Below are 57,671 nucleotides of genomic sequence, written 5' to 3'. Positions count from 1 at the left end.
CAGTACCACCCCCTCTCTCTAAGCGCCCTGCAGAAACCAAATAAAAATTATATAATGAAAGGAATATAAACTTTACTAAATAATTTTTTTGAGATATGAGGTTATGTTGGAGCGTAAAAGAAAATTGCAAATATTAAGTGATTCTGCACAATTTGATTTATGCGATTATAGTGCAGATGAAAAACAAAAGAATGTAAATCTTCCTGGAATATATTATAGTAGCATGAAGGGTTGTAAAGTTCCCTTATTTAAGGTTCTGCTTAGCAATAAATGCTACAACGATTGTAAATATTGTCTAAATTGTAGTAAACGGGAATTCACGCGCATTGAATTAGAACCAGGTGAATTATCAAAGGTTTTCATGGACTATTATGAAAAAAGGTACGTGGAAGGTTTATTCTTAAGTTCGGCCACGATAGATGATGTTGATAATACCATGGAAAAACTCGTTGAAGTAGTGAGGATTCTACGCCATGATAAAGGATACGATGGTTATATACACCTTAAAATCTTGCCAGGAACCTCAAGGGAACTGATTAAAAGAGCCATGGAATTGTCAAATAGGGTGAGTATCAACCTTGAAACAGCAACAGCAGATGGACTTTCAGCTCTTTCATCAACCAAGGACTATAAAATAGATATTATAAGGAGAATGAAATGGATAAAAAAAATTCATGACAAGAATCCTGATCTCACCCCTTCTGGTCAAAGCACCCAATTCATTGTAGGCGCAATTGAAGAAACCGACCAGGAAATTCTGAAGAGGATATCATGGCTTTATGATAAATTAAATATTAAAAGAATATATTTCAGTAGTTTCCAAGCATTGGAAGGCACTCCATTAGAGAATAAACCAGAACCAGATCCCAGGCGTTCAATACGTTTATATCAAGCTGATGCATTGGTAAAATCTTATAATTTTAAATTAAGTGAATTTGAATTCAATGAAGGATTTTTGGACTTGGAGATGGATCCAAAGTATGTGGCAGCGCTCAAAAGTGACATGTTTCCATTAGATATTAACACTGCTACTTACGATGAACTTATACGAGTACCTGGCATCGGCCCCATATCAGCAAGGAGGATAATCTCAAAAAGGAGAGAAGGCAGAATAAATAGTCTAGATGAACTTAAGGGGATGGGTGTGTGGATTAAACGTGCTGAAAAATTCTTATACATTGATGGTTATCAAAGCAGTTTAGATAATTTTCAATAATCCTATTTGAGTTCTGAGAATAGAGCCCATATTTCAGGGTATTTGTTTTTAACAGCTTCTTCGATTAATAGAGACGCCTCTTTGCTTATGCTGAATTCTGGTTTTGTCTTCTTTAAGTATCTTAAAACTGCAGCTGATCTTGCGGACCATAATGTTATCCTAGGGTTCTTTTTAACTTCTTCTAAAACTTCTTTGACTTTATCTTTGGGATATGTGATTGGGGGTGTTAATGTGTCCCTGGTAGGTTTCTTTCGTGGAGTGGGTGTTGATTTTGCTTTTATTAAAGCGTCGAGACCTTTTCCAAGACTTTTATTTTGTCTTGTCATTTTTCGTCCTCCATTCTGATTAGTTCCTCTGCTAACTTAAGGTATGCTTTGGAACCTTTACAGTCTTTGTCATAAATTATGCATGGTTTTCCATGGCTTGGGGCTTCTGCTAAGCGAATATTCCTTGGTATTATTGTTTTGAATATGTATTCTTGTGGAGAGAAGAAGTTTTTGATCTCCTGGTAAACCTCTCTTCCAAGTCGAGTTCTCCCATCATAGAGTGTTAATAGTATGCCTTTTATTGGGCATGGACTCTTTAAGCGGCTTTCGACTAATTTCATGGTTTTAAGGAGGTCAGCCATGCCTTCAAGGGCGTAATATTCTGCTTGTATTGGTATTATAATGCTATCACCCGCAACAAGGGCGTTTAATGTTAGTATTCCAAGAGATGGTGGGGCGTCGATGAATATGTAATCAAAATCTTTTTTGATGGGGTCTATAGCTTCTTTGAGTATGGTGTGATAGCCTATTTGGCTGGTGAGTTCCACTTCCGCGCCACTGAGGGCAAGGTTGCTTGGAATAATATACAAGTTGGGTATCATTGTCTCTTGGATCGTTTCTTCTATTTCTGCTTCTCCGCTTATAATAGAGTATATTGTTGAATTTAATTCTGCCTTGTTGACTCCAAAGCCTGTTGTTGCATTTGCTTGGGGGTCTATATCAACTATTAGAACCTTTTTGCCCAGGATTGCGAGTGCACTTGATAAATTTACTGCTGTGGTTGTTTTACCACAGCCTCCTTTTTGGTTTATAATGGATATTATTTCACCCATGGAAAACCTCCAAGAATTTAACTATAATAAGTTCTAAATTATCATTTATAAAGTATACCTTATAACTTATAAGTTATAACTTATAATGTGGGGTTCATATAAAATCTCATGAACTTCTACATTCAGAAATTGATCCTCTCAGAAACTCTCACAGGTAAAGTAAGTGGCCTGAAAGGCATCCCTTTTACTTCATTTTTTACCATTGAAATAAAATCTCCTAATTTCAAGACCTTCTTCGCACCGGTTTTCCTAATACTCACTGAAAATTCAGCACTTTCAAGTTCTCTGTCACCCACAACTATAACATATGGTATCCATTCCTTGGCCGCGTCCCTGATTTTTTTACCAACACTCTCTGGCCTATCATCGACATCGACTCTGATACCCTCATCCCTTATCTTATCAGCAATCTTCATTGAATAATCGACATGCCTTTCTGCAACTGCTATTATCCTGACTTGAGTTGGTGAAAGCCACACAGGAAACATTGGAGGCCTCTCTTCCATTTCAATGGCCGCCTTCTCCAGCAAACTACATATTACCCTTTCTATACTCCCAGTAGGACTGCAATGGAGTATTATAGGATTCTTATCAGTCCCATCTTCCTCAAGAAATGTTATATCAAATCTCTCCCCGCTCTCAACATCTATTTGGACCGTTGGATTCTCTATAGGCCTTCCGAGATAATCTATCGCTGCAAAATCCATTTTAGCTATCCAATAATGCTTTCTTTCAGGTAAAAGTTCCAATAGTATGGGTTTGCCAACCTTCTCCACAAGTGAGAATATCCAATCCTTATACCGATTATAGAAATCCTCTGTAGCCCTAAATATTACCTCATAATCCACTTCAAAATCCTTGGAAGTTTTAAGACAAATTTCAACTTGCTTTTCAAACTCTTCAAGTGCTTGACCCATGTCTCTGCATACTGTGTGAAGATCTGGCATGGTGAAACCTCTAAGTCGCTTGAGGCCAACAACTTCCCCCTTCTTTTCTAGTCTGAAACTGTAAGTTGAAAGTTCATAGACGCGTGCAGGGAGATTTTTCCATGTTAAAAACGAATCTGATAATATTCTGAAGGCCCCGAAGCAACAAGCATATCTTAACATTAATTCCTTTTTGTTTTTCATCCTGTACTGTCTTTCCCCAAACTTCTCAGCATGTACTCTTATTGCTTTGTCTTCAAGGTCGTACATTATTGGTGTTTCCACTGGCATGGCGCCCTCTGATGTTACGAGTGTATATACATAATCTGCTAGAAGATCCCTTATAAGACGCCCTTTCGGGTACCAGCGGAGGTGTCCAATATCAGCAGAAGGTTCATAATCAGCCAAGTTTTTTTCCTTCATGAGTTTAACATGGGGCGGTTCTCCACCCTTACTTTCCAAGACCCCTAACTCGTAATCTACAAGGGATTTGAAATTCTTGCTTTTGAATTCAAAATCTTTAGGATCTATAAGTTTTCCATTTTTGATTATGAACCATTTGGATTCTATTTCTTCTTCAACTATTTTTTCTCTTTTAGGTTCTGCTTTTATTGTCCTCGAAAGTTCTGAGAGTGGATGGCCTTTACATGATATCTTGAACGCCTTGTACCATCCGAATGGTACTCTTGAAACATTGAATCCTTCATTTTCCAAGGCAGCTTCCATGTTTTTTAGGATTTTTTTCGCCATTTCGGGCGAGCTTAAAGATGAACTAAGGTGAGCATAAGGGTATATGACAATCTTCTCGGCTTTAACTTTGTTAAAAACCTCTTTTATCTCTTTGATGGCATTTTTGATCACCGCCTTTGGATTAGTTTCATCTTCTTTTTCAATTGCTGTGAAAACTACTAAAGATTCTTTAAAGGATCCTTCCATCATCTTCTCTGGTATATCCTCTGCTATACTTGTTTTATTCCGTACATTGTATTTTAGATAATCTGCGTGGATTAAAAGTATCCTCATCTAAATCACCTAAGCCTTTCAAGTGCGGAGTAAACTTCAACTATTTAGTTTGAATTTTTTGAGATTATAAAATTTTGGGGGATTATCGAATTTGATCAAAGACCTCAAGATATTAGAATATTTGAGTTCGGCGATTCCTGGTATTGATTCCAGACCCCAACAATAGCACTCTCTATGAGCGAATATTTTCCTTGAAATTTTGAAGATACCTACATCTGGGCTTCTAACAATTATCTTGGTGAAACATGTGTAAATTTGATTTTTATACTTTTTGATAAAGTGAACATTTGCCATTACCTTCACCCCCCAAATTTTCTAAAGGTTTCTGTTAATTTTTCAAGTTAACCTTAGAATAAAGATCCATCCTTACCTTTTATGTCCTTTTTCGGCTTTGTTGAACACACTTTTTTGAAACTGATACTTTTGTAGAAGCATGATATTAATATTAGGGTCTGACTCTCTCTCAATTCTTATGAAAATTTTATTGAAAATTTTAAAGTGCCATAAATTTTAAACCTTAGAAGTTTATGCGTGAGTTATCTGGGTGGCTGTTGTCGATATGAATGAACTAAACAACATATAAGCCACTAATTCATATTGTAGGGGTCTAATTGTTCCAATAGCTTCTTCTACAACATTCATGCCATCATCAACCACACTTTGTACCAATTTAGTGACAAAATTACTTATAGTTTGCACACCGAAATAAATAACGGTGACAGATTATGAAATATCGCTGTAAAGTATGTGACTATATCTATGATCCAGAGAAGGGCGATCCTAGCCAAGGTATAAAACCTGGAACGCCTTTTGAGGATCTTCCAGAAGATTGGATTTGTCCAATCTGTGGAGTTGGAAAAGATCAATTCGAGCCATTAAAGGAAGAAAGACCCCCACAAAAGGCAAGGGATATTCAAATGTTCTGCTACCAATGCTCCCAGACAGTAAAAGGGAAAGCTTGCACAATAAGAGGAGTTTGTGGAAAAGAGCCAACAGTCGCAAGACTACAGGACAACCTCTTATTTGTCATAAAAGGAATATCCGCCTATCTTTACCATGCACGTGAACTAGGATATACTAACAATGAAATAGACGCATTTCTTGAAAGAGGATTCTATTCTACTCTAACAAATGTCAATTTCGACTCAGAAGAATTCATAAAACTTGCACTTGAAGCGGGAGAGATGAACATAAAAACAATGAAGCTCTTAAAAAGGGCTCACATAGACAATTATGGCGAACCAAAACCTACAATAGTAGAAGTCGGAGCATCATCCGGGCCAGGAATCATAGTAACAGGTCACAGTTTAAAAGCGCTCGAAGAATTACTAAAACAAACCAGAAATACAGGTGTAAACATCTACACCCATTCCGAGCTTTTACCAGCCCATGGTTATCCTGGCTTGAAAAAATATGAACATTTGAAAGGACAACTTGGCGGCCCATGGTTTGATCAAAAAGAAACATTTTCAAAATATCAAGTTGCAATACTTGGAACATCAAATTGCGTACTCTTCCCAAAGGACGAGTATAAGGACAGAATGTTCACATGTGGCGTTGCAAAACTCCCAGGAGTAGAGTACATCGAAGATTATGATTTCACACCATTAATCGATAAAGCCCTCGAATTACCATCACTAAAAGAAGAAGAGGAAAAGAAAACATTTACAACTGGTTTCGGCGCTTCAACCATACTATCATTATCTAACAAAATAAAAGAGCTTGTAGAGGATGGTAAGATCAGAAGATTTTTCTTGGTTGGTGGATGCGACTCCCCACTCCCCAAAGCAAAATATTATAGAGAATTTGTAAGTAAACTTCCAGATGATACCATTATATTGACACTTGCTTGTGGAAAATATCGTTTTAATGACATGAACCTTGGGGATATAGAGGGAATACCACGTCTTATAGACCTTGGACAATGTAACGATGCCATAGTGGCAATAGAAATTGTAGAAGCCCTCAGCAGATTATTCAACATGGAAATAGATGAACTACCACTTAGCATAGTATTAAGTTGGATGGAGCAAAAAGCAACAGCCATACTCTGGAGCTTATTCGCACTAAACATGAAAGGAATGTATGTAGGTCCCATACTCCCTGGTTGGGCTAACGATGACATCATAAAATTCCTAGTGGAAAAATATGATCTGAAACTTATAAGCAGTCCTGAAGAGGACATGAAGGAAATGTTAAGGTGATACAATTGGAGGATTTGAAAGGAAAAGTTCTGAAATTGAAGGAGCTAGTAGATTATCAAGAGGGTGCAGTGGTAAGTCGTGAGATCATAAGACGTGATACAGGTACAGTTACAGTATTCGCCTTCGACAAAGGACAAGGTCTAAGTGAGCATACAGCACCATTTGATGCTATAGTCCAGATCATCGACGGCAAAGCCGAGATAACAATAAGTGGCAAAAAACATGTGCTAGAAGCTGGGGAAATGATTATCATGCCAGCCAACGAACCACACGCATTATATGCAAAGGAACCATACAAGATGGTACTCACCATGATAAAATCATAGCCCCTATTAGCGAAGACCAACTAAGAGGATTATAATTAACCCTGCAAGTATCATAGTAGCGAATATTACCCCTATTCTTTTTCCAAAACTTTTTGTACCAACTAACAAGGCTATTCCAAGTTTTACAAGGGTATTGGAGATGCTTGCGAGTGTTATTGTAGTTATCGCAGTATATGGTGATATCACATTATTCTTGGATAAAATGGCCATGCTTACTGTGATGGCGTCAACATCGGCAACACCTGATATCAAACCTGCCAAATAGACTCCCACATTTCCTATGTAGATATTAGCAGCCTTTGCCGTGAAAAGTATTACCATAAAGAAGGCCCCAAAAATAAATGCCGGTTTTAGTGAGAATGGGTTTTTCAATTTCACCTCAGATTTCACATTTTCATCTGGAGTTCTAAGCAAACCTAAACCAAGGGCTATTCCGATAATACCCATAGTAAGAAGTGGTAATGAAAGGAATGTTAACAGTCCCGGATTTATAACCATGACCTCGAATAATATCCTGAAAAACATCATAGAACTTGCAACAACAGATGCGAACACAGCAGCTTTCATGACACCCTCTGATTCTTTTACGCGTCCAGCCATAGCCGTTACAACAGCCGTGCTGGATACCAAGCCCCCAATAATCCCTGTAATACTAAGACCCTTCTCTGGGCCTATTATCTTCATGGCAATATACCCTGCATAGCTTATACCTGAAATAAAAACAACCATTAACCATATCTGATACGGATTAAAAACATTAAAAGGACCCATATAAGTGTTGGGAAGTAATGGTAGTATCACAAATGCAACTACTAGAAATTTTAGGGTGTCTATCATCTCCCTTTCACTTATGCGCCTGGCGAATAAATGTAAATACTTTTTAAGGGCGAGTAATACTGTTATGATAATCGCAACTATAGGTGCAAGCTTGTAACCATCACCCCATGCACAAATGGCGCCAAGTACGAATGTCAAAAGCGCCGCAACTTCACTTGTAATTCCAATATCACCATCATCCTTCGTACTCATAATATAACTCACAACTATAAGAGCAACAAGTCCTATGAATGCCACAAGCAAAAAATATGAAAAAATTTCTGAAACATAAACTGATAATGTCCCCAGAAGAGCCATTAACATGAAAGTCCTTATACCTGCAAATTCAGAATTTTTTCTACGTCTTTCCCTCTCAATACCAATAAGGGCGCCTATGCCAAGGGATATAAGGATCCTTAAAATCAAAGACTCCATACAATAATATAACTTCAACATCCTATATATCTATAAATCCATAATAATCCCATAATTTGTTATCATCAGGTGGGTTTTTCATGAGAAGTGACGAGATTAAAAAAGGATTTGAAAGAGCCCCTCACCGTTCATTATTAAGGGCTTGCGGATTAACAGATGAAGATTTCAAAAAACCTTTCATTGGGATAGCGAACAGTTACACTAACATAGTGCCAGGACACCTCCACCTTAAAAGTTTAGCAGAAGCTGTAAAAGCAGGTGTGAACCAAGCAGGTGGCATACCATTTGAGTTCCATACCATGGCAATATGTGATGGTATAGCAATGAACCACGAAGGAATGCGCTATTCCCTCGCCTCAAGAGAGATAATAGCAGATACCGTTGAAAGCATGATCCAGGCACACTGCCTAGATGGTCTAATACTTCTTTCATCTTGTGACAAGATAGTCCCTGGTATGTTAATGGCCGCAGCCAGACTCAACATTCCAAGCATAGTTGTTACAGGAGGGCCCATGCTCCCAGGAGAATGTCAAGGAAAGAATGTCGACCTTATAAACGTATATGAGAGTGTGGGCGCCCTTAAAGAGGGTAGAATAAATCCCAAGGACCTTGAAGAGTTGGAGAAGTGTGCTTGTCCGGGGCCTGGATCATGTGCTGGTCTATTCACTGCAAATAGTATGGCTTGTCTTACCGAGGCCATCGGCATGAGCCTTCCTGGCTGTGCCACAGCCCATGCAGTAGAGTCCAAAAAATTACAGATTGCACGCCTTTCAGGTGCCAGGATTGTTGAAATGGTGAAGGAGGATCTTCGCCCAGCAGATATAATGACCCAAGAGGCCTTTGAAAATGCAATTGCTGTGGATGTTGCGCTTGGAGGTTCAACAAATACTACACTTCATCTGCCCGCAATCGCAGCCGAACTTGATAATGTTGATGTAAACTTGGATCTATTCGATGAATTAAGCAAGAAAATACCTCATATAGCTGCAATATCCCCTGCAAGTGAAAATCATATGATAGACCTTGAAAGAGCTGGAGGCATACCGGCCGTGCTGAAAGTCTTAGAAGAGAGGATAAACTTAAATGTGATTACATGCACTGGTAAAACTTTGAAAGAAAATATAAAAAATGCAAAGGTGAAAGATCCGAATATTATCAGGCCATTAGATGATCCCATCCACAGACAGGGTGGTATAGCTGTCCTTAAGGGTAATCTAGCCCCTAGGGGGTCGGTGGTTAAACAAGCAGCTGTCAAAGATGATATGTTAACTTATAGTGGAACTGCGAAAGTATTTGACAGTGAAGAAGAATGCGTCGAGGCAATTTTTGATGGTGAAATAGAAGAAGGATGCGTTATAGTTATAAGATATGAGGGGCCTAAAGGCGGTCCTGGTATGAGAGAGATGCTCAATCCAACCTCAGCCATAGTAGGGATGGGTCTTGAAAAAGTGGCCCTCATAACAGATGGAAGATTTTCAGGAGGCACCAGAGGACCGTGCATAGGACATATATCACCAGAGGCTGCTGAAGGCGGTCCAATCGCCGCCCTAAAGGATGGGGATATAATAGAGATAAACATTCCCAAAAGAAGGCTAGATGTTAAACTTTCAAATGATGAAATAGAAAAAAGACTTGCCCAAGTCGAACCACCAACCCGTAAGGTTAAAGGGTGGCTTAGGAGATACCAGAAACTTGCAACCTCAGCTGATAAAGGAGCTATATTAAGAGGTTAAGGAGGAGTGTGAAAAATTGAAAGATCATCTAGAGCTATTAACATACATTGTAATATTATTGGTGGCAGTGATACTTTCACAGCATATGAACGTGGTTGTTTCAGGTAGCATGGAGCCTGTATTTTATCGTGGAGACATTGTTATAGTCCAAAAAAGCGACTTTCTCGGAATCCAAGAATTCAATCCTCTGGATGTTAAAAAGGGTGATATCATAATATATAATGCTAATTGGTTCCCCGAGCCGGTTATACACAGGATTATAGATATAAAGGAGGATGAGAATGGAGTATATTATATAACTAAGGGTGATAACAATCCTGTTCCAGACCCTGAAAAAGTAAGACCATCACAGGTAACAGCCCGTGTAATCAAAATAGACAATCACCTTCTTATAATACCTAAGATAGGATACATAACCCTGTGGATAAAAGGATTATAGAAGGCAGTGGTGAAGCAATGATAAAAACGGTGGAAGATCTAGCAAGAAAATCGCTAAAAAAAGCCCTTTCAGCTCTCAATTATCCCATAGTTGATATAAAATTTGAAGAACCCCCCAGTCCAGAACTGGGGGATCTCGCGACAACAATATCTTTCGAAATTGCAAGTAAATTAAAAAAGAATCCTGTTGAAATCAGCAAAACTATAATAGAGATGGTGAAGTTACCCAAATTCTTTAAAAAAGTAGAAGCAAAGGGTCCGTATATAAACTTTTTTATAGATTATCAGAGTTTTTCAAGGGAACTGTTAGATTCCATAGATGAAGATTACGGTAGATTATCCAAGAAAAGTGAAAAAGTCATTTTAGAACACACCTCTGCTAATCCCAACGGGCCCCTACATATCGGACATGTAAGAAATGCCATTATAGGCGATTCTCTTGCAAGGATACTTAAATTTGCAGGTTATAATGTTGAAACCCATTATTACGTGAATGATATGGGTAGACAAATAGCCATGATAGTATGGGGCCTTCTTAACCTCCAAAAAAAATTAAAGGATTATCCCGGAGACAAATGGGATCATAAAATCGGCAGATTATATTTTGAAGTCAACCAGTACCTTGAAAAAAATCCAAAATTAAAGGATGAAATTGATAAGCTCATAAGATCTTATGAGAATGGAGAACTAGAAAACATGTTCCAAGAGGTTGTTGAAAAGTGCCTAAAGGGTATAAAAGAGACCCTCAAAGAACTCCATATTAAACATGACAAATTTATCTGGGAAAGCAAATTTGTAAGGGATGGATCAGTCAAAAATGTTCTTGAGAAACTGAAAAAGACCCATTACATCCGAGAAGATGATGTGCTATATCTCGACTTGGAAGATTTCGGCATTGATAAAGAGCTTATATTAACCCGCTCAGATGGTACCTCACTTTACTCTACCCGAGACCTCGCATACCACTTGTACAAGTCAGATAACTGCGACATAGTTATTGACGTCCTCGGATCCGACCATAAGTTAGCTGTTAGACAAATAGAGGCGACTATGGAATTACTCGGCGGTAAAAGACCAGAAGTCATATTCTACGAATTCATAACACTCCCAGAAGGTTCAATGTCCACCCGTAAAGGTGTTTTCGTATCAGTAGATGATCTTTTGGATGAAGCCAGGTCCCGGGCTGTCAAAGAGATAAAAAAGAGAAGGAAGGATCTAAAAATAGTTGAAATTGAGGATATCGCTGATAAGATAGGTGTAGGGGCCATAAGATATTATATCGCAAGATTATCCCCAGAGAAACATCTTGTCTTCAAATGGGATGAGGCATTAAATTTTGAAATGGGTTGTGCATCAATCCAATATGCCCATGCAAGAGCATGTAAATTGCTCAAAAAAGCTTTATTCAATAATGATGTTAAAATAGAAAGAGAATGGTCCCCTGATGAAACGGAAAAGGAGGTTATAAGATTGTTAGCTAAATTCCCAAGGGTTGTTGATGAATCCGCAGAAACTAGACGAGTTCATTTAATAGCCCAATACTTGCAAGACCTTGCAAATGCATTTAACAAATTCTACAAGTTTTCACCAGTAATCGGTTCAGAATTTGAAGGAGCGCGTCTAATTATAGTTGATAGAGTCAGAAAAACCATCAAAAACGGGCTCAAACTCCTCGGAATAGAAGCCCCTACTATGATGTGACTACTCTCATCTTATCAGCCAATACATGATAGCCTTCTGAGCATGGAGCCTATTCTCTGCTTGATCCCATACTACTGAATTCGGACCATCAATCACGTCACTTGTCGTCTCCTGACCCCTTTTTGCAGGCAAACAGTGCATGAATATAGCATCGGCCTTTGCATGATCCATTAAATCCTTGTTCACCTGGTATGGTCTAAATGCCTTTAACCGTTCTTGTATCTCATTTTCATGTCCCATACTAACCCATACATCAGTATAGACAACATCAGCTTCTTTCACGGCCTCGTATGGGTCATTGGTTATTTTTATCATGGATTGGCCTTGTGCAATTTCTTCAGCTTTTTTTATTATCCCTTTATTTGGTTCGTAGCCTTTTGGTGATGCAACATGGATGTCCATTCCTAGAATTGCTGATATCAAAATTAAGGAATTGCAAACGTTGTTACCATCACCTATAAATGCTAATTTGCGATTGAAATCCCCTTTATATTCTTTGATGGTCTGCATGTCTGCGAGTGTTTGGCATGGATGCTCGAGATCCGTTAAACCATTAATCACTGGTACTGATGCGTTCTCTGCTAATTCTATAACATCTTTGTGCCTGAATGCCCTTATCATTATGGCATCAACATATCTACTTAGAGTTCTGGCTGTATCTGCTATTGGTTCGCCCCTTCCTAGTTGCAAGTCTTGGGCCGACAAATAGAGTGGTGTTCCCCCCAATTGGCTCATTCCAACTTCAAATGATACTCTTGTCCTCGTTGAAGCTTTCTCGAACACCATGGCCATGTATTTGTCTTTTAATGGTTTTCCTTTTATTAGGCCCTTTTTGAATTTATCTGCAAGGTCTAGTAGGTATTCTACTTTGTCTTTCATGTCACATACTGATATTAGGTGTCTCATTTTTCTTCTCCATTTCTATTTTTTTATCTGTTTGATGTGTTTGATCCTTTTTTGGATGAGTTCTCTTGTTCCGATATCCCTTCGGTGATATACGTCTCCTTTGATGAATTTTGTGGCGTTTTCACATATCTGTTCTGCTGTGTAAATATCTTCTGCTAGTGCCACTAATGCCACGGCCCTCGATGATGTTGTGTATATCCTACCATCCTTTTCATTCACTGAAGCATAATAAATGTCAGCACCTTCACTTTTTATCATTTTTTCATCTATTTTCAATAGTTTTCCAGCTTCTCCCTTGTCAGGGTATCCTCTAGGCACTATATATTTGCAGACTGTTGCTAATTTTTTGAATTTAGCACTTTTTAATCTGGTGTTGATTATGTCTTCGCATATGTCGACCATGTTGGTTTCGAGTAATGGTAGAACGTTCATGGCTTCCGGGTCTCCGAATCGGGCGTTGTATTCTATAATACGTGGTCCATCACGGGTTAACATAAACTGTCCATATAGTATACCCTTGTATGGGCCTGTTTCCTTATCTAATGCATCTATGGTCTTTTCCATTATTTTAACTGCTTCATCATATTCTTTTTTTTCTAGAAATGGTAGTAGTCCGTTTTTATCTGAGTAGGATCCCATGCCTCCTGTTATTGGTCCTTTATCGCCTTCGAATGCATGTGGATGATCTTGGACTGCGGGCATGGGGACTAATTTTTTACCGTCAGAGAATGCTTGCAGAGTGAATTCTTCGCCAGTGACCTTTTCTTCGATAACAACCCTCGGATGGCCTCCGATTTTTTCTTGTATTACTTTTTTAGCATATTTTTTCGCTTCTTCATTGTCTTTTAGGTGTTCTCCCACGATCTTAACACCTTTGCCCCCTGTGAGTCCAACTGGTTTTACCACTGCCTCGCCTTCGAACTCGTCCAAGAATTGGCTAACCTCTTGGTAATCATCAAATACATTGTATTGGAGTGAACCTGGTATTTTGTATTTTTCGAAGAGTATTCTCATAAAGGCTTTGTCTGTCTCTATCTTGGCGGCCTCGGCTGTGGGGCCTACTGTTTCAATGTCGGCGGCGAGTAGCTTATCTACTATGCCCTTTTCTAGTGGGGATTCCGGTCCGATGAATGCTATGTCGATATCTTTTTCGATCGCGAAATTTTTAACCTTTTCAGTGTCTGTTTCATCACCTAATTTGAAATCTTTCACGATACGTGCTATACCAGGATTTTTGTTGCTCATGAAAGAATAAATTTCAGCTTCGCCTTCTAGTGATTTGCATATGGCATGTTCTCGCGCTCCTGTACCCACTACCAAGATCTTCATGGGTTGATCCTCCCTTTAGACAATAAAATTAATTTATTTTTTAGTTATTTATATAAAGTTGCAAGAGTATAAAGCATATATCATTAACAATAATGATAAAAAGATGGTGTACTACAAAGGTGTTCCTATGAATGGAGGACAAGCAATAGTCCAGGCACTTCTAGATGAAGGAGTAGAAACAGTATTCGGATACCCCGGAGGAGCAGTGCTCCCATTATATGATGTACTATATGATTCAGAACTCAAACACATCCTTGTAAGACATGAACAATGTGCAGCCCATGCAGCAGATGGATATGCTAGAGCTTCGGGTAAAGTAGGTGTATGCATGGCCACATCAGGTCCAGGGGCAACAAACCTCGTAACAGGTATCGCAACAGCCTACATGGACTCATCACCAATAATAGCAATAGCAGGACAAGTTGCAACCCAACTTATCGGCAACGATGCATTCCAAGAGGTGGACATGCTTGGCATAACAATGCCCATCACAAAGCACAGCTTCAGACCAAACAACCCAAACGACATACCCCGCATAATAAAATCAAGTTTTAAAATAGCAAGAACAGGAAGACCAGGACCAGTTGTAATAGACCTTCCGAAGGATATACAAGAAGCTGAATTAGATGAATACATAAACAGACCATTCAAATTACCAGGATACAAACCCACATTAAAAGGCCACCCACTACAAATAAAAAGGGCCGTAAATGCCATCATAAACGCTAAAAAACCTGTTATATTAGCCGGTGGTGGTGTCATAATATCTGGCGCTTCAAAAGAACTCAGAAAGTTAGCTAAGATCATAAGGGCCCCGGTAACGACAACACTCCTAGGGAAAGGTTCATTCCCGGAAGACCATCCATACTCGCTTGGCATGTTAGGCATGCATGGCCGAAAAGTCGCAAACCTAACAGTGAACGAATGCGACTGCCTGATAGCAATAGGATGCAGATTCTCAGATCGAACAACCGGAAACATAGCAGAATTCGCACCAAACGCCAAAATAATACACATCGACATAGACCCAGCAGAAATAGGTAAAAACATAGAAGTAGATATACCAATCGTTGGCGACGCCAAAAAAGTCCTCCAGGACATCCTAAAAATATTAGAAAAAAAAGATATAAATTCTGAAAAGAAAGAATGGATCGAAAAAACAATAAAATTCCGAAACAAATGCATGCCAAGAATGTCATTTGATAAAGAAATCCCACTAAAACCTCAACAGGCCATAAAAGAGATAATGGAAACCATAGACGATGATACGATAGTAACAACAGATGTTGGACAAAACCAAATGTGGATGGCCCACTTCTACACTTCAAAAAAGCCTCGAAAATTCATATCATCAGGCGGCCTTGGGACAATGGGTTTCGGATTTCCAGCCGCGATGGGGGCGAAAATGGCCTTACCAGAAGAAGACGTAGTAGCAGTATGCGGCGATGGCGGATTCCTAATGGTATCACAAGACCTCGCAACCCTTAGAGAATATGATATACCTATTACAATTTGTATCATGGATAACAGACGCCTTGGAATGGTGGCACAATGGCAAAGACTATTCTATGATGAGAGAATGTCACACACACACCTAGGTGAAGTGCCAGATTTTGTCAAATTAGCAGAAGCTTACAACATAGACGCAGAAAAAGTGGAAAAACCCGGAGAAGTTAAAGAAGCCCTAAAAAATGCTATAAAATCCGGGGGCCCCACCATCATCGATATCGTGATAGATCCTATGGAGATACTCCCAATGGTACCCCCAGGCCGTGGGCTTACAGAAATAGTAGGTGAATATAAAGTAGAAACAAAGACCATCAAAAAAGAGAAAGTGGAGGGGGAATAATGGAACTTAAAACCCATATAATCAGCACTATTGTCCAACACAAACCAGGAGTATTACAGAGGGTATCAGGGTTATTCACAAGGAGAGGTTTCAACATCGAAAGCATAACTGTGGGAGAATCCGAAACTCCAGGACTCGCCCGCATGACAATTATAGCAAAAGGTGATGACAAACTCCTCGAACAATTAACAAAACAATTAAACAAACTAATCGACGTAATTAAGGTAAGGGATCTCGAACCCACGAACATAGTCCAAAGAGAACTTTGCTTGATAAAAGTCCACGCCCCCGAAGAAAGAGCAAGATCAGAAATAATACAATATGCAAACATCTTTCGCGGAAGGATAATTGATGTGAGCACAGAAACTTTAACAGTAGAAATTACAGGGGACACCAACAAAATAGATGCATTCATAGAACTCATGACAGGCTTCGGCATAAAAGAGTTGGCTAGAACAGGCCCAACAGCAATGTCCCGAGGCCCCAAGACAATATAAATTAGAGGAGGACTAAAATATGAAAATCTATTATGAAGATGACATAAATATGGATGTTATAGCCGATAAAAAAATAGCAGTTATAGGATATGGTAGCCAAGGAAGAGCACAGGCAAGAAACATGGCCGACAGCGGATTAAACGTGATAGTAGGTGTAAGGAGCGGGGGAAATTCATGGAACATGGCTAAGGAAGATGGTATGAATGTTATGACAATAGAAGATGCCTCAAGGGAAGCCGATATCATACATATTCTCATACCTGATGAAATACAGGCAACAGTCTATGAACAGTCCATAGAACCATATCTTACAGAGGGAAACACCATATCATTTTCACATGGATATAACATCCACTACGGGTACATAAAGGCCCCTAAGGGAGTTAACGTTACAATGATAGCACCAAAGGGTCCTGGAGCCATGGTAAGAAGAACATACCTCGAAGGATTCGGAATACCAGGACTAGTGGCAGTTGAAGTCGATGCAACAGGAGAAGCCCTTGACATAGCCCTTGCAATGGGTAAAGCTTGTGGATTTGCGAGAGCAGGAATACTAGAAACAACATTCAAGGAAGAAACCGAAACTGACCTTTTCGGTGAACAAACTGTCCTTTGTGGTGGTGTCACAGAACTTATAAAAACAGCCTTCGAAACTTTGGTAGAGGCCGGTTACCAACCAGAACTCGCATATTTCGAAACATGCCACGAACTAAAATTAATAGTAGACCTTATCTACGAAAAAGGATTCACTGGAATGTGGAAAAACGTCAGCAACACCGCAGAATTCGGAGGTCTCACAAGACGTTCAAGGATAATCACCCCAGAAACAAAAAAAGAAATGGAAAAAGTACTAGAAGAGATTCAAAAAGGCGAATTCGCAAAAGAATGGACACTAGAAAACAAAGCCGGCAGACCGATGCTGAAAAGAATGCGAAAACTTGAAGCAGAATTAAAAATAGAAAAAGTAGGATCCAAATTGCGAAAACTTTGTGGCCTAGAAAAATAAGGTGGAAAAAACATTGGCATTTGTTGGAATGGATCATGGCACCACGGGTATATCCTTCACTATTTTATCGAAGGAAGTCCAACATTTCAAACTAGGACGTGAAGAACTATCAAAGGGTGAAGTCTCTGCAATAGAAGAGCTCTCCAAGAGAATAGATCCCGCAGAAATCAAACTCATGGCGATAACTTATGCCATGGGGGACGCTATAACAACAATCAAACCTTTGGAAAAAGTTGAAAATAGGGGTATAATTTCCATTGGTGGTGCAGGTAAAGTCACAGGGGGTGGAACAGCAGTATATTCAGAGATAGAAAAATCAGGAATACCAACAGTCCTGATCCCTGGGTTGCATCGGAACATTCCCTGTCTAGATGAACGTTTTAAGGCAGCATATTCTCATCATGGAAGCGCTGAAAAGGTCAGCATATCCTATAATGCCCACCTAGAAACCGGCTGGGAAAACTTGATAGTCTCAGATATAAGCTCCAACACAGTAACCATTCTAATCCAAGACGGTATTATAAAAGGTGCCATGGACGCGTGTATAGGTGCAATGGGGATAATACATGGACCATTAGACCTTGAAATGATTAGAACAATCGATGATGGTTATAAGACCGCTAACGAATGCTTTTCACATGCCGGGGCCGTGAAGATAGCAGGTATAGATACAAAAGTCACAAGGGCGAAAGATGAACTCATAAAAAAATATCTTGAAGGCGACTATAAAGCAAGATTAGCTATCGATACAATGGTAATGACTATAAAAATGGAAATATGGGGACTTATAAGCATAGCAGATAAACTAGATGGTATAATACTCACAGGATCCATGGGGGCTATGAAAGAGCCCATAAACTTTTATAATATCCTCAAAAGACAATTAGACTGTCCAATGGAAGTTCGTAGATTACCGCCCACTTCAGGCTCATTAGGCAGCGCCCAAATAGCCAGGGACATCTACCATGGGAAAAAAGAAATCCTCGGAATTGAAGTAGAAAGCCTACCCTAAAAGTGATATAAAGGCTATCTTGGTACCCCTTATAAACCGAATCCCATTATCTGTCTCAAGGACAGTGTTAAGATAATTATCAATGGATATAATCCTACCCTCATGTTCATTATTATCTTTTAAAGTGACAAGCACCCTCTTGTCCTTAAACCTTAAAAATTGCCTGTTAATCTTATCAACCATATAATACCCCTATATTTTTATACCTATGAAATTTTATAAATGATTTGGAAAACCATCAAAAGTCAATAGTTTAAAGCCATCCTTCCATTGATTTAAGATCAGATGTGCAATCAAGGGATAAAGGCGTTAAGGTCGCTACATTCTCCTTTTTAAGCGTATAAACATCCGTCCCCGGGATATCATGGCCTGCTGGCTCTCCATCAATCCAATAATATGGTCTGCCACGAGGGTCGAGCCTCTTTTGCACATGCACATTATACATTCTGTCACCCAATCTTGTGATCTTAATTTCTTCCCTTTTCATGTGCAAGGGTATATTAAGGTTTAAGAAGTCAACACCTTCAGGCAAGCCCTTCTCTAGGATATTTTTAGCTATCCTATAGGTTATTTTTTTAGCAGTGGAAAAATCGATGTCAACATGTCCATCATGGAATTTGATATCACCCCTTTTCACTTGCAACGAAACAGCAAGCGCCGGCACTCCATGCACAGCAGCTTCCATGGCGGCTCCAATAGTCCCGGATGTTGTCAACTCTGATTTCCCAAGGTTTTCACCCATATTTATCCCAGATATTACAAGATCTGGTTTTTCCTCTGCCAATTCAAAAATGCCAATGATAACAGCATCAGTTGGCGTCCCAGAAACAGAATAGGCCATGGTACCATCCCTTAATGTGACATCATTAACCCTGATAGGCTCAAAAAGTGTTAAAGCATGTCCTATCCCACTCTGCTGGGTTGCAGGGGCCACTATTATACATTCTCCAAGGCTTTTCACGGCATCCTTTGCAGCTATTATACCTGAGGAATTCACTCCATCGTCATTTGTTATCAAGATCTTCATTTTAAGTCCTCAAATTACAATGTTTTATCCATGACCAATAAACATATCCACCTCCTTATGGCAACATTTTTAATAATTAGCATATATAAATGAGAATGGAAATCAATTTTCAGGTGGAATAATTTGAAGAAAGAGAAGCTAGTAAATTTCATGGCCAAGATCATGGAGGAATCTGGTTTCAAGGTTTATAAGAATTTCAAAACCTCAAAATATGTTGTGGACATTTATGGGATCATTCCCACCGCTATTGGAGATATAAGTGTGGTTGTATCTTGTAAAAATTATGATAAAAAATGGAAGGTAGGATTAGATGTTCTAAAAGAAATGGAGATGGTTGCAAAAAATCTTAAAGCTTCTAAAATAGTTATTGTAACCACATCAGATTATACGAAACAGGCACTCAATTATGCTGCGAGGAAAAATATTAAACTTATAGACAGGGCTGGCATAATATCATTAGCAGAAAAATTTTCAAAGAGATGGCAAGCACCAGAAGAAGAATTTAGTGATGAAATAGAATCTTACACGCCTAAAGAATCCGCTTACAGCTCAAGGAGGAGTTTATTATCCAGGAAAGAACATAAAACCCCTATTTTCAAAAAATTTAGAATATTATTCCAAAACCTATTTTTCCTAGTATTATTAGTGGTTGGAATTTCAATTGGACTCACACAGGTCATAGACACTCTCATTAAATTAGATGATAGGATCCTTGGGATTCTAAAAATATTCTTCTCATTCATTTTGTCATATGGTATCACGCCCCTAGGAGAAAAAGAAAAAATTTTCATATTACTCAGGGGAACAGTAGTATTCTTCATATCACTCCTAATACTCATAATCATAATACTCATCTAAAAAAATAATAAAAAAGGGTGTTTTTTATTTTATTTTGGGTATTGTGAAGCCGGCTATTGTCATTAGAATTGATAATATCGCAAGTGTTAATGGAGCGCCTGTAGGTTGCATGGGAACTTCCCCAGCAGAAACTGGGGTAACAGATTCCACGATATCGATGATGTATTCATCTTGATTATTTGAATAATCTGGATCGTATTGTTCGCCTTCTATCATCGCTCCAAGGACGCCGGGTCCGGCTTCTTTTGCTGTGAACCCTATCAAGAGCGTGTAAACATCCCCAGCTGACATGTTACCAATATACCATACGCCATCTTTTGGATCAAAGGAAGGATCAGAATTCACCCAATTGACACCGTCCCATGAAACAGACCACCAATTGACAATATTCTCCACTTCAGGTTTTCCAAAACCTTGCTGCCATAAGCTAACAATAACACCAGTCGCGTTATCGGGTCCATTGTTTGCCGCTTGAACAACACCTACAACCTCGTCACCAACATCAGCCTCATTTATAGGATTGCCCTCAGAATCAGCCAAAGTAACATTAACCGCAAGATCGGCCTCTTTTTCTACTTGAACATTATCTTCCTGTTGTGCTGTAACCACTCCAACACCCAGTATAGAAACTACCACTACCAATGCAAGTACCACTGCAAATCTCCTCATCATTCACCCCCCTTATTTTAGTGCACAGAAAAAAAGGAAATTCTTTTAACCATGCCTACTACCTTTTTTATGTTAACATACTATATTAATCTTTTTATCTTAAAAAATTGGCTAAAAATGGGCCGGGCGAGATTCGAACTCGCGACCACCTCGTTGTAAGCGAGGTATCCTAACCCCTAGACCACCGGCCCTCGTATTAAAAAATACTATAATCTAAGCTATATAAAGTTTCCCCCGACAATATACCATTGATATAATACACCTGATTTATAGCTTATATACAAGTAGATAATACTTAAAAATAATAAACCGAGGTTATCCTTATGTTGTCCAATAAAGGGAAGATATGGTTTAACAATCAATTTATAGAGTGGGACAAAGCAAAAATACACGTACTCTCACATGTAGTACACTATGGATCCAGCGTATTTGAAGGGATTAGATGCTATAAGAACAGAAAAGGATCTGCAATTTTCCGCTTGGAAGACCATGTCAAGAGACTGTTTGATTCAGCCAAAATATATATGATTGATATCCCCTATACCGAAGAAGAAATATGTGAAGCTGTAATTGAAACTGTCAAGGTTAACAATCTCAAGGAATGTTATATAAGGCCTATTGTTTTCCGAGGGTATAAAGAGCTTGGTGTGAACCCCCTCAATTGTCCAGTAGAGGTTGTGATCGCAGCATGGGAATGGGGAAGTTACCTTGGACAAGAAGCATTAGAAGAGGGTGTTGATGTTGGAGTTTCAACTTGGAGGCGGATGGCACCAAACACCCTCCCAAACATGGCTAAAGCCGGTGGAAATTATCTCAACTCTCAACTAGTGAAGATGGAAGCTATAAAACACGGTTATGACGAGGGTATAATGCTCGACTACAATGGGATGGTAAGTGAAGGCAGTGGAGAAAACATTTTCATAGTAAAGGATGGTGAATTATACACTCCACCAGTATCCTCTTCACTATTACCTGGAATAACAAGGGATTCCGTTATAAGATTAGCCAATGAAATGGATATCAACGTGAGAGAAGAGCGCATACCACGTGAAATGTTATATTTAGCAGATGAACTGTTCTTCACAGGAACAGCAGCTGAGATAACCCCCATAAGATCAGTTGATGGTATCAAAATTGGAGATGGAAGAAGAGGCCCCCTAACAGAAAAACTCCAAGAAAATTTCTTCAAAATTCTAAGAGCAGAAACGGAGGACAGATTTGAATGGTTAACATACATTGAATAAAATCTAATAGTAGGCCCCACTACATAAATTATAGAAGGTGGATTCATTGGAAATTATACAAGCGATAATATTAGGGATAGTTCAAGGTGCTACCGAGTTTTTACCCGTAAGTAGTTCTGCCCATCTTGTAATAGTACCCTATCTTATCGGTGTGAATTATTCAGATATTGCGTTTGACACCCTTCTTCATATAGCTACTCTTGTTGCTGTTATCGGATATTTCAGAGTTGAAGTGTTGGATATTCTTAAAGGCTTTTTTTCGAGCCTCCGAGATATCCCGCAGGGGATTTTTAGTGAAGGGATTAAAAATGAGCCTATCAAAAGATTGTCCTGGTTTATAATAATTGGGAGCATCCCCGCAGGTTTAATGGGTGTTTTTTTCAAGGATTTTTTCGAGGGCCTTTTCAATAATTTGTTTGCAGTCGGATCATTACTTATCGTCACAGGTTTCATATTATGGGGTTCTGAGATACTATATAGGCGATTTCCGAGGAAAAGACTCTTTGATAATATGAACTTGGTTGATGTTCTTTTGATCGGTTTTGCCCAAGGTTGCGCTATAATGCCTGGTATATCCCGTTCAGGAGCGACTGTAGCAACTGGTTTATCGCTTGGACTTGAAAGGGAGTTCATGGCAAGGTACAGTTTTTTATTGTCTATACCTGCAATATTTGGGGCCTTATTAGTCCAATTAAAGGATATAGTGGGAGGATTCCATTTTGAAACCCAGAGTTTCACATTAGGATTTATCGCAGCCGCAGTTTCCGGTTATTTGGCTATTAAATATTTCTTGAAGTTTATAAGAACGAAAAATCTTGTTTTGTTCTCCTGTTATTGTTGGATAATAGGAGGTTTAACACTTCTTATAAGCCTCTTATAAAATTTTAACATTGTAAACTTCAAAATAAAATTGGTGCCATGGAATATATTTATGAGTCCAAATATAAACCCACCAAGTGCTCCAGAACACTTCCATAAATGCTGCGAACAAAAATATGATTAATATCCTAAACAATAGTGGTAAAAATTTTCTCTTAAGCTCTTTGATGAAAATACTAGCTGAATGAGCCTTCATTGAACGATACAAGGACGTGTAAAAGGTTAAGAAGGCATTTACTGAAAGTAGAGCCCCTAAAATCTCTAAATGCAAATGAAGTAATCCGAGATATATTATCAACCCCTTAAGTCCAAAACGAGAAATCAAAACATTCAATAAAACACCAGAAAATCCTATAAGATTTAAAAATACAGCACTAATAATGGGAAAACCCAAAAATATACAAAAAAATAGTATCAATACATTCGAAATAAATATATTAAAAGCCACGCCCCCAAGATAATTTATAAATTGAATTCTAACATAATCCCATGTTATAGGATGTGGTTTGAAATATACGACAAAATCTCCTGTTAAAAAGCCAAAATTAAAAGTTTTTATAAAAAAATAGGAAACAAAACCCCCTATATAAAATAACAGCGCGATTATTAAAATTGGATTTGATGGTTTCAAGCTCTTGAAAAACCTTAAAATAACTTGTGACATAATTCATCAATCTTATCCCTTATGGCGTCCATGCTCACACCCTTTAAAAGAGCTTCAAGTAGCATGCCACCCGCACCAACACCCTCTTTAACAGATCCTGTGAGATAACCATGCAAACCTTTATGTGTAGCTTTTTCAAAACCAGGATCCACAGCATAGATTGTTATATCATCTATCTGCCCAACTATCTGATTAATATTTGATGTTTCATCCTCGGCCACAAAAATTGTTGTTGCGATGGGCGTCCTTGAAAAATCAAAGTCTTCCTCAATGGCTTTGATAAAAGCGCATATGGCCGTCATCTGAGTTCCACCAGCTAAAGTAATAGGTATATCAGTTCCCATGCATATACCAGCTATAGCAGGTATCATAGGATCCCCAACAGCCTCAACAGCCCTAAATGGATCCTCAACCTTCTCACCCCATTTTATACCAGCATTCTTTAATCCTTCCTTGACCACGTCCCTTTTAAGATTATGTGGGTTTTCAGGAAGACTTGCGCTCACTTTAAAACTTGCATCATACCCTAGGGCCGTTAAAACTCCCAGTGCTGTGGTGGTGCCCGCGGGTGTGCTTTCACCTATTATGAGATGCTCTGTTAGGCCAGATAACATCTTTCCAAGCATTTTACCATTTTCAAATATTTTTCTCGGATTATCCACAGCCTTCCCAGTGCGTATGTCATCTCCTGGTTTTTCATTGATAAGGATATATGGTAGATTAGGTTTTATCCGAGCACCTGCATCTGCTACAAGGAATGGTATATCAGCCAATTCTATGCATGCTTTTGTTATTACTGCTGGAGTGGGTGTTGATCCTCCTTCCACTACAGTCTTAGGTATTTCGGGAAGACATAGGGGGGCTTCATGGACTATCAATTCAACGTCAGCTGCTGGAGTATATTCTGTAAGATCGGGACTAGCACCAGCCCCTGTTATACCTGGGATATGTGAAGTGGCTGTAGTTGCAAGTACACATAGAAATAATGGTTTCTTATCCTTTACTTCATGGAGGAAATCTTCAGACCCATAAACCTTCAATTCTTTGAACATTACTCTCACTCCTTTTGTGAAAACTTATTTTAAACGAAATATATAATCACTTTTATCTTAAGATAATGGGGTCAAAAATGTTATGTTTAGGCATAGAAGGAACAGCAGAAAAAACAGGTATCGGTATAGTGGATGATAAAGGCAATATCTTATCTTCAACCGGAAAATCATTAATCCCAAGTACCGGTGGAATACATCCAAGGGAAGCCGCTGAACATCACTCAAAACATATACCAGAACTTTTAAAAAAGGCTTTCGAAGAGGCCGGGGTTGAAGCCAGAGACATCAGCTTGGTAGCTTTTTCACGCGGCCCCGGACTTGGACCGGCCCTTCGAACCGTTGCAACAGCAGCAAGAACGATAGCATTAACATTGGATATACCTATAGTAGGGGTCAACCATTGCATAGGGCACATAGAAATCGGGAGACTTACCACAGGCGCTAAAGATCCAGTTTCACTTTATGTAAGTGGTGGGAACACCCAGGTTATAGCATTCGAAGAAAACCGTTACAGGGTTTTCGGGGAAACCCTAGACATAGCCATAGGGAACATGTTAGACCAATTCAGCCGTGAAGTGGGAATGGGACATCCAGGCGGCCCTAAAATCGAAGAATTAGCCAAAAAATCCTCAAATTATATCAAACTGCCATATACTGTTAAGGGAATGGATCTAGCATTCTCAGGTTTACTCACAGCAGCCCTTAGAAAATATGAGGCTGGCGCAGAACTTGAAGATCTTTGTTATAGTCTCCAAGAGACAGCATTTTCAATGCTTGTAGAGGTTACAGAAAGGGCCCTTGCCCATACAAAGAAGAGGGAAGTTCTACTTTGTGGTGGAGTAGCAGTGAACAAAAGATTAAGGTCTATGTTAGAAAAAATGTGTAATGGACATTATGCTAAATTTTTCATACCCCCACCAGAATATTGCGGAGACAATGGCGCTATGATAGCATGGCTAGGTCAACTCACATACAAGTATAAAGGACCGGATCCTATAGAGGATACAACTATCATTCAACGTTACAGGACAGACCAAGTTGACATACCCTGGATGGAAGAAACCAAGGAAAAATTAGAATTGCCTAGTCATCTTAAGGCGAAGGGTGCTGAAGCGAACATTTACAATGGAACTTGGCTCCACCACAATGTAATAGTAAAAGAGAGGATAAAGAAGGATTATCGCATAAAAGAAATTGATGAAGATCTTAGAAGATCTCGTACAAGAAATGAAGCTAAACTATTCAATGAAGCAAAAAAGTGTGGTGTTCTAACACCTCTTTTATTCGACATAAACCTTAAAAAAACCTCCATTAAAATGGAAAATATCGCAGGGAAACCATTAAATGACATCATAGAAGATCTAAACCCTAATGAAAGGAAAAAAATCTGTGAAATTATTGGAGAAAATATAGCCAAACTCCATGAGCATGGGATCATCCATGGAGATCTTACAACCTCTAATATTATCATGAAAGGTAATGATCTTGTTTTCATCGACTTTGGCCTTGGAAAATTTTCAAAAGAAACAGAAGATAGGGGAGTTGACCTTCTAGTCTTAAAAAAAGCCCTTAAAAGCACCCATTATAATATATGGCAAGAATGTTTCAAAAAGGTTCTCAAAGGCTATGAAAAGAAATCATCCATCGAAATAGAATCAAAGATTAAAGAGATAGAAGATAGGGGACGCTACACATAATTCGTAAGGTAGATTAAGATGAAGATAACATTTATAACAGGTAATAAACATAAGGTATTAGAAGCAAAAGGGATTTTCAGGGAGTTTGGTATACAAGTAGAACAAGCAGACATCGAATACCCAGAACTCCAAGGCACACTCGAAGAAGTGGCAAAATATGGTGCAAAGTATGCTGCGAAACTCCTTAGAAAACCCGTCATCGTAGAGGATGCAGGATTATTTATAAGGGCTCTAAAATGGTTTCCAGGACCATATTCAGCATATGTACAAGATACCATCGGTAACAAGGGCATCCTCAAATTAATGGAAAACATAGATGATCGCTACGCCGAGTTCAGGTCGGTTGTAGGGTACTGTGCACCCGACACCGAACCCGAGACTTTTCTAGGCGTGGTGAAAGGCAAAATAGGATTTAAAGAAAGGGGAAATAAAGGCTTCGCATTTGACCCTATATTCTACCCAGAAGGAAAAAATAAAACCTTCGGGGAACTAACCAGAAAAGAGAAGAATAAAATATCCCACAGAAGCAAATCTTTCAGAAAATTTGCAAAATGGTACAAAAGAGAGGTGATCCTATGAAGATAAAACCAGATTGGGTTGAATATTCCAATGAAGAAATAGAAGAACTAATAATAAAATTATACAGGGAAGGAAACCCTCCTAGTAAAATAGGTATAATCCTAAGGGACCAATATGGGATCCCAAACGTCAAATCAATAACAGGAATGAAGATAACAGAGATCCTAGAAAAGCATGATATAAAATTAGAGTACCCAGAGGATCTAATAAACCTCATGAAAAAAGCTGTTAACATCAGAGAACACTTAAAAGAACACCCAAAAGACCTTCACACCCGGAGAGGACTGCAACTCGTTGAATCGAAAATCAGACGACTAGTAAAATATTACGTGAGAAAGGGTGTACTACCAGAAGGATGGAAATATGACCCAGAAAAAGCAGCGCTCATTGTTAAATAGAGGCGATGAAGCTTGCAAAATACTTAAAGAACACTTAGATAAAGGAGATATCATACGCATCATATCACATAATGATGCGGACGGCCTTTCAGCAGCTGGCATGATAGGTAAAGCCATTTCCACCAGAAATGGCCAATTCCATATTTCCATCATTTCCAGATTAACTGATAACTTCATAAAAAAACTCTCAAACGAAAGATATCAAATTTTCTTTTTTTGCGACATGGGCAGTGCCAATTTACCTGCCCTTTCACGCCTCCATGGAAATGTTATAATAGCAGACCATCACCAACCTACAGATTCTACTATAGACACTAATATAATCCATGTCAACCCCCATTTATTCGGGTTTGATGGAAGCCGCGAACTCAGTGCCTCAGGAGCCGCCTACTTGATAATAAGGGGCTTAGAAAAATCACTCGCATCATTTGCCTTGGTAGGTGCCTTCGGTGACATGCAATACTTTAATGAGTTTATAGGCATGAACCGTTTCATAATGGAAGAAGGGCTCAAAAACGGTTCAGTGCAAACTCATGAAGATCTTAGGATAGCATCAAGATACGACGAACCATTATACAAAGCCCTTGCATATACATTCAACCCCATACTTCCAGGTATAACAGCCAACATAGAAGGTTCCAAGGAATTCCTCGAAAAAATAGGAGTATCATATGCCATAAGATTCCAAGACCTCGCAGCCGAAGAAAAAGACACCTTAAAAAATGAATTAATTAAAATAAACCCGGACATATTTGGACAAGTCTTCACAGACAAAAGACTTCCATTAACTATAAGATACCTTTCAGATTTCGCGAAACTTTTAGACGCCTGTGGCAAAAATAAAGAATATGGTCTGGCCATAGGAATATGCCTCGGTGAAGAAGAAAAATCCCTAGAAAAAGCTTTAAACCTTCAAAGAAAGTATCGTGAAGATATCATAAAAGGCCTTGAATGGATCAAAAGGGAAAGACCAAAGAAAATGGAACACATACAATACATTTACACGAAAGAAAAAGCCCTCAAAGGCGTGATGGGAACCATAGCCAGCATATCATTCTCCTTAGGATTATCAGATCCCAACTTACCCATACTCGCCCTTTCAAGGATGGACAATCAAGTAAAAGTTTCTGCACGGGCCACCCAAAACATGATTAAAAAGGGTGTCGACCTTGGAAGGGCCCTCAGGGATGCATCCTCAAACTTCGGGGGTACAGGTGGAGGCCATGACATAGCGGCCGGGGCCATGATCCCTTATAGGGAGCTTGAAAATTTTTTGCGCCTTGTAGATAATATAATTGGAACTCAGAAAAAGGAGAGCTAGGATGTATCTCACAGCCCATGAAGAAAAAATGTATGACGGAGAATATGGTGAAGCTGTTGAAAAAAGCATGAAAATTTTAGTAGCCCTTGGTGACATTTACGGGGCCGAGAAGATGGTAAAGATATCCTCGGCCCAGATTTCGGGTGTTTCTTATAAAACAATTGGAGATGCTGGATTAGAATATTTAGAAGAACTTTCAAAGGATCCCTCTGCGAGGGTGAAGGTTCAAAGCAGCTTGAATCCTGCAGGTATGGATTTAGATAAGTGGCATGAGTTGGGATTTTCAAGAGAATTTGCAGATAGACAATATAGGATTATAGATGCCTATACTAAAATGGATGTGATGAACACTTGCACTTGCACCCCATACCTTATTGGGAACATTCCAACAAGAGGCTCCCATATAGCTTGGTCAGAATCTTCAGCCGTCATATATGCAAATTCTATTCTGGGGGCGAGGACTAATAGGGAAGGAGGTCCTAGTGCCCTTGCGGCCGCTATTTGTGGAAGAACACCTGCTTATGGTTATCACTTGGATGAAAATAGAACTGCTAATATTCTCGTGAAGGTTGAGGATCCCATAGAAGGTTATGAGTATGGTGTTCTTGGATACCATGTTGGTAAAATTGTAGGGGATGGTGTCCCTAATTTCCAGTTTCATGGGCGGCCTTCAAGTGATGAATTTAAATCATTGGGCGCTGCACTCGCATCTTCGGGTGCTATTGCATTATATTATGTAGAGGGTTTAACTTCCGCGGTTGCATGTGAATTTGAGGATAAAATATCTGTTGACAGCGCGTCCCTTAAAGATTCTATGGATGAGCTTTCCACTACTAATGATAAACCGGATTTAATATGTGTTGGTTGCCCCCATTATTCATTAGATGAAATTAGGTTGTTGGCCCGTCATTTGCGACGTCAGAATCTTTCATGCGATCTTTGGGTTTGTACTTCTCATGCTCTTAAAGTTGCTGCGGATCGAATGGGGTATAGTGATATTATAGAGGGGTCTGGTGGAGTTATGGTCTCTGATACTTGTATGGTTGTGTCTCCTATTGAAGATCTTGGTTTTGAAGTGGTTGGTGTTGATTCAGCTAAGGCGGCTAATTATGTTCCTGGTATGTGCGGGGTTGATGTTGTTTTTGATGATTGGAGAACATTAATAGGATTATAACTTATAATTTATAAGTTTTAAGTGTGGAGCTTGAAACCATTATATAAACGGATATATCATAGAAAAATCCATGGCAAAATATATTGAACATCCTCTCATAAAACCAGAAAAAATCGAAGCAAGATTATATCAACAAAAAATTGCAGCAGACGTGCTAAAAAAGGGCAATTCAATGATAGTAGCCCCAACAGCCCTAGGTAAAACCGTTATAGCTGTGCTAGTAGCTGCCGAAAGATTACAAAAATATAAAAAATCAAAAATCCTAATTCTCGCACCAAGCAAACCCCTCACAATACAACATGAAGACAGCTTTAAAGAGTTCTTAACAGTACCATGCACATCCATCACAGGAGCCATCAACCCCACAGAACGTGTTAAACGTTGGAAAGAATCCAGGATAATATGTGCAACACCCCAAACAGTTGAATCCGACATAATAAATGGAAGATATAACCTCAAAGATGTTTCACTCTTGGTTTTTGATGAATGCCACCATGCAATAGGCTCATACTCCTATGTATATCTAGCATCACGCTACCAACAAGAAGCCCAAAACCCACTCATACTAGGACTAACAGCATCCCCCGGATTTGAAAAAGAAAAAATAGAAAACGTATGCAAAAACCTCTTCATAAAAGAAATCATTATAAAAACGGAAGACGATCCTGATGTATCACCCTATTTCAATCCCATAGAAATAGAATGGATAAAAGTTAAAATGGGAAGCACCCTGAAAAATATAAAAAAACACTTGGAAAAAGCCCGCAAACACCGACTAAAAATGCTAAAACACCTCCACATCATACCAACAATAACCGTAACAAAAAAAGACTTGCTCAAAGCCAGGGGAAAACTCCAAAACACGATCGCAAAAACAACAAACCCGCCAAAAAAGTACTACATTGGAATATCATTATTAGCCGCAGCCATCAACATAGAACATGCCATAGAACTCCTAGAAACACAAGGCATAAGCACACTACACCACTACTTCCTAAGATTGCAAAAAAAGAGTACAAAAGCGGCTAAAAGCCTCATAGCAGATCCAAACTTCTCACGTGCAATGATAGAAACAAGAAGAGCATACAAAAGAGGAATAGAACACCCAAAACTTGACAAACTAATTAAAATACTTAAAAAAGAGCTTAAAAAAGAAGACATAAAAAGAATCATAGTATTCACACAATTCAGAGACACCGTCGAACAAATATACAAAAAATGCCAAGAAGAAAAAATAAACGCAGCTAAATTTTACGGACAAGGCACCAGAACCGGTACCAAAGGCCTAACACAAAAAGAACAAAAAGAAATCATAAAAGCATTCCGCATAGGAAAATATGACATTCTTATCTCAACTAGTGTCGCGGAAGAAGGAATGGACATACCAGCTGTAGACCTCGTAATCCTATACGAACCCGTACCATCAGAGATAAGAATGATACAAAGACGTGGCCGTACCGGGAGGAAAAAAATGGGCCGCATGATGGTTATGATAACAGAAAAAACCCGAGACGAAGCATACTATTGGTCAAGTATCCGCAAAGAAAATAAAATGAAAAAACACCTCCAGAAAGCTAAAAACATGGAAATAGAGATAAAACCAGGAAATATAGAACAACAAAAGACCTTGAAAGATAAATATATTGTCTATGCTGATTCCAGAGAAGTCAATTCACGAGTTCTAAGAGAATTAACTAGAATGGACGTTGAAGTAATCATAAAACCAATGGCAGTTGCAGATTACCAAATCAGCGACAAAGTTGCCATAGAAAGAAAGACAACACAAGATTTCATAAATTCCCTCATTGACAAAAGACTCTACAAACAAGCAAGAGAACTTGTAAAGGAATTTAAAAAACCCATCATGATACTAGAGGGTGAAGACCTCTACTCAGCCTTCATCAACCCAAATGCCATAAGAGGAGCCATAGCATCCATCGCGGTGGACTTCGGAATACCCATAATCCCAACAAGATCACCAGAAGATACCGCGGCCATGATAAAAAGGATAGCAATCCGTGAACAATCAAAAGAAAAGGTAGAGATACAAATAAGAACTGAAAAAAAACCATTAACTCTAAAAGAAAGACAACTATTTATTGTAGAATCATTACCATACATAGGCTCCGTGAACGCGAGAAAACTCCTCAAACATTTCAAAACAATAAAAAACTTAGTAAACGCCTCAGAAAAAGAACTGAAAAAAGTAGAGGGCATAGGTGAAAAAATAGCACAGGAAATTCGCAAAGTCCTAGACTCCGAATTCGAAGGGTGATGAATTGAAAATTCTAATAGATGAAAGAGGTAAAAAATACATGCCCCAAATGGGTGAAGACCTCCAAACAGACCTTGGAATAATAAAAAAAGAAAAAATAGAAAAGAGCCTCCCAGGAGATGAACTGAAAACACACCTTGGGAAGAAATTCAAAGTAATAGAAGCCAATATCAATGATTTCATAGAACTAATGGAAAGAAGATCATCAATCATCCTCCCCAAGGACATTGGAATAGTTATTTCATATACAGGCCTCGGAAGCGGCCAAAGAGTATTAGATGCAGGTACAGGTTCAGGAAGTGTTGCACTAACACTCGCAAATATAGTGGGGGACACAGGCAAAGTATACACCTATGAGATAAGAGAAGACTTCGCAAAATTAGCAGAAAAGAATATCAAAAATTCCGGGATGAAAAATATAATCCTTAAAAATAAAGATATAAAAAAAGGTATAGAAGAGAAAAACCTAGATCTCATATTCCTCGACCTCCCAAAGTCATGGGAGATCATTGAAGACGCCAAGAACGCCCTAAAAGATGGAGGATGGCTTGTATTCTACAATCCATACATAGAACCTGTTAAAATCATCCATGAAAAAGCTAAAAAGTGTAGATTTAAAGAGATAAAAACTATCGAAGTTATTACAAGAGAAATTGAAATAAAAAAGAAAGGTACAAGACCCCGCACACGAATGATAGGACATACAGGTTACCTAACATTCACCCGAAAAATATAGGTGATCAAATGGGCTTCCAATTAGAAAATGTCATATCAATAAAAGATTTCACAAAAAAGGACATCAAATTCATATTAAAAGAAGCGGAAAAAATGGAGCCCATCGCCCGCTCCCAAAAAACCTCAAAGATCCTATCAGGTAAAATACTAGGAATGATGTTTTATGAACCATCAACCAGGACAAGGCTATCATTCGAAGCATCCATGAAAAGGCTAGGAGGAAGTGTAATAGGCTTCTCAGAAGCCGCTGAAAGTTCAGCCACCAAAGGAGAAACACTAGCAGACGCTGCAAGAGTGGTCGCATGTTACGCCGATGCAATCGTAATAAGACACAACGCAGAAGGAGCAGCCCGTTACATCTCAGACATCATAGATATACCAGTCATAAATGCAGGGGATGGGGCAGGCCAACACCCCACACAGACACTCCTAGACCTCTACACCATGCAAAGGATATTCAAGAATATAGAAGGCCTAAAAGTAGCCCTAATCGGCGACCTTAAATATGGTAGGACAGTTCACTCACTTGCATATGCACTTGCCATGTTCAATGTGGATATGATATTTGTATCCCCAAAAGAACTTAAAATGCCACGTGACATTATTCATGATCTTAAAGAACAAAATATATCTGTCCATGAAACCACTAAAATTGCAGAGGTTATAGATGATGTAGATGTACTCTATGTGACAAGGATACAAAAGGAGAGGTTCCCAGACCCAGAGGAATACTCTAAAATCAAAGGTGCATATCGAATAGACGCTAAAATGCTAAATGGTAAAGATGTTATAGTAATGCATCCACTCCCCCGCGTAGATGAAATATCAGTTGACGTTGATAATATGCCACAGTGCAAATATTTCCAACAAGCATTCTATGGCGTGCCAGTGAGAATGGCCCTCCTAAAAGCGCTTATAAAATAGATCACATCCAAAGGGCATTTTCAAGGACTGATGTATCGCACTGCAACTTTATAATATTGGTCCTGCCCTTTCCTCTGCCCTTTGAGACAGTATTGGTAGATATGAGTCCTAATAATTCTAATTCGTTAACGAAGTCAAATATTCGTCTATATGATACAGAATCTCCCTGCGATATCTTCTTGTAAATTTCATAAAGCCTGCCTGATGTTATTTCTTCACCTCTTTTGGTGAGATAAAGTATTGCTTCTAATACTCTCTGTTGTTGACTTGGAAGTGTCATTATAATATCAGTGACTTTATTATGTTCAATATAATCCTTTGCTTCTCTCACAAATTCCCCTCTAACGACATTAGAACCTTGTTCGTCTGCTATTTCCCCTGCAGTTCTTAAAAGGTCAAGAGCATAACGAGCATCACCTTCTTCCTTGGCGGCTAAAGCAGCGCATAATGGTATAACATCGTCCTCAAGCACTCCTTCCTTGAATGATAATTTAGAACGCTCTTTAAGTATATCAACTAATTGTGGCGCGGCATATGGTGGGAAAACAATTTCACGATCCCTTAAACTACTCCTTACCCTCGGTTTTATGAATTTTTTAAAATCTACATAATTACTAATTGAAAGTATTGAAACATTATCAGTACGTGTAAGAGTATATAATAGGCCATCTCCATCATTTTTAAGTAAAATATCTATTTCATCAAGCACTACAATGAGTATGAGGTCTTGTCCAAAAACATTTTTTTTAAAAAGACTCCTAAAAGTATTTATGACTTCTGCTTTTGTCCATCCACGATAAGGAACATCCCTACCAAACTGCTGACACAATCTTGCCAAAACTTGATACTCCGTAGTGTAATCTGTACAACGTATATATTCTGTCCTCACATTAACATCAGAATTCTTAGATGCTTCATTAAGCTGTTTCATGGCAAATTTAGCCACTGCAGTTTTACCAGTTCCTGTCTTCCCATAGATTGTGATATCTGGTGGCGTAACACCCCTAAGTGCTTCCACCCAATACTTAGCTATAGCCCTTATTTGTTCTTCACGGTGAGGTAGCTTATCCGGTAAAAACCTATGATCCAAAAATCTTCTATCTTTAAAAACTGACTTTCTACCTTCTAATTCATCGAACACATTCATGATACCACTTCTAATAAAATTTTAGGAACTCTTTGGGCTCCACTTGTAAGAATCAAATGACTTTAATAACGTACCCCCACCCGTTTAAAACACATGAAACCGTTATATTGCAAGTGTATCTTTTCCTCAACAATATTACATAAAACTTTTTATTAAAAATATACTATAAAAATATTACAATAGAGAGAGAGATACATTTCAAGTGTAACAAGGAAAAATGAGCACCCCCACCTAAACAGAGAGATACATTTCAAGTGTAACACTCATATAAAAATAGTAATTCTTCAAGAATATTCTTCATATTTAATAGTAAAAAAAGCTTATGAGACTTCTTGCTAGAAAACATTAAATTAATCCAAAAGAATGATTTTAAAACCTTAAAAATTCCATGCACAGAAAAAAAATGAAGAAATGAAAAATTTTATAAATATCTACACTTGTAAATGGAAAATTAGAGATCATAAGATGATAATATATCGCTGAAAATAGCCAATAAATAAAATCACAGAAAAATTATATCATAGCATGTCAGAAAAGTCAATGAAAAAATTTTGTAAAAGATGGTGGAGAAGCTCTACAAATCAGTATTTTCGTACGATAGAAATTCTCAAGCAAAAATTTGAAAAAATTGCATGCTCAATTCATTTAATTATTTGACCGTTTAAAAGCTACAGTTCGTTGACATATCTAAAGCACCATTTTCCTAAAAAAATCCTTTTAAAATACAGTAACTAAAAGTTCTATACCTCCAAATCGCAAAATACATATCTTATGGGAGGATGTACATTGAAGAATATAATCTTTCCTATTCTTATAGTTTCAGTTTTAATAATTTTGGGTCGTATATCAAGGAATAACGAAAGAAGATAAAAGTGCTAATTAATGAATATTTAGACTACGAATGAGTCGTAATTTGGAGATAGGCGCCCGTTGTTATATTTATGAATACCCAAAAATTTTAGATATAGTCTTATCAAGTCCAAATGAGGTAACAGTGAAGTCAAAGTTAACAAAACTCTCATGGAATTTACAAGTCTCGATACATCATACAACGTCATTCATCAAATTTTTGAAGTAGTAGAAGGAGAAACCCATAAAGAAGAAACATGGGAATTCAAAATCAAAAAAACGGAGAATGGAAAAATAATCGAAGCAAAAACCCATAACTTAAATTCCACCAAACACTAAAAGCCCCCAAACAAACCATATAAACAAACCACTACACTGAACTTAATAAAATTAAGAAATTAACACCCCACACTTAAGAAATTAGAAAAAAAGAAAGGAAAAAGTCCCAATTAGAAAAAATGCATAATAGATCACCGGAAAGGAGAGGAAAAAGCAAAAATAACCAAGATAATATCGATCTCCATCAAGAGTATAAATTTTAATGAAATCAATAAGTCATGATGGAAAGAGTTTTATTTGTCCAGGTTGTGGAATCAGAAATTTAACCACTGCAAAGTTTTTGTAAAAAATGTGGCGAAAACCTATCAAAAAATAAAAGCTTTGAAAGAAGAAACCTGTTGACTTTTCACGGGGCTTATAAAAGGATATTAAATATTATGTTTTATCAATAATAATTGGAATCAATTTATTTTTCCAGCTTTAAAGGATCATGTTGAGATTCTTTTGCCTTCTCTTATTCCGATGATAATAAGTTCTCTTGCTCGTGTAGTTACAATGGAAGTGTTAGTTGAAGAAATTCGGGGAAAAAAGAATGTGTCTAGTATTTAATCTCAAAGCTTATAACTTAAAATTATTGAAATTTGAGTGAAATATATTAATCAACTACCCAATTACTTTATAATGAATGCGTGGAAATTCGCATTAGGGTTATGATAATATCTTCAAGTAAAAATGTTAGGATGAAGAGATATAAAACATTAAATCCCTTTCAAGGTTTGGTTTTGGTAGTGAGATATTATTTCATGGGATATTTAAAATAATCAAATAAAACAGTTCATAATTGAGCAAGGCAAGTGTAGTGAGTGAAAGAACCCCCCAGAATTGTCAGATAAAACTAAAAAACGTGAAATTTACTCCAACCCAAATAATCCCTTCATTTTGTGAAGGATAGTTTGTTGCAGTCAGATAGATTTCAAGTGTAAATTTCACCCTCAACAAATTTTACACTTGAAATGCACCCCTCTCCCATTATTATGGGGGGGGCTCTTCCAAATTTTACACTTGAAATGCACCCCTCTCTCTGGTCTATACATACATTGCATCTTCAGGTAATTCACCCTTTTTTTCTCCGAATCTCTTCTGTATGAGCCATAAAACATGTAATTTGGCTTTAAATACTTTTTTGATGGTAGATATTAGTCTATCTTTAGTTAATGCATCATTGTAAATCTCATCAGTTACAAGATAACTTTCTAGGATGTTTCTTGGATGTTCTAATTGGAAGTCCACGAGAAATTTGTTCAAGGAGAATCTGATCTGCCAAAGAAACTCTTCCCTTTTGGATTCGCTTAATTCCCGGATCTTTGATAAATGTTCGGGGCTTACGCTCGTGGCACATGCAACCAATACTAGATCTTTTTTACCCTTTGGTTGTATGACATCTATTACATGGTCTTCTGGGTAATTTACAATGAAATGGAAATTGGCGTTTTCATCATCTACTATCTGCCCTAGAAGACCTTCTTCAGTGAGCCATCGTTTTATTTTACTCTCCAAAATTATCACCTTCTCCTCCTAAAATATTGTCATAGTATAATATATAATTGGAGGCAAGGAAAATTTTCTCGAGGGAGGGGAATTTTATCATATTTAATAATATGGAAGTATTCATACTTGGAATTTTAATAGATATTCTACTAGGAGAACCACCAGTTTATTTCCACCCAGTAGTATGGATGGGTAGAATAACTGAAAAATTGAAGTACAAATTTGGAAAAAAGAAAATATCGGGAATAATACTAACTTCCATAATCTTCTTGGCATTTATTATTCCAATTTTATTCATCAACCTTTTACCTTGGCTATTAAAGATCCTGGTATCATCTTTTTTGTTTTCTATAACATTTTCCATCAGATTCTTCTTTAAATCGATAAAAGAAGCAAAAAATGAACTTGAAAATGATATTGGAAAAGCCCGTTTACATATTTCGAATTTAGTAAGCAGAGATACATCTAAACTTAACAAGGAACAGCTTACATCTGCGGTAATAGAAAGTTTAACAGAAAACATAACAGATTCCATAATATCCCCCATAATATTTTTCATGATACTAGGACTCCCAGGAGCAATAGGATACCGGGTTATTAATACATTGGATGCTATGGTAGGCTACAAAGACGAGCAAAATCGTTCCATTGGATGGTTCCCTGCAAAGACAGATGATATACTAAATTATATACCCGCGCGGATAACAGGACTCCTCATAGTAGCCGCAGCTTTCATATTAAGAATGGATTGGAAAAAAAGCTTGAAGATCATGTTACGTGACAGTAAATTAACTCCCAGTCCCAATTCTGGTTACCCCATGGCTGCCGCTGCCGGAGCTCTCAATATCAGATTAGAAAAACCAGGTGTATACATAATAGGCGACGAAAACAATCGACCAAAAACATCAGCCATTGCTGATGCATTAAAACTATCATATGTTACCATATCATTGTTCATATTACCCATCATAATCCTGGGGGTGTTAATCTGAAAATAGCACTTTTATCAGTGACAAAAAACGGTTTAGAAATCTCGAAACAACTTAAAAGCAAACTTTCGCAAGATCCAAGAATACTTCAAATTGATATTTTCCATAAAAATGTTAAAAAAACTCTCAAAAAAATATTTAAGGATTATGATGCGATTATTGGTATAATGGCCATTGGTATAATGGTTAGGAGTATCTGCAAACTCTTATCAGATAAAAAAGAAGACCCCGCAATTATTGTCATGGATGATGCTGGAAAGCATGTTATAAGTTTAATTTCAGGACATTTAGGGGGAGCAAATGATTTAGCATTAAAAATAGCAAATTTAATAAACGCGAGGCCAGTTATCACAACATCTACAGATGTCCATGGTTACATGGGTATAGATGCACTTGCAAAAAAATATTATTGGGATATAAAAAACACAGATAAAATAGTTAAATTTAACATGGCATTATTAGACGGTGAAAAAATAATAATCAAGGCCCCTGAAAACCTAGAATATTTATGTGATGATCCGCTTTTCAAGAAGAGTTACATAATAATGAGAGGGGAAGATAAAACCATTAAGGCAATACTAGATAAAGATGAAATCTTAATAAAACCTAATAAGCTTGTTGCAGGTATAGGCACGAAAAAAGGTATCAATGAAAAAAAGATAATAGAAAGTTTAAAAAAGACTCTATCATTCTTAGATCTTCCACTTGAAAGGTTAGATGTCATAGCAACAGGAGAGATGAAAAAAGGCGAAAAAGGTATAATAAATGCTTCAAAAATCTTGAAAAGGCCATTGGAATTCGTGGATTTGGATGATTTGAAGTTAGAGGATACTTATTCAAGGTCTAGTTTCGTTGAGGGCAAGTTTGGTGTGGGAAGTGTGTGTGAAGCCGCTGCACTTCATGTTGCAGGCAAAAAGTCGCGGCTTATTTTAAGAAAAACAACTTATAATGGGATTGCGATAGCAATAGCTGTATCTTGAGAAAAAGTTTTTTAAAGAGTGTGAAACAAAATAAAACCACTGAGAAAAAGTATTATTAAAATTTTTATTTTAAAAGAAAGGGAGGATTTTAACATGAGTGACAAGACTTTTGAGAAGGTTTCCAAAATTTTAAAGAATATAATGGAGGATACTAGCGTCCCAAGGAATATTAGAAGGGCCGCGGAGGAATCGAATGAAATATTACAAAATGAGGAAGAAGATGTAACCATCCGGGCAAGTACTGTTATATCAATACTTGATGAGATTAGCAACGACCCTAACATCCCCATACATGCAAGGACACTAATATGGGAAATCTTAAGTGAACTTGAATCAATATGAACATGCTCTAATTAAATTTTAGTAAGTATATAGGCTAAGAATTGTGTCTTAGCACTTCCTTCTATAAACTCTGCAAGTTGAATTGCTTCTTGGAGATTTGAACCACAACAGACAATACCATGATTTTTTAAGATTAAAATCTTACTTTCTTTTATCTTTTCGGCGCATTCTCTAGCCAATTCTAAACTACCCGGCCTATGATATGTCACTTCCTCCACAAAATCTACTCCATTGAAACCTTCAAGTCCTTTCAATCTTTTATCTGAGAAAGCGAAGGCGGTTGCATAGGGTGAATGTGTATGTACTATACTTTTTATATCCTCCCTTACTTTATAGATTCCAAGGTGGAGGTATAGCTCAGATGAGGGGTCCCCTCCTAATAATCTGTTCCCATCCATGCTAACAATAGCTACATTTTCTTCTGTCACAAGTGAAAGGGGAATACCAGTAGGGGTTATAGCGATTTCACCCATACTTAAGCGGATACTAATATTACCTGCGCTCCCTGATACAAGACCGTTACTATACAAGTAATGGGCTGCTCTAACCATCTCTTTTATATTTTCTCTCACATCATACCCCCTTATAGGTGGAGAATGGTTTAATTGAATTGTAATACTTTTATCTCTCCCCTATGTAATACTGGTACCTGGCCACATGTGGGAACTATATTATAGATTTTCTGGAATTCAGTCTGGGACTGGAATGTCCCTGAATTTATGAGGTGGACTCCCTTGTATTTTCTGTAAGCGTTGATATGGACGTGTCCTGCATGGAAAATATGTGGTATTTCATCTATGACTAGATGGTCTTCAACCTCATAGGCGATTGGTGTTCTCTCCCCATAAATTGGGGCTAAGTGCCTCTTTTCTAAAAGTTCAGCCATTATAAGATGTGATTTTTCATGTGATAAATGGTTAACGGTCATTGCCATGTCATCAAAGCTTCTACCATGATATATAAGTACTTTGACACCATCTAAGCTCACTATTGATGGGTTGCTTACGAATTCTATGTTTTTTATCTGGTATAATGGTTTTGCATACTCTTTGGGTATGGCTGGTTGTGGTTCAGCTATCCTGGAGGCGTCGTGGTTGCCAGGAGCTATTATTATCTTTATATCATCCCTTATCTCACCTATTAGCCTCGCGGCCTCTTCATATTGTTCATTCACATCTTTTATTATGAGTTCTTTTTCCTGATTTGGGTATACTCCTATACCATCAACAATATCACCAGCTATGATAAGATATTTAACATCTTCTGCTATTTTCACATGTTCTTTGGTTCCAAGTTCACAGTTTAACCATTTTATGAACTTTTTGAATGATTCCTCTAAGAATGTGGAGCTTCCTATATGGGTGTCTGAAATGAAAACTGTGGAAAAATCCATGGGTTTTTCCTCTATCCTAGGTAGACCTGGATGGACTATTTCTGATGGTATTACGAATCTCCCCTTTAAACTCCCCTTAACTCCAATAACCTCGTCCCTTACGAGTCTGTTAGCTTCCTCAAATAATTTACGATTTTCTTTATAGACTATAAGGTTTATTTCCCCGGTTTCATCCTCTATTTCTATTATTTTATGATTATTTTTCGTGTCTCTAATATCTCGGATCATCCCAATTATAGTTACCACATCATGACGTGGTGAAACGCTTGAAATAGGTATCAGATCCCTGAATTCACTTCTTCCCAAGAATATTTCTTTTAATTTATTATATCTATTATTAAAGTAGTCACCCATATCCTTTATTTCACCAGTTGTATAAGATTTCATACTTGTATCCTTAATTATTTTAAAATCAAACTTTTTCCTTTTGGCTTCTAAATCTACTTTTTGACTGCTAGAATCCATGCTAAGAATTTCAGGTGTTATAATTAAAAGTTCACCATCCTCCCTCTGGCTTTTTAAATTTTCAATAAGATTAAGAATAGTTTCTTCCTCTAACAATTTCATCTTTTCATAGGCTTCAGGTTGCACAAGCAAACCATCCTCTGCAAGTCTCAGAAGTATATCTCGGCTCATAATAACCAATCTTTGACAATTTTATGATATTAGGTCATAAGGTAGTCGAAACTTTCTTATAGATCACTAAAAAATATATGATAAAAACTATGATAAATCAGTTACCCCCCACACAATACAGATTTTAAAAATCATAGAGATTCACACAGAGTACGCATTTAAAGTGCAAAAACTTAAAGGGTGATTTTAATGTCAAAGATACTCAAATTCTTCTTATTCCTCTTACTATTCATAATATTCTTCGAAGCGGGAGTTATAAGCTCATATACCCTAGTTACTTCCCAACCACCTGACGTGGAAAAATTAATAAACACACAATTAGATATACTCTCATCCTATCTCAAAATAGGTAAAGAGATAATAGGCCCCAAACCAGAAATAGTTAACATCACCAATAAGATGGAAGTAGCCGAAACACTCCAAAAAAAGGCCCAAGTAGATGGCGTTGAATTAGAAACACTCAATGCAACAACATTCGAGGACCTTGAAAATGAGCGAGTGAATGTTAACATTACAGCAATCGCCTATAGAGAAAATGTGACAGAATCCACTGGTCAAATAGTCATAAAACCAACAGCACAGTTCATGATAACAGCAACAGCAGTTGCAACAGTCGAAGATAACGAGATCAAAGTAGATGTAGGGACAATAAGAATACTTTCTGTTATTCGCATTTATTAGGGTGGATAAATTGATTAAAATTGTTGGCATCGGACCCACAAGAGATGACATGACATTCAGAGCTTTTAGAGCTATAAAAGATGCTGATGTTATAATAGGCTACAAAAAGTATATTGATAAAATCCGCGATATCATAAAAGACAAAGAAGTCATCGAGAAGGGGATGCGAGAAGAGATTAGAAGGGCAGAGCTCGCAATAAAAAAACACAGAGAAGGAAAAAATGTCGCACTAATAAGCTCAGGAGATCCTGGAATTTATGGTATGGCCAATGTATTCTTTCATTTAATCGACAAATATTCCAATATTGAAGTTGAAGTGATACCTGGAGTGACAGCGGTAAATCATGCGGCTTCTCTTCTTGGAGCGCCGTTACATGATTTTGCTGTCATAAGTTTAAGTGACATTTTGACACCACTTTCCGAGATAAAAAGAAAGGTTGAAAATGCGGTGACGGCAGGATTTATAATAGCATTTTATAACCCAAGAAGCAAAAAAAGGAAAAAGCCGTTAATGGAAGCTTTGAAAATAATCGAGGAGCATCTGCCCTCTGATACGCCAGTGGGGATAGTGAAGGGTGAAAAAGCCAAGATAACAACCCTCCAAAGGTTGGATGTGGACGAAGTGGACATGTCAACTACCATAATAATTGGCAATCCTACAACTTACATTAAAGAGGGTTACATGATAACACCGCGGGGATACGCTCTTAAATACTTTATCCACCCACTCGCGCGCGAATATTATCAAAAGTACATTAATGGAGAGATTCAAGAAGGTTCCAATATTGAATGTGAATATTATCCTTGTCATTTCATGGGCCAGGATTGCACATTCTGTTATTGTCCGTTCTATCCTTGTGGTGACGGTTCGACAGGTGGTTATTGGATAAAAGATAAGGGTGTTTGGAGTTGTCAAGAGTGTGAATGGATCCATAAAAAAGATACCGTTAAATGTTTAAAGAAAAGTTTGGATGATATTATCACAGAGGTCGAAGATCTTAACAAGAAAAAGAAAGAGCTTTTAAAATTGAGAAGGAATTGCATTAATGAAACTAGATTAATGTGAGGGGGAAAAATTGTCTAAAGCTAGTGTTAAGGATATCCTAATTGAAATGAAAAATCTTTCGGAATTAATGGTCGATTTAGCATATTCTGCACTTTTATTTAATAGTAGGGATGCTGCTGAGGAAGTTAAAAAATTGGAAAATAAAGTGAACAGACTTAATTATGAGATTAAGAAGGAGTCCCTCCTCGCTGCAAGATCTGTTGAAGACGCGGAAGAACTCACAGCTTTACTCGAGGTGGGGCAAGCCACCGAAAACATAGCTGACGCCGCCAAGGACATTGCAGAATTAGTTTTGAAGGGTATAAAACCCCATCCGGTATTTAAGATGGTGATGGAGGAATCTGATGAGATAATCGTGAGGGTAACCATAGAAGAGGGATCAGAACTCGCTGGAAAATCACTAGGGGAGATTCTTTTAGGAACAAGGACTGGTATGAGGATAATCGCCATAAGAAGGGGTGAATCATGGATCTATGGGCCTGACAGGAACACAGTATTGGCCGAAGGGGATACCCTTATTGCTAAGGGCAATGAAGCTGGGGCAGAATTACTGAGAAAACTTGCTAAGAATGAAATGTCACTTGATGAACTTTAGATACAGGGGGAGAAGTTGCAGGTGATCCTATGATGAAAAAATTAACAGAGAAAATCAAGATTATAATGGATCACCTGCTCATGATACTAGTTAACATTTCAATATTGTTCTCAAAGGCTTTTATAAAATTCTTCGAAATCTTCAAGAAAATAAATTTTTTTATCAAAAGCATAAAAAGGATCCTTGGCGAAAGCCTATTCGCACTTTTTATATGTGCCATCGGCGACCTCATAGCGGGTATAGTCCTAGGTAAAATGACACATTTTCTTGAAGCTTATCCAGGTCTTATAGTCCTTATACCTGGTGCGATAGGGATGCGGGGTAACATTTTCGGGGCTTTAGGTTCACGTCTCGGATCGAACCTTCATATAGGTACCCTCTCCACGGAACTTAAAAAATCTAAAATTTTAAATGATAACATAGAATCTACCATAATCTTGACCATAATAATGTCCTTATTCCTTGGGTTTATGGCCTGGATAATCTGTGAACTTTCAAGTTTTAAAAACATGGGAATAGTTGATTTCACAATAATATCAGTTATGGGTGGTGTAATCTCTGGGACTTTTTTATTACCTGCAACGATTCTGATCGCACTCAAAAGTTATGAAAACGGATGGGATCCTGATAATATTACCACTCCCTTGATAGCGGCATCAGGAGACCTTTTCACATTACCATCAATTTTTTTGGCCATACTATTCCTAGAATTAATAAAAAACACGATATTAGAATCAACATTTTTTCTTCTTTTCATTTTAATGGGAACATTGGGTCTTTTAATAGGGTTAAAAGGGGATGAATATTTGAAGGGTATAATTAGTCAAAGCGTCCCAGTGCTACTTCTCTGTTCTATTTTTGGAACAAGTGCAGGTAGCATTCTAAACAGCAGATTATCTGTCATATTAGATAATCCTAGTATACTTGCACTTGTACCGTTATTCTCAGGGGAAAGTGGAGACCTAGTAAGTATATTAGGTGCTAGACTATCATCTGGTCTACATTCAGGTATTATACCTCCAACACTGATACCAAGGAAGGGGGCTCTTTATAATTTTGGTATAATCATCATACTTTCCATTATAATTTATCCAGTTATAGGGGTTTTAGCCAATATTGTAAGCGCTGGGTTGGGCTTGCCGACAATTCCACTTCATAAGATGATCTTGATAAGCGCGCTTGCAGGTTACCTTTTAACACCCTTCCTTTTGATTTTGGGCTTCTACCTGAACTCTCTTTCATATCGAAGAGAACTAGACCCTGATAATGTTGTAGTACCCCTTTCAACGAGTTTAACGGATCCTATGGCGAATATTTGCCTTGTTTTCATGATAATATTATTTTTGAACGTTTAAATCCATGCTACCATGACGAAATCGCATGGTTGAACTTGAAAATAAGCTGGTTGAAGTGGTACAGCGGATCCTTTAGGCACTGAAATGATCAGAACATTCCCATCACCTTTTACATGTATCCAGATTATCCCAGTAGAATTCGAAGATAAAAGGCTTCTTATCATATTATTTAAGAGTACAGGGGACTTATAGGTATTCTCTTCATCGCTCTTGTTTTCGGGCGCGTCTATAATCCATGATATCCGAGGGTTATCTGCTAAAAGGTAATAATTATTCCTTTCAGTTTCTTCGAATGTTGCTTCGAAGTAGCTACATTTCCATTTATCATGCCTATAGCAACCATTAGATTTCGAATTTAACTCTAGGATAACATATTTTTTGTAGAAGTCACATTGGACTGTCCTGTTTACTATGAATATCTCGTGGGGTGTTCCATCCCCACCATTAATTATAATGGGTGGTATTATCTCATTCTTGGGGTATAGTGTTATATTCGCATGTACTTGTGGTGGTAATACCTTGCTGAGAAGTTCTGGCTTATCTCTTAATTTACATATTTTATCATAAGATAAAATTTTGGAATTTTCATTAGTAGATAAGCCCGGGATCACATTGTTAGTAATTGGAAGAGTCTCCCAGTTACTTGGAGATCCTGGTATATTTATCAATATTTCTGTTGTTTCGCTTGCTATCCTTTCAAAATAGTACCTTTGAAAATTTTCATGGGTTATTTCTCTGTTCATATCCATCAGATCGCTGGAAACTCCTATCATGACAATTATGACGATTATTGATAATAGCATATCTGTTGAGAATACCAAGCCTTCCTCTTTCATTTTATCCCATACTTTTTCTGGTGAGCTTCATCCAAAAAAAGCACGTATGTAGAATTTATTATAAAAGGTCGGCCTTCATATAAATCACCGAATATCACATGATCTACTGAAGCTATGGTAGAGCCATTATTTAACACATAAGAGATTATGAAAGTCTCTAGGCCTTGATGGGGGCATGTAGCTTTTCCTTCTAAACGGCAGAGGTAACAAGGCCCATCATTACTTTCATGATAATAGCCGTTTTGGATGCAATCTACCATGACTGGAATTGATCCATGGGTTTCATAGGGTTCATATGGGCATTTTTTGATAATAAAAGGTGAAGTAGCGTTTTCATAGAATGATCCGTTTTCCACACCTCTGAGATAGGCTACTAGGTTTTGATGATATTCTATACAGGTGAGATTGTGTGAGATTGAATCACATTTCGTAAATGGGAGCGGATCTGGCAAGCCTTCAACTGATACTAATTGTGAAATGTTTTCCGTATGTTTAATATCGCTTTTTTTGACTGTTATTGTCGAGTTCACTTCAATATAGAATGGATCCTTTTCATAGGATGTTATAGTTTTTATGGTGCAGTTAACCTCGCAATCATAATTGAGTTTATTAATTCTTTCCTGTACTTTCTCCTTTACATATTCGCTACTGTCTATAATTGTCATGTTCTCTTCGATAACTTCATAGGCACTTTTATTCAAAACTTCCAAAGTTATAATTGGTATATTACTTTTCACGTCTTTAAATGTTGACATGACATTGTTTGAACTTAAAAAATCGCAATTAACCTTATTCTCATAATCTAACACGGTTAACGTACTGAAAAATAATATAAAAACTGGTATTATAAGTAAAAGTATCGTTCCATTCAAAACATAACCTTCATCCCTCATCATAGATAATACTATAATACATAATATTATAAAAATATTATCATAATAATTTAGCAAATCATAAAAGAAAGTATTACCTGTGAATAATTTAAATAACATGAAAACGTAAAAAAGGTTTTAACAACCCCACCACAGTATGGATACAAACTAAAAAATATTCTAAACCACAAAATAACGCAAAATGGAGGTTCATAAAATGTCAGAAACCGTGAGAACATGGCGCCATATACCCCAACGTTATAATCTACTAGGCTCTAAATGCTTAAAATGTGGTTCGATATTTTTCCCGAAACGCATAGTATGCCCTCACTGCAGGAGAAAGGGCAGACTAGAAGACGTAAAATTCAAAGGAAAAGGTAAAATACACAGTTACTCCGTGATACATGCCCCAAGTGATGAATTTAAAAACATAGCACCATATGTGGTGGCCATAGTTGAATTAGAAGAAGGGGTTAAAATAACCACACAAATAGTTGACTGCAAACCTGAAAATATAGAAATAGGGGATGAAGTAGAAATGGTATTCAGGAAAATAAGAGAAGAAGGAAAAGACGGAGTGATAACATATGGCTTCAAATTCAAACCAGTCAAATAGAATAGGAGTCCTGCTCGTGGGCCATGGCAGCAGATTACCCTATGGGGAAAAAGTTATAAAAGAACTCGCTAAACTCTACAAGAAGGAAGTAGAATATCCAGTTGCAGTAGGCTTCATGAACATTTCAAAACCAACTATTCCAGAAGCCGTAAAAAAACTTTCAAAAAAAGGCGTTAGAAAAATAATCGTCACACCAGTATTCCTAGCACATGGCGTGCACACAAAATATGACATACCACACATACTAGGAATAGACGATGGAAAAGAACACCATCATTCCCATGAACATCAACACGCCGAAAAAATCGAATTTAACGGTGAAATAATTTACACAGAACCACTAGGCGCGGATCCCCGAATAGTTGAAATAATAAAAGACAGAGTAAATTCCGCCCTCTCATGATAAAAATGAAAGTCTCAGATCTAGGAGAAAAAAGGCTTATTAAAAGGATAATAGCCAATATAAAATTGCATCTGAAAGATTTTAACATAAAAGGTCTTGGCGATGACGCCGCCCTCATAGACATGGGCAAAGAGTACATCGTTGCAACAACCGACCTATTAAGACAAACCTCCCATTTCCCCAAGGCCATGACCCATGAACAAATGGGCTGGAAAAGCGTAACAGTCAATATAAGCGATCTAGCCGCGATGGGGGCCGAACCAGTAGGATTCCTAGTGTCAATGGGTCTTCCAGTTCATATGAAAGTTGAAGAATTCGACGAACTCCTTAGAGGCATTCTCAAAGCTTGCAACCATTACAAGATACCTCTCATCGGAGGAGACACAAAAGAAGCAGATGAAATAATATTAGCAGGGGCTGCCATTGGAAGAACACTGAAAGAGGATGCACTTTTAAAAAGCGGATCAAGAGATGGAGATCTGGTAGGGGTAACTGGACAATTAGGCCTTGCGGCAGCTGGGATAAAAATACTTCTCCATAATATAAAGGAGACACCATTAGCAGATGATATATTATCCAAGATAATGGATCACGCGCTTAAACCAAAAGCAAGACTAAAAGAAGCCATAATACTAGCAAAATCGCATCTTGTAAACGCAGCCACCGATATAACAGATGGCCTTGTAAGTGAATTGAATGAACTGATAAATGCCACCCCCAACAACATTGGAATAAGATTATACGAGGAGAAGCTCCCCATCCCCAAAGAAGTGGAGGATATAGCGAAATTAATCGGAGAGGACCCTCTTGAGTTGGGAATTTATTATGGTGAAGATTTCGAACTTCTTTTCACAATCCCACCCGAAAATGTTATCCCCCTACGCGATCAATTAGATTTTCATATCATAGGTGAAGTCACTAAAACAGGGACAATCGAAATAGTTGATAAAGAAGGAAGAACATACATACCACCAGTAAAAGGATATGAACATCTGAGGGGTTAAGTTGATAAGAGAGGCCATTCTTTATGAAAAGGTTAATGAAAGGGTGAGATGTAGCGTATGTAATAGGAGGTGTTCGATCCCTGAAGGTAAAAGAGGCTTTTGCCTCACAAGGGAAAACAGAAATGGTAAACTTTACAGTCTAATTTATGCCGCAGTATCCTCTTCTGCAGTGGATCCAATTGAAAAAAAACCATTATTTCATTTTTACCCTGGCAGTTTTGTCTATTCTCTAGGGACGGTTGGTTGTAACTTTCGTTGCAAGCATTGCCAAAATTGGAATATTTCCCAAGCAGTAATAGATGAAGCATATACAGAGGATATACCACCTGAAGAGGCCATTGAGACTACTAAAAGGTATAATTGTAGATCTATTGCATGGACATATAACGAACCCACTATCTGGCTAGAATATACCCTTGATTGTGCAAAACTTGCACACAAGGATGACATTAAAACGGTTTATGTTACGAATGGCTATATGACAGAGGAAACCCTTGAACTCTTATCCCCATTGTTGGACGCTGCTAACATAGACCTGAAAGGGATGAAAGATGAATTCTATAAGACTGTCTGCAGTGCAAAGTTACAACCAGTACTTGACAGTATAAAATGGATGCATGATGCAGGAATACACATTGAAGTCACAAACCTTATAATACCAGGATATAATGATTCAGAGGACGAACTCCGGGCCCTTGTCAAGTTCATGGCAGAAGAAGTTGGGGTTGAAGTCCCATTACATTTCACACGTTTCTACCCCCATTATAAGATGCAACATTTACCCCCAACGCCAACAGAGACGCTTCTCAAAGCCCGTAAAATGGCACTTGAAGAAGGTATGAGATATGTTTATGTGGGGAATGTTCCAGGTCTTTCAGAGGAAAACACCTATTGTTATAATTGTGGCGAACTTCTAGTACAAAGATATGGTTTCCAGATAAACCAGTTAAATTTGAAAAAGGGTAGGTGCCCTTCTTGTAATGCGAAAATAGATATAATAATCTAGATTATCCTCTCAAATTTCTCGGATCCTTTTAATGGTTTTGTAGCGTCTACTCCAACCTTTGTGGTTGTTCCATCGGCTAATGCTGAAGGATCGAGTGATGAACCCCTCGCCCCCCGGACTATAATTATGTCATCATCTTTTACTCGCGTAGCTATTGCATACTCCACATCTTCTAAATCGAAGGGGTTTATATCATCGTCAACAACCACAACATGCTTTAATGATGGGTGGGCTGATAAAGCCGCCATTATAACATTTTTAGCATCACCTTCAGCCTGTTTTTCCATGGAAACGACCGCATGTAACCAGCAACAACCGCCCTCTGTAAGAATCACATTCTTTACAGTTGGTACGGTATTTTCCACAGCTTTGAATATTCTCGGCTCTTGTGGAAGTCCCTGGAGGAGTTTATGTTCAAGTCCGGCGGGTAAAATAGCATGATATAATGGGTCTTTTTTAAAGTGGATCCTTTCAACTTCTATAATAGGTTCTTTTCTTATGATATCATATGTACCAGTTAAATCCACGAAAGGGCCTTCATCAGTTCTTTTGTTGGCTAAGATCTTCCCTTCTATTATTATCTCCGCCTCTGGGACTTCAATGTCCACTTTTTCGCATTTGAAAAGTTTAAGTTTTCCGTCATGGAAATTGTTTGCAACTTCTAGTTCATCAACATCTATTGGTACTGAGGTTGTTGTTGCGAGTAATGTTGCAGGGTGCATTCCAATGACTATAGCTACAGGCAAATCTTTTCCCATTTCTTCAGCTCTTTTGTAGTAATTGTAGAGGTGTCTTGGAACTATTCGGACAGCTAGGTGTCTTTTATCGAGTAACATCATCCTATGGATAGAAGCATTCCGTACCATAGTTTCTGGGTCTTTGGCTATGATGGCGCCAGCGGTAATATAATGGCCGCCATCTTTTTTATAGTATTTTAGGATTGGTAGCTTCTCTAAATTTGCTTTTTGGGAATGGTAACCTTCTAGTTTTTTAATATTTTCTATTGGGGTCGGGTTATCCATTGCTTGGATTATGCGTTTTGTTATGTTCTCTTTTTTGCAATTAAGCGCTCTTGAAATTTTTTCTCTACTGTTGCATATTCCTGAAATCACTGGTATGTTAGATTCCTTGATATTTTCTAGGATTACTATTTCTTTGGGATGTTCTCTGAGGATTTTGGCGGCTTCAATATGGGTTGAAACTTCCCTTTCGATTTTTATAATATCGAATTCGTTTTTTATGGCTTGTAGAAATTTTCTCATTTGATCACCTAGTTTGGAAGTTAGTGGATCCCTCCTTTTAGTTTTTTTATTCTTGTTTCTATTTTTTCATTTTTTATTCCGAGGATTTCAGCCGCTAATATGGCGGCATTACCACCATTTCCTATTCCGACAATACCTACAGGGGCTCCTGGGGGCATGTTAACCATAGAAAATAGAGAATCTAGACCATAGGCTTTAAAAGCACAGGGAACTCCTATAACTGGTTTGTCTGTAAGGGCTGCTATTGTGCCGGTTACATGTGCAGATAATCCGCTGATCGCTATGAATAATTTGACAGTTTCCATATTCTCTATGTATTTCTGGAAACGTTCAGGATATCTTATGGGGGATATAACATTCAAATCATAGGATATGCCTAGTCTATCCAAGAACATGGTGACTTTTTTAGTGATTTTCATATCAGAATAGCTGCCTGGAATGACAGAAACAAGTGGGCTGTCATTATCCGCACTCTTCTCATTGGTTGTCCATGTTGGCTCTGGGATCGCTATTTTAATTGGAGAGTAATAATCTCCTTCGATGTTATTAGTGATATGTGATTCATCCCTTTCGACCTTTTCATAATATCCTTTTCTAAGTTTTATTATACGGGCTCTTATTTTCTGGTTATAGGTTCCAAGTATCTGGGCTGCGAATAAGGCGCCGTTTTCGCCCCTGTCAATACCAACAGTGGCCACCGGAACTGGGAATGGCATCTGAGAACATGCGAATAAAGCGTCGAGGCCTCCTATTTTTACATCAACAGGCACCCCTACAACTGGTCGATGAGTGTTCGCAGCTATTATTCCTGGAAGATGTGCTGATAATCCAGCTATGCCTATGAAAACTTCCACGCCATTTTTAACAGAATCTAAAACGATGCTTTTAACCCTTTCATGGGTTCTATGTGCTGATGCTACCTTCAAATCGTAGGATATTTTAAGTTTTTCAAGGACGTCCATGGCCTTTTCAGCTATCCTATAATCTGTTCCGCTTCCAAGAACTATCATTACCTTCGGTTTCATTTAACCACCTAAAAATTATGAAAGTGAACATAGCTTTTGATAGAGGGTAAAAGATGTCTTTTCGTTGATAGGTTCCCATTTTAATCTTTTTAAAGTGAAATCATACTAGGCTTTTCTTTATAAATTTGTCTAATTTATATATTGTAGTATTTTTTTATAATAACATTAGAGTTGTTATGGGGATATTTCCTCATGACATATAGAATCTTTTGGAGTCGGAGGCATGTATTGGTTAATCCTCATGATAGTAATATTATTATGTGCTTTGAAGGGGTATGAAAAGGATTTCAGTGTTTCAGTGGTTATACCCGCCTATAATGAAGAAAAAACCGTTGCAAAGGTTGTTAAGACAGCCCAGAATTCATCCTATGTGGATGAAGTTATTGTGGTTGATGATGGTTCATTTGACAATACTTACAAAGAGGCCAAAAGAGCGGGTGCGAAGATAATACGCCATGCAAGCAATCGTGGCAAGGGCGCAGCCCTTAGAACTGGGTTTAAACATTCGAAGGGTGATATCGTAGTCTTTTTAGACGCTGATCTTAAAAATATCACAACAGCCAAGATAGATAAGATGATAAAACCCATCATAGATGGTCGGGCGGATATTACAAAGACCAAATTTAAAAGAAGAGCTGGTAGAGTCACTGAATTAACCGCAAAACCACTCTTGAGATTTTTCTTTCCGGAAATAAAGTTTGAGCAGCCATTAAGCGGCCAGTTCGCCGCTAAAAGAAGTGTTCTCGAGCGGATGAAATTTGAAGATGATTATGGAGTTGACGTGGGGATAGTTCTCGATGCCGATGTCCAGGGGTTAAATGTTAAAGAGGTTAATATAGGCGAACTTGAACATGACATGGCAAGTCTTTCTGAGCTTAATATTGTAGCTACAGAGGTTGTCCGTACCATCGTTGACAGGGCTCTTAAGTATGGTAGGATAACCATGATGGATTCCATGGGGGAGTCAATTCGAATGTGCATACTTGGACTTTCACTTATTACCTTAGGAATCTTTAGCATATTTTTTATCAGGGCGATTCCCCCAGTTGTAGGTATTATAATGGGTGTTTTGGGAATTGTTATAGCAGCTTATTATTTTGTGGCGTTGGTTAAAAGATCATATTATGTTTTAGCCCGTTCAAAGGGTCGTTTACAAGTTTTAAGATCATTTGTTTACATGCATTTTCCCATTTTGGTGTCAGCCCTTATCCTCGTTGCCATGATTTCAGCACTTGTTGGGGCGGTTCATATTGATGAAGGTAAAATATCCATCGAACCCAACCCTGGAAATCTTATAATATGGAAAAAGAATGTGGAGAATAAGACATTTGATGTTAGGGGGCCATATACTATAGATAGTGCCCTTGAAGGCGAAAATGATACTATAAGATTGCCAGAGGAGGCTGCTGACACCCTGGGGCTCAACTATGGTGATATAGTCTATATTGGGGGAGTAGATTACACATTAAAGGAATCAAGGCCTAGCGATGTTAACATCATAAGAATACCAGTAAATGCTAGGGAAATATTAGACGTGAATGTGGGGGATGTGATTAGGGACAGCGCCCTTCGGAAAGTTTTCAATAATATATTTGCAATCCGTAAAATTCCGAATCGATCTAATATTACGATAGAAAATGGTATTTTAATTGAAGATAATGATAAAAGTGGTCGTGAAGTAAACATATACCTTGATGGTAAAAAGATTGCAACAGCCTTAGGCGCGATGAGGAATGGTTCGTATGCAATTTATATAAATGGAATGCATGTTAAAACAATATACTTTAATGAAAATTCGCCCATGGAAAACTATACCATATACTGGGATGCTCATGTCATCATGGTAGAGATTGGGAAGCCGATAAAGAGTAATATGCAATTTGCCACAATAGAAGAGGGTATATTCCTCAATATCATCTCTGATAAACTTTAACAGCCTCATCAACATCATCAGATAATCCTATAGCTGCAAGGGCTCCGATCTGTCCTTGGGCTCCTGTGACTTCTATTAATCGGACTCCAACTTTTTCCGCAACTTTTCTGGCTTCATCTGCAGTGATTAATTTTTTCTTAGCTCTTATAGAATATTCTCTAAGCTTTTCTGGGATCATTATACCATTAAAGATTGCGATTGAAGTCTTATCAGAGAGAGTTTTCTCCTTTAGCTTCTCTATAATCCTTTCTATGAGTTCTTCTTGGGTTCCTGGTTTAACTGCGAATGTTAATGCAACGGAAACGCAATTTTGTGTCTTATATGGGTTGTGTGGATAAAGTTGCACTATAATATGATCCAAGTACTCGAAACCTTCACTTGAAAGTTCAACCCCAATATTATGTGCGAGGGTCCATGTAGCTCCTTTATCCTTTGTATCTGTATCATCTATGCCTATGATAACTTTCTCAAGTCTTGGTGTTATCACAGCGGCCCTTCCAACCTTTGATCCTCCGCCAACATCATATAGTTCAACCCGTTTAACGCCTTCGGCCATCCCACGGCACATTGCAGCGCCAACACCAGCCCCCGCAAGGCCGGCGTGAACGACCTTAACTTCATCATTTGTTACGGTTACTTCTTCGATTCCAGCAGCGTTTAAGCTCGCCCTTAATTTTAGATGTGTTTTTCCCGTCTTTGTAAGGTAAATGTGGCGGTTACCATCCCTTTTTGCCTTTAGTATTAGTTTGCTTGTCCGTGGGTATTGGTAGATCATCCAATGGGAGCCTGAGATACAAGGATGATATTCTATTATCTCTACAAGGTCTTTGTCTACCATTGTGATGATTTTTTTATAAGGAGCTATCCATGGATCTTTAAATTTCTCCCTTAATTCTTCAGGTTTTAGAATCTGCAATTCCATCCCAAAATCTAGAGTTTTTTAAGTCTCCTATACATTTTAACGGCAGCTTCAACAGCCCTTTTAGCGTAATCTACTCGTTGATGGGCTTCTAACCGGCTCATACTAGGCCCTGAAATTCCTAGGGCTACTGGTTTATCATATTCTAGTGCAAGGTCGGCTATTTTACGGGATGCATGTTGTGCTACTATCTGATCATGGTCTGTTGCCCCTTCAATAACAGCTCCTAATGTTATGACAGCATCTATATTGTCATCTTCTAAGAGTTTCTTGATCGCGAGGGGCATGTCAAAGACGCCTGGTACGGGCACGACTTTGGTTATCTCAGAACCGAGAAATCTTGCATGTTCCTCAGCCAACTTTAACATCATCTGGGTTATGTCATAATTAAATTCAGCTACCACAGCCCCTATCCTAACTTTTTCCATTACTGTTCCTCCTAGAATATTATATTAGCGCATATGCTATTGTGCTTATAATCATTATGATTATTATTAGTATGGCTATTACCTGTGCCTTTGTCATTTTAAACTCCCCATTTTCACTATTTCATTTATAGTTTCTGTTAATATTTCAATATCTTCTGGGATATTATAATAGTGTATGGAGGCTCTAACGGTACCGCCCTTTTCATGGACTCCAAGGTGTCTCATAGCTGGTATGGCGCAATGATGACCACTTCTAACACATATCCAAGCCCTCTCATCTAGCATTCTCGCGACATCATCAGGGTTTATATTGTCTATGTTGAAGGATACTATCCCATAAATATTTTTGGGATCTCCATAGCATTCAACTGTGTCGATCTGATTGAGGGATTCATATAATCTTCTTGTAAGATTTTTGCCATGTTTTTCTATCTTATCCATACCTATCTTCTTGAGATAATCTATTGCCCTTCCAAGGCCTATGAAACCCGCTATATTTAATGTTCCGGCTTCAAACCTCCTTGGCGGTTCTTCTAATTTAAACTGATCTTCTAATACGTCAACCACGGTTCCGCCGCCTAGATTTGGCGGTTCAAGTTTATCGACACTCTGAATGTTACAGTAAAGGAATCCTGTGCCAACAGGGCCTAGAGCCCCTTTATGTCCTGGGAATGCTATGAAGTCTGCCCTAAATTCCTTAACATCAACTTTCATATGCCCAAATGATTGGGCAGCATCTACCATGAAAAGTATATTATTCTCTTCCGCGATCCTACCGATCTCTCTTATATCTTGGACTGAGCCTATAGCGTTAGATACATGTGTTACTGTTATAAGCTTGGTATTTTCATCTACAGCCTCTTCTACGCGCCCAGGGTCGATAATACCATTTTTATCTGCTTTGATTATTTTTATGTTCACTCCCTTTTCTCGGAGTTTTAACCATGGCAAGTAATTTGAATGGTGTTCGATGTTTGGAACGATAATAGAATCTCCCTTCTCAAATCTAAGGCCTGTTGCAACAAGATTTATTGACTCCGTTGTATTCTTTGTGAATATTATCTCCTCTGCTTGCGCATTCACGAAATCCGCTATCTTTTTCCTTGCTTCTTCTAATTTTTCAGTTGCTTTAACTGCAAGTGAATATGCACCCCTTCCTGTATTCGCATTATACTCGTAATAGTATTTGTCCATGGCCTCTACGACCGGTCTGGGTGTTGGTGTTGTGCTTGCAGCATCAAGGTAAACATAATCTTCTAATAGGGGGATGTCATTTCTAAGTTCTCTGGGGTTCATCCCTTATCACCTCGAGGGTGCAATTATGGGGTGGTTGAAAGATATTCTTCTACTTGTTCCCTGATTTTTTGGGCTACTTGTGTTGTTGTGTGTTTTCCTTTGAGGTCTGGTGTTTTTATTCCTTTTTTTAGTGTTTTTGTGAGGGCTTTTTCTATTAGTGTGGCTTCTTTTTTCTTGTTTAGGTGTTTTAGCATTAGTG

58 protein-coding genes and 1 tRNA gene (1 of these 59 running past the window's edge) are annotated in these 57,671 nt (G+C 38.0%); 34 read left to right on the top strand and 25 right to left on the bottom strand.

Annotated features, from left to right (window positions below; genetic code table 11):
• Position 1, bottom strand: a 1-nt sliver of a protein-coding gene (locus QFX38_00295) for a hypothetical protein (protein MDI9623320.1). The gene continues 164 nt to the left of window position 1, outside the view; only 1 of the gene's 165 nt is visible here; the start codon is cut by the window's left edge — 1 of its three bases falls inside, at position 1; the stop codon falls past the left edge of the window.
• A 102-nt stretch (positions 2-103) separates the two neighbouring features.
• On the opposite strand from QFX38_00295, the gene QFX38_00290 reads away from it, so the two are divergent.
• A complete protein-coding gene (locus QFX38_00290) occupies positions 104-1,216 on the top strand; it encodes a helix-hairpin-helix domain-containing protein (GenBank protein MDI9623319.1) in 1,113 nt (370 codons plus the stop codon).
• Between the two features lie 2 nt (positions 1,217-1,218).
• Here QFX38_00290 and QFX38_00285 read toward each other — a convergent pair whose 3' ends face one another.
• The 4 genes from QFX38_00285 to QFX38_00270 form a co-directional block, all read right to left on the bottom strand.
• Positions 1,219-1,542: a hypothetical protein gene (locus tag QFX38_00285; protein MDI9623318.1), complete on the bottom strand. Its 324-nt coding sequence runs from the start codon at positions 1,540-1,542 to the stop codon at positions 1,219-1,221.
• Positions 1,539-2,315, bottom strand: a complete 777-nt coding sequence (locus tag QFX38_00280) for a ParA family protein (protein ID MDI9623317.1) — start codon at positions 2,313-2,315, stop codon at positions 1,539-1,541. The genes QFX38_00285 and QFX38_00280 overlap by 4 nt, the downstream gene beginning before the upstream one ends.
• 122 nt (positions 2,316-2,437) lie before the next feature.
• Positions 2,438-4,264 (bottom strand): threonine--tRNA ligase, encoded by a 1,827-nt coding sequence (locus QFX38_00275; protein ID MDI9623316.1) that lies wholly within the window; start codon positions 4,262-4,264, stop codon positions 2,438-2,440.
• Positions 4,265-4,300: 36 nt separating this feature from the next.
• Positions 4,301-4,558 (bottom strand): hypothetical protein, encoded by a 258-nt coding sequence (locus QFX38_00270; GenBank protein MDI9623315.1) that lies wholly within the window; start codon positions 4,556-4,558, stop codon positions 4,301-4,303.
• Between the two features lie 431 nt (positions 4,559-4,989).
• Here QFX38_00270 and hcp point away from each other — a divergent pair, with 431 nt between their 5' ends.
• Positions 4,990-6,468, top strand: coding sequence for a hydroxylamine reductase (gene hcp / locus QFX38_00265; GenBank protein MDI9623314.1), 1,479 nt, complete (start codon positions 4,990-4,992; stop codon positions 6,466-6,468).
• A 5-nt stretch (positions 6,469-6,473) separates the two neighbouring features.
• Positions 6,474-6,794: a cupin domain-containing protein gene (locus QFX38_00260; GenBank protein ID MDI9623313.1), complete on the top strand. Its 321-nt coding sequence runs from the start codon at positions 6,474-6,476 to the stop codon at positions 6,792-6,794.
• A 6-nt stretch (positions 6,795-6,800) separates the two neighbouring features.
• Here the strand turns inward: QFX38_00260 and QFX38_00255 are convergent, their stop codons facing one another.
• On the bottom strand, positions 6,801-8,045 hold the full coding sequence (locus QFX38_00255; protein MDI9623312.1) for an MgtC/SapB family protein: 1,245 nt from the start codon (positions 8,043-8,045) through the stop codon (positions 6,801-6,803).
• Positions 8,046-8,125: 80 nt separating this feature from the next.
• Here QFX38_00255 and ilvD point away from each other — a divergent pair, with 80 nt between their 5' ends.
• From ilvD to argS, 3 genes are read left to right on the top strand one after another with little or no spacing between them, the layout of a single operon-like run.
• Entirely contained in the window at positions 8,126-9,778 is a 1,653-nt protein-coding gene (ilvD, locus tag QFX38_00250) for a dihydroxy-acid dehydratase (GenBank protein ID MDI9623311.1), read from the top strand.
• Between the two features lie 16 nt (positions 9,779-9,794).
• Positions 9,795-10,217, top strand: coding sequence for a signal peptidase I (locus QFX38_00245; GenBank protein ID MDI9623310.1), 423 nt, complete (start codon positions 9,795-9,797; stop codon positions 10,215-10,217).
• Between the two features lie 17 nt (positions 10,218-10,234).
• Positions 10,235-11,917 carry an arginine--tRNA ligase gene (gene argS, locus QFX38_00240; protein ID MDI9623309.1) on the top strand — a complete coding sequence of 561 codons (1,683 nt, stop codon included), beginning with the start codon at positions 10,235-10,237 and terminating at the stop codon, positions 11,915-11,917.
• A 6-nt stretch (positions 11,918-11,923) separates the two neighbouring features.
• Here the strand turns inward: argS and argF are convergent, their stop codons facing one another.
• Together argF and purD are read right to left on the bottom strand one after the other, a co-directional pair.
• Positions 11,924-12,823: an ornithine carbamoyltransferase gene (argF, locus tag QFX38_00235; GenBank protein MDI9623308.1), complete on the bottom strand. Its 900-nt coding sequence runs from the start codon at positions 12,821-12,823 to the stop codon at positions 11,924-11,926.
• A 15-nt stretch (positions 12,824-12,838) separates the two neighbouring features.
• Positions 12,839-14,152 carry a phosphoribosylamine--glycine ligase gene (gene purD / locus QFX38_00230; GenBank protein MDI9623307.1) on the bottom strand — a complete coding sequence of 438 codons (1,314 nt, stop codon included), beginning with the start codon at positions 14,150-14,152 and terminating at the stop codon, positions 12,839-12,841.
• A gap of 127 nt (positions 14,153-14,279) precedes the next feature.
• Between purD and QFX38_00225 the strand changes: the two genes are divergently transcribed.
• Genes QFX38_00225 through QFX38_00210 form a run of 4 tightly spaced genes read left to right on the top strand, consistent with a single transcriptional unit; the run spans position 14,280 to position 18,516 of the window.
• Positions 14,280-16,001 (top strand): acetolactate synthase large subunit, encoded by a 1,722-nt coding sequence (locus QFX38_00225; GenBank protein MDI9623306.1) that lies wholly within the window; start codon positions 14,280-14,282, stop codon positions 15,999-16,001.
• The gene (gene ilvN / locus QFX38_00220) at positions 16,001-16,498 is read left to right on the top strand and encodes an acetolactate synthase small subunit (protein MDI9623305.1); all 498 of its coding nucleotides are present in this window, start codon (positions 16,001-16,003) and stop codon (positions 16,496-16,498) included. The genes QFX38_00225 and ilvN overlap by 1 nt, the downstream gene beginning before the upstream one ends.
• Before the next feature lie 19 nt (positions 16,499-16,517).
• Positions 16,518-17,504, top strand: a complete 987-nt coding sequence (gene ilvC / locus QFX38_00215; GenBank protein MDI9623304.1) for a ketol-acid reductoisomerase — start codon at positions 16,518-16,520, stop codon at positions 17,502-17,504.
• Between the two features lie 13 nt (positions 17,505-17,517).
• Complete coding sequence (locus QFX38_00210) at positions 17,518-18,516, top strand: methanogenesis marker 12 protein (GenBank protein MDI9623303.1); 999 nt, start codon at positions 17,518-17,520, stop codon at positions 18,514-18,516.
• Here the strand turns inward: QFX38_00210 and QFX38_00205 are convergent.
• The gene (locus QFX38_00205) at positions 18,508-18,699 is read right to left on the bottom strand and encodes an LSM domain-containing protein (protein MDI9623302.1); all 192 of its coding nucleotides are present in this window, start codon (positions 18,697-18,699) and stop codon (positions 18,508-18,510) included. The genes QFX38_00210 and QFX38_00205 overlap by 9 nt on opposite strands.
• A gap of 70 nt (positions 18,700-18,769) precedes the next feature.
• Positions 18,770-19,543 (bottom strand): 5'/3'-nucleotidase SurE, encoded by a 774-nt coding sequence (gene surE, locus QFX38_00200; protein ID MDI9623301.1) that lies wholly within the window; start codon positions 19,541-19,543, stop codon positions 18,770-18,772.
• A 123-nt stretch (positions 19,544-19,666) separates the two neighbouring features.
• On the opposite strand from surE, the gene QFX38_00195 reads away from it, so the two are divergent.
• Positions 19,667-20,401: a restriction endonuclease gene (locus QFX38_00195; GenBank protein ID MDI9623300.1), complete on the top strand. Its 735-nt coding sequence runs from the start codon at positions 19,667-19,669 to the stop codon at positions 20,399-20,401.
• Positions 20,402-20,425: 24 nt separating this feature from the next.
• Here QFX38_00195 and QFX38_00190 read toward each other — a convergent pair whose 3' ends face one another.
• Positions 20,426-21,070 (bottom strand): DUF11 domain-containing protein, encoded by a 645-nt coding sequence (locus tag QFX38_00190; GenBank protein MDI9623299.1) that lies wholly within the window; start codon positions 21,068-21,070, stop codon positions 20,426-20,428.
• Between the two features lie 118 nt (positions 21,071-21,188).
• Positions 21,189-21,261: transfer RNA gene (locus tag QFX38_00185), tRNA-Val, on the bottom strand.
• Between the two features lie 132 nt (positions 21,262-21,393).
• On the opposite strand from QFX38_00185, the gene ilvE reads away from it, so the two are divergent.
• Positions 21,394-22,314, top strand: coding sequence for a branched-chain-amino-acid transaminase (ilvE, locus tag QFX38_00180; protein ID MDI9623298.1), 921 nt, complete (start codon positions 21,394-21,396; stop codon positions 22,312-22,314).
• A 37-nt stretch (positions 22,315-22,351) separates the two neighbouring features.
• The gene (locus QFX38_00175; protein MDI9623297.1) at positions 22,352-23,194 is read left to right on the top strand and encodes an undecaprenyl-diphosphate phosphatase; all 843 of its coding nucleotides are present in this window, start codon (positions 22,352-22,354) and stop codon (positions 23,192-23,194) included.
• Between the two features lie 644 nt (positions 23,195-23,838).
• Here the strand turns inward: QFX38_00175 and QFX38_00170 are convergent.
• Positions 23,839-24,909: a TIGR00303 family protein gene (locus QFX38_00170; protein MDI9623296.1), complete on the bottom strand. Its 1,071-nt coding sequence runs from the start codon at positions 24,907-24,909 to the stop codon at positions 23,839-23,841.
• 77 nt (positions 24,910-24,986) lie between these two features.
• On the opposite strand from QFX38_00170, the gene QFX38_00165 reads away from it, so the two are divergent.
• The 8 genes from QFX38_00165 (at position 24,987) to pyrB (ending at position 34,012) form a co-directional block, all read left to right on the top strand.
• The gene (locus tag QFX38_00165) at positions 24,987-26,606 is read left to right on the top strand and encodes a bifunctional N(6)-L-threonylcarbamoyladenine synthase/serine/threonine protein kinase (protein MDI9623295.1); all 1,620 of its coding nucleotides are present in this window, start codon (positions 24,987-24,989) and stop codon (positions 26,604-26,606) included.
• An 18-nt stretch (positions 26,607-26,624) separates the two neighbouring features.
• Positions 26,625-27,185, top strand: coding sequence for an XTP/dITP diphosphatase (locus QFX38_00160; protein ID MDI9623294.1), 561 nt, complete (start codon positions 26,625-26,627; stop codon positions 27,183-27,185).
• Positions 27,182-27,583: a 30S ribosomal protein S15 gene (locus tag QFX38_00155; protein MDI9623293.1), complete on the top strand. Its 402-nt coding sequence runs from the start codon at positions 27,182-27,184 to the stop codon at positions 27,581-27,583. The genes QFX38_00160 and QFX38_00155 overlap by 4 nt, the downstream gene beginning before the upstream one ends.
• Complete coding sequence (locus tag QFX38_00150; protein ID MDI9623292.1) at positions 27,549-28,904, top strand: DHH family phosphoesterase; 1,356 nt, start codon at positions 27,549-27,551, stop codon at positions 28,902-28,904. The genes QFX38_00155 and QFX38_00150 overlap by 35 nt, the downstream gene beginning before the upstream one ends.
• 1 nt (position 28,905) lies before the next feature.
• Positions 28,906-30,078 (top strand): aconitase X catalytic domain-containing protein, encoded by a 1,173-nt coding sequence (locus QFX38_00145; protein ID MDI9623291.1) that lies wholly within the window; start codon positions 28,906-28,908, stop codon positions 30,076-30,078.
• Between the two features lie 70 nt (positions 30,079-30,148).
• On the top strand, positions 30,149-32,353 hold the full coding sequence (locus QFX38_00140; protein MDI9623290.1) for a DEAD/DEAH box helicase: 2,205 nt from the start codon (positions 30,149-30,151) through the stop codon (positions 32,351-32,353).
• Between the two features lie 4 nt (positions 32,354-32,357).
• Positions 32,358-33,089, top strand: coding sequence for a tRNA (adenine-N1)-methyltransferase (locus QFX38_00135; protein MDI9623289.1), 732 nt, complete (start codon positions 32,358-32,360; stop codon positions 33,087-33,089).
• An 8-nt stretch (positions 33,090-33,097) separates the two neighbouring features.
• The gene (gene pyrB / locus QFX38_00130) at positions 33,098-34,012 is read left to right on the top strand and encodes an aspartate carbamoyltransferase (GenBank protein MDI9623288.1); all 915 of its coding nucleotides are present in this window, start codon (positions 33,098-33,100) and stop codon (positions 34,010-34,012) included.
• Position 34,013: 1 nt separating this feature from the next.
• On the opposite strand, the gene QFX38_00125 is transcribed toward pyrB, so the two are convergent.
• Positions 34,014-35,159 carry an orc1/cdc6 family replication initiation protein gene (locus QFX38_00125; protein MDI9623287.1) on the bottom strand — a complete coding sequence of 382 codons (1,146 nt, stop codon included), beginning with the start codon at positions 35,157-35,159 and terminating at the stop codon, positions 34,014-34,016.
• 1,020 nt (positions 35,160-36,179) lie between these two features.
• On the opposite strand from QFX38_00125, the gene QFX38_00120 reads away from it, so the two are divergent.
• Positions 36,180-36,347: a hypothetical protein gene (locus QFX38_00120; GenBank protein ID MDI9623286.1), complete on the top strand. Its 168-nt coding sequence runs from the start codon at positions 36,180-36,182 to the stop codon at positions 36,345-36,347.
• A gap of 1,026 nt (positions 36,348-37,373) precedes the next feature.
• On the opposite strand, the gene QFX38_00115 is transcribed toward QFX38_00120, so the two are convergent.
• Positions 37,374-37,853 (bottom strand): DUF2299 family protein, encoded by a 480-nt coding sequence (locus QFX38_00115; GenBank protein MDI9623285.1) that lies wholly within the window; start codon positions 37,851-37,853, stop codon positions 37,374-37,376.
• A gap of 92 nt (positions 37,854-37,945) precedes the next feature.
• Between QFX38_00115 and QFX38_00110 the strand changes: the two genes are divergently transcribed.
• The 3 genes from QFX38_00110 (at position 37,946) to QFX38_00100 (ending at position 40,146) form a co-directional block, all read left to right on the top strand.
• Positions 37,946-38,827, top strand: coding sequence for a cobalamin biosynthesis protein (locus QFX38_00110; GenBank protein ID MDI9623284.1), 882 nt, complete (start codon positions 37,946-37,948; stop codon positions 38,825-38,827).
• Positions 38,828-38,844: 17 nt separating this feature from the next.
• Positions 38,845-39,804 carry a cobalamin biosynthesis protein gene (locus tag QFX38_00105; GenBank protein ID MDI9623283.1) on the top strand — a complete coding sequence of 320 codons (960 nt, stop codon included), beginning with the start codon at positions 38,845-38,847 and terminating at the stop codon, positions 39,802-39,804.
• 93 nt (positions 39,805-39,897) lie between these two features.
• A complete protein-coding gene (locus tag QFX38_00100) occupies positions 39,898-40,146 on the top strand; it encodes a UPF0147 family protein (GenBank protein ID MDI9623282.1) in 249 nt (82 codons plus the stop codon).
• Between the two features lie 11 nt (positions 40,147-40,157).
• On the opposite strand, the gene QFX38_00095 is transcribed toward QFX38_00100, so the two are convergent.
• A complete protein-coding gene (locus QFX38_00095) occupies positions 40,158-40,718 on the bottom strand; it encodes a class II aldolase/adducin family protein (GenBank protein ID MDI9623281.1) in 561 nt (186 codons plus the stop codon).
• A 29-nt stretch (positions 40,719-40,747) separates the two neighbouring features.
• A complete protein-coding gene (locus QFX38_00090; protein ID MDI9623280.1) occupies positions 40,748-42,175 on the bottom strand; it encodes a DNA-directed DNA polymerase II small subunit in 1,428 nt (475 codons plus the stop codon).
• Between the two features lie 189 nt (positions 42,176-42,364).
• On the opposite strand from QFX38_00090, the gene QFX38_00085 reads away from it, so the two are divergent.
• Genes QFX38_00085 through QFX38_00070 form a run of 4 tightly spaced genes read left to right on the top strand, consistent with a single transcriptional unit; the run spans position 42,365 to position 45,872 of the window.
• Positions 42,365-42,856 (top strand): hypothetical protein, encoded by a 492-nt coding sequence (locus QFX38_00085; protein ID MDI9623279.1) that lies wholly within the window; start codon positions 42,365-42,367, stop codon positions 42,854-42,856.
• A 10-nt stretch (positions 42,857-42,866) separates the two neighbouring features.
• A complete protein-coding gene (gene cobJ, locus QFX38_00080; GenBank protein MDI9623278.1) occupies positions 42,867-43,922 on the top strand; it encodes a precorrin-3B C(17)-methyltransferase in 1,056 nt (351 codons plus the stop codon).
• A gap of 10 nt (positions 43,923-43,932) precedes the next feature.
• Positions 43,933-44,517, top strand: coding sequence for a potassium channel family protein (locus tag QFX38_00075; GenBank protein ID MDI9623277.1), 585 nt, complete (start codon positions 43,933-43,935; stop codon positions 44,515-44,517).
• A 32-nt stretch (positions 44,518-44,549) separates the two neighbouring features.
• Positions 44,550-45,872, top strand: coding sequence for a magnesium transporter (locus tag QFX38_00070; protein MDI9623276.1), 1,323 nt, complete (start codon positions 44,550-44,552; stop codon positions 45,870-45,872).
• Here QFX38_00070 and QFX38_00065 read toward each other — a convergent pair.
• Both QFX38_00065 and QFX38_00060 read right to left on the bottom strand, forming a co-directional pair.
• Entirely contained in the window at positions 45,869-46,708 is an 840-nt protein-coding gene (locus tag QFX38_00065; protein MDI9623275.1) for a hypothetical protein, read from the bottom strand. The two genes, QFX38_00070 and QFX38_00065, sit on opposite strands and share 4 nt — an antisense overlap.
• On the bottom strand, positions 46,705-47,604 hold the full coding sequence (locus tag QFX38_00060) for a hypothetical protein (protein MDI9623274.1): 900 nt from the start codon (positions 47,602-47,604) through the stop codon (positions 46,705-46,707). The genes QFX38_00065 and QFX38_00060 overlap by 4 nt, the downstream gene beginning before the upstream one ends.
• 193 nt (positions 47,605-47,797) lie before the next feature.
• On the opposite strand from QFX38_00060, the gene QFX38_00055 reads away from it, so the two are divergent.
• Genes QFX38_00055 through amrS form a run of 4 tightly spaced genes read left to right on the top strand, consistent with a single transcriptional unit; the run spans position 47,798 to position 50,609 of the window.
• Positions 47,798-48,196, top strand: a complete 399-nt coding sequence (locus QFX38_00055; protein MDI9623273.1) for a Zn-ribbon domain-containing OB-fold protein — start codon at positions 47,798-47,800, stop codon at positions 48,194-48,196.
• A complete protein-coding gene (gene cfbA / locus QFX38_00050) occupies positions 48,168-48,599 on the top strand; it encodes a sirohydrochlorin nickelochelatase (protein ID MDI9623272.1) in 432 nt (143 codons plus the stop codon). Before QFX38_00055 ends, cfbA begins: the two co-directional genes overlap by 29 nt.
• Complete coding sequence (gene thiL / locus QFX38_00045; GenBank protein ID MDI9623271.1) at positions 48,596-49,603, top strand: thiamine-phosphate kinase; 1,008 nt, start codon at positions 48,596-48,598, stop codon at positions 49,601-49,603. Before cfbA ends, thiL begins: the two co-directional genes overlap by 4 nt.
• A gap of 1 nt (position 49,604) precedes the next feature.
• Positions 49,605-50,609, top strand: a complete 1,005-nt coding sequence (amrS, locus tag QFX38_00040; GenBank protein MDI9623270.1) for an AmmeMemoRadiSam system radical SAM enzyme — start codon at positions 49,605-49,607, stop codon at positions 50,607-50,609.
• Here the strand turns inward: amrS and QFX38_00035 are convergent.
• Positions 50,606-51,871 carry a UbiD family decarboxylase gene (locus QFX38_00035; protein MDI9623269.1) on the bottom strand — a complete coding sequence of 422 codons (1,266 nt, stop codon included), beginning with the start codon at positions 51,869-51,871 and terminating at the stop codon, positions 50,606-50,608. The genes amrS and QFX38_00035 overlap by 4 nt on opposite strands.
• A 20-nt stretch (positions 51,872-51,891) precedes the next feature.
• Entirely contained in the window at positions 51,892-52,896 is a 1,005-nt protein-coding gene (gene purE, locus QFX38_00030) for a 5-(carboxyamino)imidazole ribonucleotide mutase (GenBank protein MDI9623268.1), read from the bottom strand.
• Between the two features lie 223 nt (positions 52,897-53,119).
• Between purE and QFX38_00025 the strand changes: the two genes are divergently transcribed.
• Positions 53,120-54,829: a glycosyltransferase gene (locus QFX38_00025; protein MDI9623267.1), complete on the top strand. Its 1,710-nt coding sequence runs from the start codon at positions 53,120-53,122 to the stop codon at positions 54,827-54,829.
• On the opposite strand, the gene QFX38_00020 is transcribed toward QFX38_00025, so the two are convergent.
• From QFX38_00020 to QFX38_00005, 4 genes are all read right to left on the bottom strand, one after another.
• Positions 54,810-55,745 (bottom strand): DUF1743 domain-containing protein, encoded by a 936-nt coding sequence (locus QFX38_00020; GenBank protein MDI9623266.1) that lies wholly within the window; start codon positions 55,743-55,745, stop codon positions 54,810-54,812. The genes QFX38_00025 and QFX38_00020 overlap by 20 nt on opposite strands.
• 14 nt (positions 55,746-55,759) lie before the next feature.
• Positions 55,760-56,176 (bottom strand): 6,7-dimethyl-8-ribityllumazine synthase, encoded by a 417-nt coding sequence (ribH, locus tag QFX38_00015; protein MDI9623265.1) that lies wholly within the window; start codon positions 56,174-56,176, stop codon positions 55,760-55,762.
• A gap of 93 nt (positions 56,177-56,269) precedes the next feature.
• Positions 56,270-57,472, bottom strand: coding sequence for a cysteine desulfurase (locus QFX38_00010; GenBank protein MDI9623264.1), 1,203 nt, complete (start codon positions 57,470-57,472; stop codon positions 56,270-56,272).
• A gap of 23 nt (positions 57,473-57,495) precedes the next feature.
• Positions 57,496-57,666, bottom strand: coding sequence for an isocitrate/isopropylmalate family dehydrogenase (locus QFX38_00005; protein ID MDI9623263.1), 171 nt, complete (start codon positions 57,664-57,666; stop codon positions 57,496-57,498).
• Between the last annotated feature and the right edge of the window lie 5 nt (positions 57,667-57,671).

Origin of the sequence: Methanothermobacter sp. (assembly GCA_030055615.1) — an archaeon.
Lineage (GTDB): Archaea > Methanobacteriota > Methanobacteria > Methanobacteriales > DSM-23052 > Methanothermobacter_A.
This window is presented reverse-complemented; position numbering and strand designations above follow the sequence as displayed.

Coding starts and splice junctions, on each gene's coding strand:
- ilvC (MDI9623304.1), top strand. CDS start 16,518: ATGAAAATCTATTATGAAGATGACATAAATATGGATGTTATAGCCGAT.
- QFX38_00110 (MDI9623284.1), top strand. CDS start 37,946: ATGGAAGTATTCATACTTGGAATTTTAATAGATATTCTACTAGGAGAA.
- ribH (MDI9623265.1), bottom strand. CDS start 56,176: ATGGAAAAAGTTAGGATAGGGGCTGTGGTAGCTGAATTTAATTATGAC.
- QFX38_00070 (MDI9623276.1), top strand. CDS start 44,550: ATGAAAAAATTAACAGAGAAAATCAAGATTATAATGGATCACCTGCTC.
- cfbA (MDI9623272.1), top strand. CDS start 48,168: ATGGCTTCAAATTCAAACCAGTCAAATAGAATAGGAGTCCTGCTCGTG.
- QFX38_00120 (MDI9623286.1), top strand. CDS start 36,180: ATGGAATTTACAAGTCTCGATACATCATACAACGTCATTCATCAAATT.
- QFX38_00145 (MDI9623291.1), top strand. CDS start 28,906: ATGTATCTCACAGCCCATGAAGAAAAAATGTATGACGGAGAATATGGT.
- QFX38_00025 (MDI9623267.1), top strand. CDS start 53,120: ATGTATTGGTTAATCCTCATGATAGTAATATTATTATGTGCTTTGAAG.
- purD (MDI9623307.1), bottom strand. CDS start 14,152: ATGAAGATCTTGGTAGTGGGTACAGGAGCGCGAGAACATGCCATATGC.
- hcp (MDI9623314.1), top strand. CDS start 4,990: ATGAAATATCGCTGTAAAGTATGTGACTATATCTATGATCCAGAGAAG.
- pyrB (MDI9623288.1), top strand. CDS start 33,098: ATGGGCTTCCAATTAGAAAATGTCATATCAATAAAAGATTTCACAAAA.
- QFX38_00155 (MDI9623293.1), top strand. CDS start 27,182: ATGAAGATAAAACCAGATTGGGTTGAATATTCCAATGAAGAAATAGAA.
- QFX38_00010 (MDI9623264.1), bottom strand. CDS start 57,472: ATGAACCCCAGAGAACTTAGAAATGACATCCCCCTATTAGAAGATTAT.
- ilvN (MDI9623305.1), top strand. CDS start 16,001: ATGGAACTTAAAACCCATATAATCAGCACTATTGTCCAACACAAACCA.
- QFX38_00150 (MDI9623292.1), top strand. CDS start 27,549: ATGACCCAGAAAAAGCAGCGCTCATTGTTAAATAGAGGCGATGAAGCT.
- QFX38_00035 (MDI9623269.1), bottom strand. CDS start 51,871: ATGAGAAAATTTCTACAAGCCATAAAAAACGAATTCGATATTATAAAA.
- QFX38_00100 (MDI9623282.1), top strand. CDS start 39,898: ATGAGTGACAAGACTTTTGAGAAGGTTTCCAAAATTTTAAAGAATATA.
- QFX38_00280 (MDI9623317.1), bottom strand. CDS start 2,315: ATGGGTGAAATAATATCCATTATAAACCAAAAAGGAGGCTGTGGTAAA.
- QFX38_00090 (MDI9623280.1), bottom strand. CDS start 42,175: ATGAGCCGAGATATACTTCTGAGACTTGCAGAGGATGGTTTGCTTGTG.
- QFX38_00065 (MDI9623275.1), bottom strand. CDS start 46,708: ATGAAAGAGGAAGGCTTGGTATTCTCAACAGATATGCTATTATCAATA.
- ilvE (MDI9623298.1), top strand. CDS start 21,394: ATGTTGTCCAATAAAGGGAAGATATGGTTTAACAATCAATTTATAGAG.
- QFX38_00205 (MDI9623302.1), bottom strand. CDS start 18,699: ATGGTTGATAAGATTAACAGGCAATTTTTAAGGTTTAAGGACAAGAGG.
- QFX38_00190 (MDI9623299.1), bottom strand. CDS start 21,070: ATGAGGAGATTTGCAGTGGTACTTGCATTGGTAGTGGTAGTTTCTATA.
- QFX38_00165 (MDI9623295.1), top strand. CDS start 24,987: ATGTTATGTTTAGGCATAGAAGGAACAGCAGAAAAAACAGGTATCGGT.
- QFX38_00290 (MDI9623319.1), top strand. CDS start 104: ATGTTGGAGCGTAAAAGAAAATTGCAAATATTAAGTGATTCTGCACAA.
- thiL (MDI9623271.1), top strand. CDS start 48,596: ATGATAAAAATGAAAGTCTCAGATCTAGGAGAAAAAAGGCTTATTAAA.
- QFX38_00225 (MDI9623306.1), top strand. CDS start 14,280: ATGAATGGAGGACAAGCAATAGTCCAGGCACTTCTAGATGAAGGAGTA.
- argF (MDI9623308.1), bottom strand. CDS start 12,823: ATGAGACACCTAATATCAGTATGTGACATGAAAGACAAAGTAGAATAC.
- QFX38_00270 (MDI9623315.1), bottom strand. CDS start 4,558: ATGGCAAATGTTCACTTTATCAAAAAGTATAAAAATCAAATTTACACA.
- argS (MDI9623309.1), top strand. CDS start 10,235: ATGATAAAAACGGTGGAAGATCTAGCAAGAAAATCGCTAAAAAAAGCC.
- QFX38_00005 (MDI9623263.1), bottom strand. CDS start 57,666: ATGCTAAAACACCTAAACAAGAAAAAAGAAGCCACACTAATAGAAAAA.
- QFX38_00285 (MDI9623318.1), bottom strand. CDS start 1,542: ATGACAAGACAAAATAAAAGTCTTGGAAAAGGTCTCGACGCTTTAATA.
- QFX38_00060 (MDI9623274.1), bottom strand. CDS start 47,604: ATGATGAGGGATGAAGGTTATGTTTTGAATGGAACGATACTTTTACTT.
- QFX38_00255 (MDI9623312.1), bottom strand. CDS start 8,045: ATGGAGTCTTTGATTTTAAGGATCCTTATATCCCTTGGCATAGGCGCC.
- ilvD (MDI9623311.1), top strand. CDS start 8,126: ATGAGAAGTGACGAGATTAAAAAAGGATTTGAAAGAGCCCCTCACCGT.
- QFX38_00085 (MDI9623279.1), top strand. CDS start 42,365: ATGTCAAAGATACTCAAATTCTTCTTATTCCTCTTACTATTCATAATA.
- QFX38_00140 (MDI9623290.1), top strand. CDS start 30,149: ATGGCAAAATATATTGAACATCCTCTCATAAAACCAGAAAAAATCGAA.
- QFX38_00275 (MDI9623316.1), bottom strand. CDS start 4,264: ATGAGGATACTTTTAATCCACGCAGATTATCTAAAATACAATGTACGG.
- purE (MDI9623268.1), bottom strand. CDS start 52,896: ATGAAACCGAAGGTAATGATAGTTCTTGGAAGCGGAACAGATTATAGG.
- QFX38_00170 (MDI9623296.1), bottom strand. CDS start 24,909: ATGTTCAAAGAATTGAAGGTTTATGGGTCTGAAGATTTCCTCCATGAA.
- surE (MDI9623301.1), bottom strand. CDS start 19,543: ATGAAGATCTTGATAACAAATGACGATGGAGTGAATTCCTCAGGTATA.
- QFX38_00125 (MDI9623287.1), bottom strand. CDS start 35,159: ATGAATGTGTTCGATGAATTAGAAGGTAGAAAGTCAGTTTTTAAAGAT.
- QFX38_00055 (MDI9623273.1), top strand. CDS start 47,798: ATGTCAGAAACCGTGAGAACATGGCGCCATATACCCCAACGTTATAAT.
- QFX38_00160 (MDI9623294.1), top strand. CDS start 26,625: ATGAAGATAACATTTATAACAGGTAATAAACATAAGGTATTAGAAGCA.